Source organism: Aeromonas sp. MaB10011B, from assembly GCF_017939325.1.
Taxonomy (GTDB): domain Bacteria; phylum Pseudomonadota; class Gammaproteobacteria; order Enterobacterales; family Aeromonadaceae; genus Aeromonas; species Aeromonas caviae.
Window position 1 is genome coordinate 91,382 of the sequence record NZ_JAGKRK010000010.1, and the last position, 57,671, is coordinate 149,052.

Here is a 57,671-nt window from a genome sequence, read left to right on the forward strand (position 1 = left end):
TCAACCCGCTCGGCACGTCCGTTTCCTTTTGTCAGATATAAAAGAGGGTGCCCTGGCACCCTCCTCGATAGACAAGCCGCACGGTGCGGGGGTCAATCCTGGTTGATCCGGCTGGCCACAGCCCCTTGCTGACTCTTGTATTTGGCATTTTCCCGTTTGTTGTACGGGCGAGCCGCGGTACCTGACAGCATCTCGAAGTTCAGGGCACCGATCTTCATCTTGGGACGCAGGGCCAGAGGCAACTTGCCGCCGTTGTAAAACTCCAGCACGATGCGACCTGACCAGCCCGGATCGATGCGGTGGGCGGTGACGTGCACCATGAGGCCCAGGCGCGCCAGGGAGGAGCGACCATCCAGCCAGCCGACGATATCGGCGGGCAAGGTAACCGATTCATAGGTCACCGCTAGCGCCAGCTGACCCGGGTGCAGATAGAAGGCTTCACCGTCCGGCACGTGGATCTCCTCGCTCATCACCCGCTCGATGGCATCGGCCATCTCGGCACTGGTACCGCCAAGGTCGATGTAAGGCGCGGTATGATCGCGAAACACCCGAAACTCGTTGCCCAGCAGCACATCGACGCTGACGCCGCTGATCCGCTCAACACCGGGCCGCGGCTCGATGACGATCTTGCCTTCATCCAGGTGCCGTTCGATATCGGTATCACAAAGACGCATTCTGCGACTCTCCTGACAAAAGATTCATTAAAAAAAGCCGGGCATCACCCGGCTTGTTTTCTCTCAACCAATCAACATATGGCGGATACGCGCCTTGAGCATGTCGATGGCGATGCGGTTCTTGCCGCCACGGGGCACGATCACGTCGGCATACTGCTTGGACGGGTCGATGAACTGCATGAACATGGGACGCACAGTCTTCTGATACTGCTTGAGTACGGAGTCCATGGTACGACCGCGCTCCTGCACATCGCGCACCAGACGGCGCAGCAAACAGATGTCGAGCGGGGTATCCATGAAGATGGAGGCGTCCATCAGTTCGCGCAGGCGGCTGTCGGTCAACAGCAGTATCCCTTCGAGGATGATGACACGGCGCGGTGCAAAGGTAGTGACCTCGGTCATGCGCGTGTGCTCGGTATAGGAGTACTGGGGGATGTTGACCGCCTCCCCTTGCGTCAGCTGGGTCAGATGCTGCACCAGCAGATCGTGATCCAGGGCATTGGGGTGGTCATAGTTGGTCTTGACCCGCTCTTCCATGGTCAGGTGGGTCTGATCACGGTAGTAGCAATCCTCGGTGATCACACCAATCTGACCCGCTCCCAGCTCGGCCACCAGCTCTTCATAGATGGTTTGGGCGATAAGACTCTTGCCGGACGCGGATGCACCAGCAATACCGATGATCACACAGGAATGTTGAGTATCAGACATTGAAAATACCTAAAGAGAAGAGCACTGGGGATTGTTTAAACCGATCCATTATATGAAAAAGGGGTGGCCATGCCCACCCCAAATCCGTCCCCCTTGGCCGAACGCCGATTATTCGTCCAGCGCCACCGTGTAGAGCGGAGTCGCAATCGGTTTTGCGCTGAAATAGAGCTCGGCCCCTACCCGGCGAGCCAGTTTCAGGTAAGTCTGTGACAGCTCGCCATCCGGCGTACCGAACACGGTGGGGCAGCCGTCATCCATGTGCTGGCGAATGTCGATATGCAGCGGCAACTGACCAAGCAGCGCCACGTGATACTGCTCCGCCATCTTCTGGCCACCGCCGGTACCGAACAACGGCTCGTGATGCCCGCAGGCACTGCAGACGTGGTAACTCATGTTCTCGACGATGCCAAGCACAGGCACATTGACCTTGTTGAACATGGCGATCCCCTTGCGGGCATCTGCCAGTGCCACATCCTGGGGCGTCGTGACGATCACCGCCGCCGTGGTGGGCACCTGCTGGGCCAGCGTCAGCTGGATATCGCCGGTGCCCGGGGGCATGTCCACCACCAGGTAGTCCACCTCACCCCAGCGGGTCTCGTGCAGGATCTGCCCGAGTGCCTTGCTCGCCATGGGACCGCGCCAGATGGTGGCATCCTGCTCGGCCACCAGATAACCGATGCTGTTGCTCTTGATGCCGCAGGCCATCACCGGCTCCATCAACTTGCCATCAAAGCTGACAGGGCGCTCCTTGAGGGTCCCCGTCATGGTCGGGATGGAGGGGCCATAGATGTCCGCATCCAGCAGGGCGACCCGCGCCCCCTCTTTTTGCAGCGCCAGCGCCAGGTTGACCGCGGTAGTGGACTTGCCCACCCCTCCCTTGCCGGAGGCAACCACCAGGATATTGCGGATCCCCTGCACCGCCGCCAGTTGCTGCGCGCGGGGCATGCTGGCCACGTCTATCTCCCCCGCCCAGTCGATGCGGGTCGCGCCGGTTGCGCTGCGCAGCTGCGCATCGAACTCCTCTTTGATCTGTTCAAACAGGGACTGGCCGGCAAAGGGCAGCACCAGCGTGATGGCCAGGGTCTGTTCGTGCCGCTCAACGGAACGCACAAAACCGGCCGCGACCAGATCCTTGCCCCATCCTGCCGGCTTAAATTCGGCCAGGATCTGTTTTACTGAATCAATCACCATTAACTCCCCATTATGTTGTCGTTATGCTGAGGTGAACGGTTACCGCACATAAATCAGTGGCTTGCCGACGTCATCGCGATGCCGCCAGTCAGGGCACCGGGGGCCACAACCCTAGGCAGGCCGCCCCCAATTCGGGTAACATGCACGGCACTGTATCATCCCAACAGGCACATAAAGAACGTATTATGGCAACTGATCCTCGTAGAATGCTGGTAACCTGCGCCCTCCCCTATGCCAACGGCTCCATCCATCTCGGCCACATGCTGGAACACATCCAGGCCGATATCTGGGTTCGTTATCAGCGAATGCGTGGCCATCAGGTGCATTTCGTCTGTGCCGACGATGCCCACGGTACGCCCATCATGCTCAAGGCTCAGCAGATGGGGATCTCGCCGGAAGAGATGATTGCCGCCGTCTCCCAGGAGCACCAGGGGGATTTTGCCGGTTTCAACATCAGCTTCGACAACTACCACTCCACCCACAGCGACGAGAACCGCGAGCTGGCGGGCGTGATCTATGGCCGCCTCAAAGAGTCCGGCAAAATCAAGATCCGTACCATCTCCCAACTGTTCGATCCGGAAAAATCCATGTTCCTGCCGGATCGCTTCGTCAAGGGCACCTGCCCCAAGTGCAAGTCCCCCGATCAGTACGGTGACAACTGCGACGCGTGCGGCGCCACCTACAGCCCGACCGAGCTGATTGATCCGAAATCCGCCGTCTCCGGTGCGACCCCGGTGATGAAGGACTCCGAGCACTACTTCTTCGACCTGCCCCAGTTCGAAGCCTGGCTCGCCGACTGGGTACGCGGCTCCGGCGCCATCCAGGAAGAGATGGCCAACAAGATGCAAGAGTGGTTCGAAAGCGGCCTGCAGCAGTGGGACATCACCCGTGATGCCCCCTACTTCGGCTTCGAAATTCCCGGTGCCCCCGGCAAGTACTTCTATGTCTGGCTGGACGCCCCCATCGGCTACATGGCGTCGTTCAAGAACCTGTGCAACAAGCGCGGCGACATCGACTTCGACAACTACTGGAAAGCGGACTCCGACGCCGAGCTCTATCACTTCATCGGCAAGGACATCGCCTACTTCCACTGCCTGTTCTGGCCGGCCATGCTTGAAGGCGCGAACTTCCGCAAGCCGACCAAGGTCAACGTACACGGCTATGTGACCGTCAACGGCGCCAAGATGTCCAAGTCTAAGGGCACCTTCATCAAGGCGTCCACCTATCTCAAGCACCTGGATCCGGAGTGCCTGCGTTACTACTACGCCGCCAAGCTCAACAGCCGCATCGACGATCTGGACTTGAACCTCGAAGACTTCGTCTCCCGCGTCAACGCCGACGTGGTCAACAAGCTGGTCAACCTGGCCTCTCGCAACGCCGGCTTTATCGCCAAGCGTTTTGACGGCAAGCTGGCCGCCACCTGCGCCGAGCCCGCACTCTACGCCGAGTTTGCCAACGCCAGCGCCAGCATCGCCGAAGCCTATGAAGCGCGCGAATTCAGCCGCGCCATCCGCGAGATCATGGCCCTGGCCGACAAGGCCAACCGCTATGTGGACGACAAGGCTCCCTGGGTCATCGCCAAGCAGGAAGGGGCGGATGCCGAGCTGCAAGCCGTCTGCTCCGTCGGCATCAACCTGTTCCGCGTGCTGATGGCCTACTTGAAGCCCGTCATGCCGCAACTGGCCGAGCGCGCCGAAGCCTTCCTTGGCGAGACCCTGACCTGGGACGGCATCGCCGCCCCTCTGGTCGACCACGGCGTCGCCCCCTTCAAGGCCCTCTTCTCCCGCATCGAGTCCGCCAAGGTGGATGCCATGGTGGAAGCGTCCAAGGAAGACCTCGCCAAGGAGCAGAGCAAGAAGCCGGCAGGCCCCCTGGTGGACGATCCCATCAGCGAGACCATCACCTACGACGACTTTGCCAAGATTGACCTGCGGGTGGCGCTGATCAAGAAAGCCGAAGCGGTGCCGGAAGCCGAGAAGCTGCTGAAGTTGCAGCTGGATATCGGCGGCGAAACCCGTCAGGTCTTTGCCGGTATCAAGTCCGCCTACAACCCGGAAGATCTGGAAGGCAAGCTGACCGTGATGGTGGCCAACCTGGCCCCGCGCAAGATGCGCTTTGGCATGTCCGAAGGTATGGTGCTGGCGGCAGGTCCGGGCGGCAAGGATCTCTGGATCCTCGAGCCCCAGGAAGGTGCCCAGCCGGGCATGCGCGTGAAGTAATACGCCCCTTCCCGGACAGTCCCAATGAAAAGAGAGGCCAATGGCCTCTCTTTTTTTACCTTGTGGGGTGCTTACTGCCCGCTCTGCAGCAATGCCATGCGAAGGCCGACCAGCTCCGCCTGATGGCAATCCAGTTGCAGTAGTTGGCAGCGGATCTCTGTTTTCAGGGCTCGCCGTTGCTGGCCCCGCCCCGTTTCGCCCCCAAGGCGTCTGAGCCATTGGCGCCTGTCCTGCAATTGCCCAAGCCGCTCCTGCCAGCTCACCAGCATGGACAACCAGGCCGGATCCCCTCCCCCCTGTGCCGTCAGCAGCTCCATCCCGTAGCGCGCCTGTTTCAGCACCAGACGCAGCCGGTGCCAGCACCGAAGTTTCGCCCTGATGCCCACAGGAAGGGAGGTGGTCTTCGCCAGTGCATCCGACAGTGACAGCGCCAGATGCAGCTGAAACAGCGGCAAGAGATCGACACCGACGGGCACCTCTTCCAGTCGGGCCAGCCAACGGGCAAGCAGGCCGGTCAACAGGGGGACCCGTGGCAAGCGGTTCTGCCGAAGCGAACCACCATGATGCTGCGCATAGACCTGGGCATCGCGCAGGGCGGAGAGCGTGCCGACGGCACGGGTCAATCGCCGCTCCAGCTCGGGCTCATGAATGAGGGGTCGCCACAGGGCGAGCAGCGCCAGCAGGCGGCGGGCCGCTATCCGGTAGGCATGCACCTCTTCCATCCCCTTGTTCTGGCGCAGTGCCAGGGTCGCCCCCCGATATTGCCCAACGAGCCGGTTGGCCTGCGCAATCCCGCTCTCCCCCATGACCCCTCCCGGCTAGTTGGTATGAAAACCGGTTCCGGTGGGTGGCAACGCCTGGGTGCACTCCATTCGGGTGACGGTGGCGGTTCGAGGCCCGTGCTCAAGCCAGCCCAGCATCATCTGTACCTTCTGTTCGGGACCGGCAATCAGGATCTCCACCGAGCCATCTTCCAGGTTGTAGGCATGCCCCCGCAGCCCCAGTTGCAGCGCCCGCTCCCGGGTGAAGTAGCGAAATCCCACCCCCTGAACCTGACCCCACACCCGCACGACAAACGATTGCTCTCCCATTTATCACACCTTTCTCTTAAGTAATTTTTCCCCGGGGCGATAATGAGCGCGACACTCTCTTCCCCTTGCAGGACGCAATACCATTATGAAAGAAGTAAAGTTTCGGTGGGTTGACCGTTATCTCATTCACCTCACGATCAGCGAGAAATTTCTTATCACCTTCTGGTGCCCCCTGGTGTTCATCGCCTTCCTCACCTGGTATCTGCTGGCCGACGGCCATGATCAGGCGATGCAGCTCAGAGTGGATCAGCTAAAAGGGCGGGTCGAGACCACGGCCCAGCTGGTGAGCCAGCAGCCGACCCTTACCCTGCCCGCGGATCTCGTACTCACGCCTGGCGCCGCCACCGGCCTTAGCCAGCAGGGAGACATCTATCGCTATGGCGCCAGCGCAGGTCAGGCGGGCGTCGTCTCCGGCACCCTGGATATGAGTCACTACGCCCTCTGGGATGGTCAGGGCACCACGCTCACCATCATCGCGGTGCTGGCCGCCCTGCTGGCCCTCATCACCCACTATCTGATGACCTTTGTCTCGGGGGCGCTCTACTCCACCAACAAGGCATTGCAGACGGTAGCGAACGGCGATCTCACCTTCCGGCTCAACTTCTTCCCGGTGCGGGACGAGTTCTCCATTCTGGCGGGCAGCATCGACACCTTCACCGACCGCCAGCACAAGATAGTGCAACTGGTGGAAGAGTCCGCCGATGCCCTTACCCTGGCCGCCGACGAATTTCGCGAGCATGCCAGCGACGGCGAGCAGCTTGCCCGCGCCCAGCGCCAGCACATGGACTCCCTTGCCGCCGCCATGGAGCAGATGTCCGCCGCCATCCGGGAAGTTGCCCGCAACGCCAACGACACCCTGCTGCAAACCCGCCAGTCCAGCGACGAGGCGACTCACGGGGCACAACGGGTGGCACGCACCATCACCGCCATCCGCACCCTGGCAGACGAGATTGGCAATGCCTCGGGCGCGGTCGAGCGGCTGACTCACAACGCCAATCGCATCAACGAAGTGGTCAACGTCATCAACGCCATCTCCCAGCAAACCAACCTGCTGGCCCTCAACGCCGCCATCGAGGCGGCCCGCGCCGGTGAACAGGGACGCGGCTTTGCGGTGGTGGCCGACGAGGTGCGCACCCTCGCCAGCCGCACCCAGCAGGCGACCGTGGAGATCCAGCAGATGATCGAGGAGCTCCAAGCAGGGACCGGGGCGCTGAACGACATCATGGAGAAGACGGTGGGGCGCGCGGCCGACAGCCAGCAGCTCATCACCGAAGTGGGCATGGACATCGAGCGGCTCAGCAACCACAGCGATGCGGTGCTGGAGATGAGCACCCAGATCGCCACCTCCAGCGAAGAGCAGAGTTCGGTGGCCGAGGAGATCACCCGCAACCTCGACAAGGTGCGCCACGAGGCAAGCCGGGTGGAGGAGTCCGCCAGCGCGGCGGTCGCCGGCACCACCGGCCTCAAGGGAACCGCCAGCGAACTCGGTCAGGCGCTCACCGGCCTGCGGATCTGACCACTCCGGCAGGCCATCGTCCAGATGGCCTGCCATGTCTGGGCCAGGCGCTGGGGACGCGCGAAACAGCCCGTCCAACCCTGACCGCGTGTGGATGCACGGATCCCGGTAGACGCGGCTTGCGTGCCTACCCTCACAGCCCCTACTATATGCCCCCTTCTTTTCTACCATCGGCAACTACCCATGAGCGCTTCCATCTATCTCGTCAAAGGCCGCGAAAAATCCCTGCTGCGTCGCCACCCCTGGATCTTCTCCAAGGGCATTGAGCGGGTGCAGGGCAACCCCGTTGACGGCGATACCGTCGAGATCTTCACCCATGACGGCAAATGGCTCGCCCGTGGTGCCTGGTCCGGCAGCTCCCAGATCCGTGCCCGGGTCTGGACCTTCGACAAGGATGAGAGCGTCGATCTCGACTTCTTCATCCGTCGCCTCAAATATGCGCAGGAGTCCCGTGACGGGCTCATCAAGCGTCAGGGCCTCACCGGCTATCGCCTCTGCGCCGCCGAATCCGACGGTCTGCCGGGCCTGACCATCGACCGCTACGCCGACTTCCTGGTGTGCCAGATTCTCTCTGCCGGCGCCGAGTTCCAGCGCGAGCTGATCACGCAAGCGCTGCGTACCCTCTACCCCGAGTGCAGCATCTATGAGCGCTCTGACGTGGCCGTGCGCAAGAAGGAAGGGCTGAAGGAGCGCACCGGCGTCATCCATGGCGAGACCCCGACCGACCCCGTGGTCATCGAGGAGAATGGCGGCGTCAAGATCCTGGTAGATATTCGTAACGGTCACAAGACGGGTTTTTATCTGGATCAGCGGGACAACCGCCTTGCCGCAGCGAAATACACTGAAGGCAAGCGGGTGCTCAACTGCTTCTGCTACACCGGCGGTTTCGGGGTCTATGCCCTCCAGGGCGGTGCCAAGGAGGTAGTCAACGTCGATCTCTCCCAGAATGCGCTGGACATCGCCCGCCAGAACGCCGAACTGAACGGTCTCGATACCAGCAACACCCAGTTCGTGCGTCACGACGTCTTCAAGCTCTTGCGCGAATATCGCGAGAAGGGCGAGAAGTTCGATGTCATCGTGCTGGACCCACCCAAGTTTGCCGAGAGCAAGGCCCAGCTGCTGGGCGCCTGCCGCGGCTACAAGGACATCAACATGCTGGCGTTCCAGCTGCTGGCGCCGGGTGGCGTGCTCTTGACCTACTCCTGCTCCGGCCTGATGGAGCAGAGCCTGTTCCAGAAGATAGTGGCCGATGCAGCGCTCGATGCCGGCCGCGATGCCCAGATCCTGGAACTCCTGTCCCAGGCATCCGATCACCCCATCGGCACCGCCTATCCGGAAGGCTTCTACCTCAAGGGGCTGGTGGTGCGCGCCCGCTAAGCCGAGCAGACCAGCGCTGCCCCCCTTGTCCCCGGTTTCATTTCAGATCCCGGCCAGGGCTGGGTCTGGCAAGCCATCAAAAAGCCCGCGATCAAAGCGGGCTTTTTTCATGCGGCCGCCAAAGAGATAACCTCCCCCCGACTTTGCCACCAACAGCGATTGCTGCCCCCATCCCTCCTCTTCGACTGACGACAGCCATCCTCAATCAAGAGTTGCCGCATCGTTAACCCGATTCTCATCTCTCTTTCACTACACAACCCACCAACAGAGACATTCCCGGCATTTGCTTTATGCAAAATCATGAAATATTACGCATCAATATTAAAAAATCCTCGGGGAAATATCAGCCATAAACGCATACCCACTCATTTGAATGAAAATTGCTGTTTTCCCCTGCAATGGATCACGCCATGCCCCTGTCCGCCTCGCACATTGCCTGGGGCGACAATACTCGCCCACCACAAGTCATCCCGCTCAATCACGCGCCGGCGCGCCCAGCGGGAAGTAGTGTCGAAATGGCCTCGCCTCCTCCACCACCCGCACGATGGAGGGATGATTGAGCAGACGGGCGCGATAGGCACGCAGGCGGCCATAGCCAGCCGAGATATCGTGGGCCCAGTCGGCGTAGAAGAGCGAGGGGGCGGCGGCGCAATCGGCCAGCGTGAAGTCTGCGCCGGCAATCCAGTGGCGTCCTTCCAGTCGCTGATCAAGCCAGGGGTAGATCTGATTGAGCAGCTCGCGGGCCTCCGCTACGCCATAGCGGTCGCGATCAGCGGCCGGGCGCAGCGCATCCAGCACCACTTTTTGCATCGGCGTCATCACATAGTTGTCGAAGATGCGATCCAGCATATGCACCTCCAGACCCGCATCGCCGGGCGGGATCAGGCTGACGGGGCCCGGATGGTACGCCTGCAGATGGGCGACGATGGTGCTGCTCTCGAGAATGCAGCGACCGTCATCCAGCAACACCGGGAAGCGCTTGAGTGGCCAAAGGGCGGCAAGTTCGGCGCTGGCCGCCGGCTCTTCGAGGTTCCGGTATTCGAACAGGGTGGCATTCTCGTAGAGAGCGATCAGCACTTTCTGGCTGTAGGACGAAAAGGGTGGGCATAGAGTTTCATGGGGATGTTCCTGACGCTCAGAGGGATGACTTCCCTAGTCTAGATCCCCTCTCTATTTTCGATGCGTCCCTATCCCATGCTGGTTTTGGGATGATAAACGCCCATTCATGACGGCAATAACACCCGTATGGATCTCTTTTAGGTAGGGTGATCCCGCCTGTGGCCGCCAAGCCGGGGCAGCCGACTCATCAGGGTTGATGAGCGGCACCACAACAAAAATTGATGTCAGGCCAAGCTGAACATCATCAAGGATCCCGTCATGAATCAATCATTGCCGCTGTTGACGCCGCTGCGGGGCATCGCTGCCCTGATGGTGGTGCTGTTCCACGCCCGCTTGCTACTCTTCCCCCAGTGGATGGAGTCGATCGCCGGCCACACCCGACTCATCGAGAACGGCTACCTCTGGGTCGATCTCTTCTTTATCTTGAGCGGGCTGGTGCTGGCCCATGTCTATGGGGAGGCCTTCGCCCGCACGCCCCGCACCATTGGTTATGGCCGCTTCCTCTGGCTGCGGCTGACCCGGGTGTATCCCCTCTACCTGGTGACCCTGCTGCTGCTGGTTGGCTGGGAGCTCTACAAGGCCCACCACGGGATTGGCTTCTACGCCGGCCCCCTGTTCAAGATGTGGGAGTGGGAGGGGATGCCTCCTTTTGGTTCCCCCTTCACCCCCGCCGAGGCACTGCCAAGCGCCTTCCTGCTGCTGCAGGTGGTAACGGATCACGGATTGACCTGGAACTTCGCTGCCTGGTCGCTCAGCGTGGAGTGGATAAGTTATCTGCTGTTTCCATTGCTCATTCCCCTCGCCGTCACCCGCAGCCGCTGGAGCAACCTCGCCCCCTTGCTGGCCTTGACGGTGCTGGCCTATATCGTGCACAGCCGGGGTACCCTGGATGTCACCAGCGGCGCGCTGGCCATCGGGCGCGGGGTGAGTGAATTCGTGCTCGGCCTCTGGCTGCTGCCCAAGGTGAAGGCTGCCCGCCAGTGGCCCATGATGCAGCAAGATCTGCCGCTGCTGCTCGCCTTTCTGCTCCCCTTCGCACTGATGCAGTTCACCATGACGCCGTTGTTGACCCTGCTACTGATCAGCGCCTACGTGTTGCTGATCTGGATTGCCGCCGCCCAAGGGGAGCGCCAGAGCCCGCTGCTGCGCCTCCTGGACAACCGCTTCACCAACTGGCTGGGGGATCTCTCCTACTCCATCTACCTGCTCCACGCCCTGGTGTTGCTCACCGGCTGCGAGCTTGTCCACTCTCTGGCGCCGGGGCTCACCGCGTGGTGGTACGCCCAGACCAACCCCTTGCTGGGGGTGCTGGCCACCCTGTTGATGCTCGCCGTGCTGATCGGGCTCTCGGCGCTGAGCTACACCCTGCTGGAGCGGCCGCTGCAACGGCGACTGCGCCGGCTAGGCAAGGCGCCCCAACCAGTGATGGAGCAAGCTGGCTAGTTTCCGTCGCCACATGCTGCCCCGATGCAAGACCGGCACGCCGTCGGGGCGGCTCAAAGTGGGACTAGCCTGAGCAAGGCGAAGAGTACGGCTCTTTTTGAACCCGACAATCCCCTTCGCTTTGTGTCAATTCCAGTTCGAATCAAGAGGGCCATCTGTGGCATAATGGCCCGTCCTGTGGTCCTCGGCGGGGCTTCGCCGGCGCATCCTTGCCCTCCTCCCGTCCTGCCAGGCAGCCTGACATCACTGTGTTCACAGGCCGCCAGGGCCACCCTATTTTTGCGCGCACATTTGACGGTGCCACAGCAGTTATTGGCACACGCAAGTCTGCCCACACAAGGGGAAAGCATGTCTTCCATTCGTCTGACCCAATACAGCCACGGCGCTGGCTGCGGTTGCAAAATCTCCCCCAAGGTGCTCGACACCATCTTGAAGAGCCAGATCCCGGGCTTTGACGACCCCACCCTGGTGGTCGGCAACAGCAGCAAAGATGACGCCGCCGTGGTCGATATCGGCAACGGCCAGGGCATCGTCTCCACCACCGACTTCTTCATGCCCATCGTCGACGATCCCTTCACCTTCGGTCGCATCGCCGCCACCAATGCCATCAGCGACATCTATGCCATGGGCGGCAAGCCCATCGTCGCCATCGCCATCCTCGGCTGGCCCATCAACATGCTGGCGCCGGAAGTGGCCCAGCAGGTGATCGACGGCGGCCGCCAGGTGTGCCACGAGGCGGGGATCTCGCTCGCCGGTGGCCACAGCATCGACGCCCCCGAGCCCATCTTCGGTCTTGCGGTGACAGGTATCGTGCCACTCGACGCCATCAAGCAGAATGACACCGCCCAGGTGGGCGACACCCTCTATCTGACCAAACCGCTTGGCATCGGCATCCTCACCACAGCTCAGAAGAAGGGCAAGCTCAAGCCCGAGCATGAACAACTGGCCCCGGATGCCATGTGCACCCTCAACAAGATTGGCCAGCGCTTCGCCGCCTTACCCGGCGTGCACGCCATGACCGACGTGACCGGTTTTGGACTGGCAGGCCACCTGCTGGAGATGTGCGAAGGTTCCGGCGTCAGTGCCCGTCTGGACTTCAAGACGCTGCCGCTGCTGGACGAGGTGGATTATTACCTGAGTGAGGGCTGCGTACCGGGCGGTACCCTGCGCAACTTCGACTCCTATGGTGACAAGCTGGGCACCATGGATGATCGCACCCGCAACATCCTGTGCGACCCGCAGACCAGCGGCGGCCTGCTGGTAGCCGTCGGTAAAGAAAGTGAAGCCGAGCTCCTTGCCATTGCCGCACAGGCAGGGCTGACCCTCTCTCCCATCGGCCAGTTGCAGGCCCGCACCGGCAACCAGTTCATCGAGGTTGTCCAATGAGTGCCCTGCCACTGGCCACGGATTACGCCCGGATCTTTCTGGATGAGGTTCCACTCATCGATCTGCGCGCCCCCGTCGAGTTCAAGGAAGGGGCCTTTCCCACCGCCGTCAGCCTGCCGCTGATGACTGACGAGGAACGTGCCCGGGTCGGTACCTGTTACAAGCAGGAGGGACAGGCCGCAGCCATCACCCTAGGCCATCAACTGGTAGGTGGCGCGGTGCGCGCCGCGCGCATGGAAGGCTGGCTGGCCAGGTTGCGCCAGCAACCCGACGCCCTGCTCTACTGTTTTCGCGGCGGCCTGCGCTCGCAAACCGTACAACAGTGGCTGGCCGAGGCCGGCGTCACCCGCCCCCGGGTCGCGGGCGGCTACAAGGCGCTGCGCCACTTTCTCATCGACACCCAGGCGAAGGCCAGTGCAGAGTGCGACTGGACCGTGCTGACCGGCATGACCGGCTCCGGCAAGACCCACATGCTGGCGCACATCACCCAAGCGGTGGATCTGGAAGGGCACGCCCGTCACAGGGGGTCGTCGTTTGGCCAACTGCCGGGTGGGCAACCCGGCAACATCGACTTCGAAAATCGGCTTGCCATCGAGCTGCTTCAGCGTCGCAACCGGGGGGAGTCACAGTTTGTACTGGAAGACGAGAGCCGCCTCATCGGTCGCTGCGCCCTGCCACTCAACCTTTATGAGGCCATGTGCCGGGCTCCTCTGGTGGTGGTGGAGGTGCCGCAGGAGGCTCGGGCCGAGCAGATCCGCACCGATTACGTGCAGGATCTCTGGCTGCGCTATCTGGAGTTCCATGGGCCAGATGCAGGCTGGCCGCTGTTTGCCGGCTACCTCACCGACGCCATGGCCAGGCTCAAGCGCCGACTCGGTGACAAGGATTATCGCGAACTCGATGGGCTGTTGCAGGCCGCCCTCAGGGAACAGGCCCAGAGCGGGGACACCCGCGCCCATCTGGTCTGGATCAGACTGCTGCTGACTCGCTACTATGACCCCATGTACCGCTATCAGCTGGACAACAAGCGCGAGCGGATCCTGTTTCGTGGTGACAAGGAGGCCTGCCTCGCCTTCTTCGCCAAACGCTCCCCCCTTCAGACCCCTCAGGAGAGTCCCACATGTTGAAGTTCGAGGTGATCCCGGTCACCCAGTTCGCCCAGAATTGTTCCCTCATCTGGTGTGACGAGACCCGCCAGGCGGCGTTGATCGATCCCGGTGGCGAGGCGGACAAACTGCTGGCCGCCATCGCCAGGCACGAGCTGCGGCTGGTGAAGATCATCCTGACCCATGGCCACCTGGATCACGTGGGGGCCGCCGCCGAGCTGCGTACTCGCACCGGCGTCAGCATTGTCGGCCCCCACCGGGAAGATGCCTTCTGGCTCGACATCCTGCCCCAGCAGAGCCAGATGTTCGGCTTTGCCCATACCCCGGCCTTCACCCCGGATGGCTGGCTCGCCCAGGGGGACAAGGTTCAGCTTGGAAATTGCGAGCTGGAGGTCTATTTCTGCCCGGGCCACACCCCGGGTCATGTCGTGCTGCTCAGCCAGGCCGAGCGCCTGGCCTGGGTGGGGGACGTGCTCTTTGCCGGCAGCATAGGCCGTACCGACTTCCCGCGCGGAGATCACGCCACCCTGATCCGCTCGATCACCGAGACCCTGCTGCCGCTCGGGGATGACATCGTCTTCATCCCGGGCCATGGTCCCAGCTCCACCTTCGGTCGCGAGAAGGCCAGCAATCCCTATCTGACAGCGCCCATCTGGTAATCCCCCCGCGCCTCGCGGGCATCCCATTGAGCCTTGAGGCGCAAGATCTCCGGCATGATCTCGAGAAAACGGGCGAGCAGCCGGGGATCGAAGTGCTGGCCGGCACCATCACGCATGGTGGCCAGCACCCTGTCCAGAGGCCAGGGCTCCTTGTAGGGACGACGCACGCTCAGGGCATCAAACACATCGGCAATGGCCACGATCCGCGACGCCTCGGGGATCCCCTCGCCGGTCTCGCCGGCGGGATAACCCGAGCCGTCCCATTTCTCGTGGTGATGCAGGGCAATTTCCGCCGCCATGCGAAAGATGGGGGCATCGGATCGCCTCAGGATCTCGTAACCGATGCGCGGGTGACTGCGCATGATGACCCACTCCTCCTCGGTGAGGGGACCGGGCTTCTTGAGGATGTGATCGGGGATACCAATCTTGCCCATGTCGTGCATGGGGGCCGCCAGCTCCAGCAGATCCGACTGCTCCGGGCTCCAGCCCGCCGCATCGGCCAGGGCCCGGGCGTAAGCGGCCATGCGCCAGATATGTACCCCGGTGTCGGTGTCGTTGTAGTGACCCGCCTCGCTCAGCATGACGATGGCGGTGCGATAGCTGCACTCAAGCTGATCGAGGCGCACCAGGGAGAGGTGATTGCGCACCCGGGCACGCACCGTGCTCGGGCAGACCGGCTTGTAGATGTAATCCACTCCGCCCGCCTCAAACCCCTGGCTCTCGCTGTCTGCGTTGTCGCTCGCGGTGATAAAGAGTACCGGGATCCCCGCGTGGGCCGGATCGGCCTTGAGCCGGCGGCACACCTCGTAGCCATCCATGTCGGGCATGCGCACGTCAAGCAGGATCAGGGCCGGCTCGTGGCGCCCCACGGCGGCCAGCCCCTCCTCTCCCCCCTTGGCAAAGAAGAGGTTGTACTCCTCCTTGAGGATTTGCCGCAGCAGCCCAAGGTTGCTCGGCTCGTCGTCGATGATCAGCACTCGCGGTCGATTCATGGCGCAGGTTCCTCCCGATCCTCCAGATAATCCTCCAGCTTGCGGGTGGCGAACGGAATATCGAACAGCTCCAGGGCCGCACTTATCTCGCTCACCAGCTCGCAAGGCAGGTAACTCCTGGCCTGACTCAGCGCCGGCTCAATCAGATCCAGATCCTCGCTCACCAGGGCCTGATGCAGGGCGTGCAGGCAGACCTCCCGCGCTTCCCCCTGGGCCAGCGGGGAGCTGACCGCGCCCGGCTCGCGCCCGGCATAGGTATCGATGGCATGTTGTGCCTGCTCCAGCGCTTCGAGGAAGGGGGCGATGAGCTGACTGGTGTCCCCCCCCTGCTCGATGGCCTCGTTCAGCTCGGCGCTGATGCGCGCCACATCGGTGAGCGACAGACTGCCCGCCACCCCCTTTATCTTGTGCGTCAGGCTTGCGGCCGCATCGGTCTCGTGCTGGGCGATGTAGTCCGGCAACACGGTGCCGACCGTCATGTAGTCATCGCGAAAACGGCGCAGGTACTTGAGATAGACCGAGGCTTCACCCCAGTTGCGAAGTCCGGTATCGATATCGATGCCGGCCACCGGCTCCTGGGCGCGTGGCTCGTCGCTCACGGTGAGCGGCAGGACGCAGTCCGGCAGATAGCGCAGCAAGGTCGCGATGAGCTGCTCCACATCGAGCGGCTTGGCGATGAAGTCGTTCATGCCAGAGGCCAGCGCCGCTTCGCGCTGATCCTTGAAGATGGTGCAGCGCCTGCTCACCGGACTCCACCACCCGAGACTCCCAACCGAGGGAACCCACCGTCATCGACAGGGCGTCACGGGTCACCTGATTGTCGTCGGCGATGAGCAGCGAGATGTGCTGCAGACGCTCGTTCAGGGCCTCGGGCCGCTCCACCTGCTCCAGCCGGACGCGGAACCAGAACTCACTCCCCTTGCCCAGTTCGCTGGTGACACCGATATCCCCCCCATCAGGTTCACCAGGCGGCGACTGATGGTCAGACCGAGCCCGGTCCCCCCGAAACGGCGGCTGTTGGAGGAGTCTGCCTGGGAGAAAGCATTGAAAATATTGGCCTGCTGCTCGGGGGGAATGCCGATCCCGGTGTCGCGCACCCGAAACAGCAAGGTGGCCATGCCCTCTTGCTCTGCTTCCAGCTCGACCTTGACCTCCACCTCCCCGCGCTCGGTAAACTTGATGGCATTGCCGGTCAGGTTGAGCAGCACCTGCTCGAGGCGCAGGGCATCCCCAATCAGATGGGAAACCTGCTCGGGAGCGCTGCTCACCACCAGTTCCAGGTGCTTCTGGCCAACGCAGGTGGACATGATGGCCGCCACGTGATCGAGCACCTCTTCCAGACTGAATGGCACCCGCTCAAGCTCGAGCCGGCCCGACTCAATCTTGGAAAAATCGAGAATGTCGTTGATGATCCCGAGCAGCGCCTGCCCGGCCTGGTGGATTTTGCGCACCAGGACATGCTGGCCATCGTCGAGCCCTCCCTGCTCGAGCAGGTAAGTCAGCCCCATGATGGCGTTCATGGGGGTGCGGATCTCGTGGCTCATGTTGGCGATGAAATCCCCTTTGACCTGTGCCAGCCTGGCTGCCTCCTGCTGGGCCAGCTGCTCCCTGTGCCTGCTGCGCACCAATGCGGCCACCCCGGCACCAAACAACAGCAGCAGCATCGCGCAAGTGGCCGAGATGATCCCCCAGATATGAGTGCGAATGGCCAGCAGCTCGCTGCGCGGCACCAGGGAAGCGGCTTTCCAGATCAGCTGATCATGATTCTGTGCCGGGTACAGAGTGGTCCAGCTCCACAGTCCGTCGGCAGACTCCATCTGGCCGTTTGATGCGCCCCAGAACGCCTGCCAGGCCTGGGGGGACGTGTGCTTCAGGGTGAGATCCGGATGTTCGAGCATGAAGCCCCATTCCTGGGATGGGTCCGGGCTGTGCAGCCAATATCCGTCCTGGTTGAACAGCATGGTGTGATCGGCCGCCTTGCCGCTGCTGTCGGCAAACTCCTTGAGCATACGGGCGGCCTGCACGTTGATAAGCAGCAGACCAAGATCTCGTCCCCCAAGGCGCATACGCTTGGCAATGCGGATCATGGGGTTGAAGGGACGTTCGATCACGCCGTGTTCAACGTTGAGATCGAGCGGCGAGACGTAGACCCGCTCCCAGGGCAGCGCCATGGCGTCGCGAAAATAGTAACGTTCCCCCTTGTTCTGCAACTGGTCGTCCGTCACACGCCACACACGCTGTCCCTGACGATCGATGCGCACCAACTCCATGCCATCCGGGGCAAGCCAACGCACCTGGGCATAGTCGGGATTACGGTTCATCAGGATGGTGAACTGGACGGCCAGGGTGTCACGGTCATTGCGAGCCGCCGCCTCGAGCAGAATGGGCTCTTCCGACATGCTGCGCACATGACGCAGCGGCACCGCCAGCTCACCGTCAAGGCGGCCGCTGGCAAGCGCCAGGAAGGTGCTCTAATCGCTGCGAACGCGGTAGAGCTCGCGCTCGATCAGTGCATTGCCCAGCAGATAGCCCCCCGCCAGGACCAACAGCAGAATAGGTGAAAACAGCAGGAAATATGTCCGTACGATTCCCTTCAAAACGGTCAACATCACCCCGAAAAATGGATTTGTTCGAGCACCTTGTGGACATCAGAGCATCACAACACGTGACCTGCTGTCAATCATGCCTACAAGTAAAGACCAATAGTGCTGTTTGAGTATTTTATTTTCCCGGCAAAAATGCTGTAAAAACAAAGAGGCCACCCGATTGGGTGGCCTCTTCACAGGAACATTCGTTGTCGATTAGACGCGAACGAAGTCCAGGTGAACCAGCTTGTAGCGAACCGGGTGACGCTGGATAGCCTTCACGTTCACCTTCACTTCTTCGCCGTTGATGACCAGGGTCAGCTCGGAGGAGTAGAACTCCGGCTTCTCTTGGGCCAGGATCAGCTTCTTGTGGTCCAGGGTAACGGACACGGCTTCTTTGCCTGCACCGTAAACGATGGCAGGAACTTGGTCAGCATGACGCAGGCGGCGGCTCGCACCTTTCCCCAGGTCAGAACGGACTTCAGCTTGGAATACGAAAGACATAGTAAGTATCTCTTTTAGATGAATGTATGGTGTTGACTGCGACCGGTCAGCACCTCGCAAAACGAGCGCGAATACTAGCACGGGCCCGGGGTGGATACAAGGGACGAACCGCTTGCCATCGCACTGGCAGATGCCGAGGCTCTCCCCTGCCCCGACGCGCCCCTCAGCGCCCCTGCTCCAGGCGGGCAAACTGCTGCTGGCGCTGGGCCGGGCTCAGGGCCTCAAACTGCGCCAGGGTCTCCGCTTTCGGGCAGTAGAGTCGCTGGCCGGTCTGCACCCGGATCCCCTTGCCCATGGCGGGACGGTTCTCCGCCACCAGCGCCAGCAGATAGCTGTAGGTGTCGGATCCGCTACCCGCCTGCGCCTGCAACTGGCTCGCGATACGCCAGAGTGTCTCCCCCGCCGCCACCTGATGACAGACCCGCCCATCCCCCCCTGCCGCCGTGGCGGAGAGGGTCAGGATGGCGCCCTCTGACGACGGGCTGGCCGCGGCAAGCTGCACGCTCCCGTTCGCCCCGGGGAGTAGCGGCACCGCCAGCCTGGCCAGCAAGGGCTCCCCCTGCGCCATCCGGCCTCTGCCCGTCATGGCACCAGGCAAGGAGAACTCGGCAATAAAGGCACTGGCCCCCGGCGCCTCGAAGGAGGGTTGATACAGTGCGGCCGCAGTCGGTTGCGATTGATGGGGGGCCATGCCATAGGCCATCTCGTCGATGCGCTTGAGCCTGGCCAGGTAGGCCTTGGAGAGCTGGGCCTCCCCCTCGAACAGATCGAAGGGGGGCACCAGACGGGCGGGAAAGAGAATCTGCCAGCGGCCGTTCTTCTTTTTCTGCTCCAGCGGCGGGAACTGATTGCCCCGCCAGGCGGCGAAGATGGGCGGCACGGAGCGGTGCACCGGATAGAACTCCGGGTTGAGCTGCACCCAGGTTTGCTCCGCAATGGGCTGGTAACCGCTGATATTGACCAGCGCCACCCCCAACCAGATCCCCAGCATATGATGGCCTCCCTTCCCTTCAAGCCTTCTCTGTTCTTATTCTATCCAATAAAACAGATAGATAGCAGCTTAGCACTGGGCAATGGCGCTCTGCACCCGTTTATCGGAGATGGGGTACGGCGTCCCCAGTTGCTGGGCGAAGAAGGAAACTCTCAGCTCCTCTATCATCCAGCGGATATTGGCCACCTCGGGTGGCATCGGCTGGGATTTGGGGATCTTGGCCAGCAGTGCCTTATACTCCGACTCCACGCTCTGCACCTTGAGCATGTAGACCCGATCCCGGTTGGGATCGATGGCGAGCTTCTCCAGACGCCGCTCGATGGCCCTCAGGTAGCGCAGCAAGTCAGGCAGCCGCTGCCAGCCGGTCTCGGTGACGAAGCCTTTGTGGATGAGCTTGTCCAGCTGCAGCTGGATGTCCGACATGGCAAAGGCGGTATCGAGCTGCATCTTGCCCTTGAGCCGCTTCTTGATCTCATGGGAGAGGGTCAGCACGGCTTCCACCTGCTTGGCAACCTCCACCACGGCGTCGTTGAGCTCGGCGCGGACATACTCCTTGAGCGCCTCGAAACCGGCCTCGTCCCAGGCCATGCCGCCGTGCTGCTCGATGAGCTTGTCGCAGCCGCAGGCGATGCAGTCGTCAATCAACTCGGCCACCTTGCCAAAGGGGTTGAAATAGAGGCCCAGCTTGGCCTTGTTGGGCAGCTTCTCCTGCAGATACTTGATGGGGGACGGCACGTTGAGCAGCACCAGCCGGCGCTGGCCCGCCCACATCAGCTGCTGTTGCACCACCGGACTCTCCACCAGCTGGATGGCGACTGAATCCTTCTGATCCACCAGTGCCGGATAGGCTTTCACCTCGAACCCGCCGCGCTTCTGGCTGTACTCCTGGGGCAACTCGCCAAAGCTCCAGAGGGTGAGGCCGGACTGCTCGATGTCGTCGTCCGCCACCTGGGACAGGGTTTCCTGCACCTTGCCACGCAGGGACTCTTTCAATGCCTCCAGGTCCTTGCCTTCCGCCACCTTCTTGTGTTTATCGTCCACCACCCGGAAGGTGAGTTTCAGGTGATCGGGCACCGCAGCCCAGTCCCAGGCTTCGCGGGGCACGGTGACGCCGGTCATGCGGCGCAGCTGGCGCTCCATCTCGTCCAAGAGCGGCCCCTGTTCGGGGCTGATGCTGGCGAGCAGCGCATCGGCGTAGTTCGGCGCCGGCACGAAGTTCTTGCGCATGGGCTTGGGCATGGACTTGATGAGGGCCACCAGCAGCTCGTGACGCAGCCCCGGGATCAGCCATTCGAACCCCTTCACCTCCACCTGATTCAAGAGCGGCAGCGGAATATGCAGCGTCACGCCGTCCGCCGCCTCCCCCGGCTCGAACTGATAGGTCAACTTGAGCTTGAGGCGCCCCTGCTGCCAGAAGTTGGGGTAGTCGAGATCGCTGATGTGGGCGGCATCCCCCTTCATCAGCATCTCTTTTTCGAAGTTGAGCAACTCGGGGTCCTGCTTTTGCGCCTCTTTCCACCACTTGTCGAAGTGGCGGCTTGATATCACCTCCTCCGGCAAACGGGCATCGTAGAAGCGGAACAGATCCTCGTCATCCACCAAGATGTCGCGCCGACGGGATTTGTGCTCCAGCGCCTCCACCTCGGCCAGGAGCTTGCGGTTATCGCTGAAGAAACGGTGACGGGTCTCGAAATCCCCTTCCACCAGGGCGCGGCGGATAAACAGCTCGCGGCACAGCGCCGGGTCGATGCGGCTGAAGTTGATGGTGCGCTCATTGACCAGAGTCAGGCCATAAAGCGTCACCTTCTCCTTGGCCATCACGGCGCCGTTTTTCTTCGACCAGTGGGGGTCGCTGTGGTGCAGCTTGATGAGATGGCCTGCCAGCGGTTCCACCCACTCGGGTTCGATCTTGGCGTTGATGCGAGCGTAGAGGCGCGAGGTTTCCACCAATTCTGCGGCCATCACCCACTTGGGCGGCTTCTTGAACAGACCCGAGGCCGGGAAGAGATGGAAGCGGCCGTTGCGGGCCCCGAGGAACTCGGGCTTTTCCAGATCCTTGTTGCCGATATGGCTCAAGAGGCCGGTCAAGAGCGCGCAGTGCACCGTCTTGAAGTCCGCCGGTTCATGGTTGGCTTTAAAACCCAGCTCCTTGACCGTCTGACGCAACTGGAAGTGAATGTCCTGCCACTCGCGCACCCGCAGGTAGGAGAGAAACTCCTTCTGGCACAGGCGGCGGAACGGGTTGCTGCCGAGCAGATCCTGCTGCTCTTTCAGGTAGTTCCACAGATTGACGAAGGCGAGGAAGTCGGAATCCTTGTCTTCGAAGCGTCTGTGCTGCTCGTCGGCGGCCTGCTTCTTCTCCATGGGCCGCTCGCGGGGGTCCTGAATGCTGAGGGCGGCGGTGATCACCATCACCTCGCTCAGACAGCCGGTCTGCGCCGCGCTGATCACCATCTTCGCCAGACGCGGATCAAGGGGGATGCGCGAGAGCTGACGACCGGTCTCGGTCAGCTGCAGTTTGGCCTCCCGATCGCCCGCGGCGGGTAGCTCGCGCACTGCCTCCAGCTCTTTGAGCAGGGTCAGGCCGTCCTTGATATGGCGCGACTCCGGCGGCTCGACGAAGGGGAAGGCCTCCATGTTGCCAAGGCCGAGCGCCAGCATCTGCAGGATGACGGAGGCCAGGTTGGTGCGCAGGATCTCGGGGTCGGTGAAGGCGGGACGGCCGTTGAAATCCTCCTCCGAGTAGAGGCGGATGCAGATCCCGTCCGCCACCCGGCCGCAACGCCCTTTACGCTGGTTCGCGCTCGCCTGGGAGACCGGCTCGATGGGCAGGCGCTGCACCTTGGTGCGCCAGGAGTAGCGGCTGATGCGGGCGGTGCCCGGATCGATCACGTAACGAATGCCCGGTACCGTCAGCGAGGTCTCCGCCACGTTGGTGGCGAGCACGATGCGCCGCCCGGCGTGGGGCTGGAACACCTTGTTCTGCTCGGCGTTGGAGAGGCGGGCATAGAGCGGCAGCACCTCGGTGTCGCGCAGGTTGAGCTTGCGCAGGGCGTCGGCGGTGTCGCGGATCTCCCGCTCGCCGTTCATGAAGATAAGGATGTCTCCTAAACCTTCTCTAGCCAGCTCTTCCACCGCATCGAAGATCCCCTGCAGCTCGTCGCGCTCCTCCAGTCCCTCACTTTTATCGCTGGTGAGCGGGCGGTAACGCACCTCCACCGGATAGGTGCGGCCAGAGACCTCGATCACCGGCGCCTTGTTGAAATGACGGGAGAAACGCTGGGGGTCAATGGTGGCCGAGGTGATGATCACCTTGAGGTCCGGGCGCTTTGGCAGCAGCTGTTTTAGATAACCCAGAATGAAGTCGATGTTGAGGCTGCGCTCGTGGGCCTCATCGATGATGATGGTGTCGTACTGGGTCAGCATCCGGTCGTTCTGGATCTCCGCCAGCAGTATACCGTCGGTCATCAGCTTGATGTGGGTCTGCTCGCTCACCTGATCGGTAAAGCGCACCTTGTAACCCACGTAGTGGCCAAGCTCGGACTCCATCTCCTCGGCAATACGGGCCGCCACGGTACGGGCCGCGAGGCGGCGCGGCTGGGTGTGGCCGATAAAGCCCTTGACCCCGCGCCCCAGCGCCAGGCAGATCTTGGGGATCTGGGTGGTTTTGCCCGAGCCGGTTTCCCCGGCGATGATCACCACCTGATGGTCCTGAATGGCCTTGGCGATCTCCCCTTGCTTCTGGCTCACCGGCAGGTTGTCCGGATAGGTGACCTTGGGTACGCCCGCAAGACGGGATTGGTAACGAGCCTGGGCGGCATCCAGCTCGGCGGCTATGGTCTCAAGCACCTGGCCTTGCTTGGCTTCCGGCAACTTCTTGACGCCGTGCAGACGGCTGGAGAGACGGCGGGCGTCGAGGTTCATGCAGGCAGAGAGACGGCGGCGCAGCGCCTCGATAGAGAGAGACAAGGTACGAATTCCTTAAAAGAGTGCCCCGCAAGGGGGCCATATCGACAAGCTGGGAGCGATCCTAAAGAGCGAGGCCGGAGGGTGCAAGCCTTAAAGCGGCGCACCAGGGCATGAACCGGAGCCCTCATGACAACCACGGATGAAAAGAGCAGGCCGGGGCCTGCTCATGAATGCCGTGACACGGGGAGCGTCAGACTCTGGCCTGGTGCACGAAGCAGGTGTCGAGCTGGGCATGGATGGCCTGCATCACGTTGTGGCGATTGATCACCCCGAGCAGGCGTCCCTCCTCCACCACCGGATAGATCTTGGGTTTCTGCCCCATCATCATCTCGGCCAGATCCAGAATGCTGGTGTCAGGGCCCACCGCCAGCACCTCCTTGCGCATCACATCCTTGACCTGGGCCACCTGTTCACAGTGGTAGGCCTCTTTGAGCATGACGGCGATGCAATCCTGCTCGGATACCCAACCAATCAGATGCCCCCGGCTGTCCACCACGGGGCCACCCAGCTGATGGCTGTTGAGAAATTTTTCCACCGCCGCCTGCACCATCATCTCCGCGCTGAAGGTGATGGGCTTGGTCTGCATGTAGTCCTTTGCCTTGAGTGATTCCATGACGCTTTCCCCCAACAGGCCTCCCGAGGGGAGGCAAGAGCCGGGCACTATGTCCGGCTCACTCCAAGCATAGTCCGCATGGATCAGGAGATGGATTGCAGCAAGAGCAAGAGCTCGTTCTGGCTGTGGCAGTCGGTCTTCTTGAAGACGCCCTTGAGGGTGGAACGCACGGTTTCCACCTTGACCCCGCGCAGTTCGGCGATGTCGTTGCTACTGTACCCCTTGGTCATCAGCACCAGCAGCTCCTTCTCGCCGATGGTGAGCGGATAGAGGCTGGCCAAGGCTTCGATGTCGGGGTTGAAGGAGTGCTCGGGGTCGCGCAGCACCACCTCCACATAACGCTCGAAACGGCTGAGGCCGCTCATCAGGGTGCACTGGATCAGCAGCGGCCTGAGGTTGGCCTGGCGGGGAATAGACATATAGGCGCTTGCCCCCGGCAGCAAATAGGCAAATCCGTTGAGGATCTCCTTGAGCTGGCGCTGCTGCTCTTTATTTTGCAAAGAGAAAATGCCATTGATGGCGCGCAGTTCCACATTTTCATCGGCAATGCGGTTGAATGCCACATTGGAATAATGGATATGTCCCTTGTCATCTATGATGGCGCTGGGCTTATTATGATTTTTTACCAGCTGCTGCAACTGGTAGTTCTGGGTTTCCAGGGCCAGCAGATTCCAATAATGGTGGCTCCAGGCGGCAAGACCGGAATAGATCTCCGACAGCGACATGAGCTCCCGGCTGCTGAAGTCATCCTGGGAGGCACCGCGATAGCTGCACAGGCTGCTAAGACCCCTTCCCTTCACCCGGCAGACGCCACCGGCCGCAAACTGGGCGCCGAAGCTTGCCAGCAGACCCACTGAGCTGGAGATGGTGTTGGCGCTGACGATCCCCTGACAGCCCTTGTCCAGATAATGATTGAACCACACATCCTGGCGATGGTGCTGTACATAAAACTGTTGCTGGGCCTCGCTCAACCCGCTGGAAAAGAGCTTTATTCCGTCGCTCTTGTCATCGTCCCGCAATAAAAACAGGGACGAGCTGCAGGAGACGTCCGCGCGAAATTGGTCCACCACCAGCTTAATGTCAGAATCATTAATACCGCACTCGTATAACTGGCTGATATAGGGCGATATCCTTTCTTTCTCTAATGCCTTCACACCCGAACTCCTAATTCTTATTTTTATTGAAGAGGCATCTTACTCTGCAATGGGATAGTCGAAAAGTAGTCAAATGAACAAAGGGTTTATGATTTATTCATAAATAGTCATGAATATAGGCTCATGAATGAATATGGCCAAAAAGGGTAAATAGCCGCTCATGTTTTTCCTGGCGCTGGTCGCTTACCTCCCTGTTTTACCTCTTGATGTCTCACCACCCACTCGCCATCCCGGCCCCTCTTCCCCCCAAGATCACGCTTTTCAACATTGGGGTCATCTGCATCCACACCGATTCACATGTTGCATTTTGGTGACTTTGGTGTTTCCATTTTGAGCGCCGGACGATATTGTATATACAAATCATCCCCTCAATGGAATTGAACCATGCGGATCACAAGGAGAGAAAATGGAACCTGAACACACGCTCACTGCACCGGCAGGATCAGGGGCCGGCATCAAGCTGCTGTTGGCCAGCCTGCTTGGCATCGCCATCTTTTTTGTTCCCTTCGAGCTTGGCGGGCGCAGCACCATAGTGGTGGATCACCTGGCCGGCTTTCTGATTGCCCAGCGCCCCCTTGCCCTGACCCTCATTCTCTTGCTCATCGCCTATGGCGCCATCACCCCCTTGCTGGATGGCCGCTGGCGCGCCCGTCCCATCGACAGGGTATTGAGCCTGTTCAAGCTGCTCGGGCTGGCCCTGGCCATTTTGTATGTCACAGACTGGGGCCCTGCCTGGTTGATGACCCCGGATCGCCTCCCCTTCTTGTTCGACAAACTGGCCATGTCAGTGGGTCTCATCGTGCCTATCGGCGCCATGGCCCTGACCTTCCTGCTCGGTTTCGGCCTGCTGGAATTCATCGGGGTGCTGATGCAACCCGTGATGCGCCCCCTGTGGCGCACGCCGGGTCACTCCGCCATCGATGCCGTCGCCTCTTTCGTCGGCAGTTACTCGGTGGGCCTGCTCATCACCAACCGGGTCTTCCTCGCGGGCAAGTACACGGTGCGAGAAGCCGTCATCATCGCCACCGGCTTCTCCACCGTCTCGGCCGCCTTCATGATCATCGTGGCCAAGACCCTCAACCTGATGGGACACTGGAACTTCTACTTCTGGTCCACCCTGGTGATCACTTTCGTCATCACCGCCATCCTGGCGCGTGTTCCTCCCATCAGCCGCCTGGCTCACCATGGGGAGACCGACGAGCCGCTACCGGCTGGCATGAGCCGCTGGCAGGCGGCCCTCACCTGCGGCCTGACCCAGTCCCACCAGGCTGATCCCCTGCTGCGGCAATTGAAGGACAACCTCAGGGACGGTCTTCACATGGCCGCTGCCGTGGTGCCCACCATACTGTCCGTCGGTCTGCTGGGCCTGCTGCTGGCAAAGCACACTCCCCTGTTCGATCTGCTGGGCTGGCTGCTCTGGCCACTGACCTGGCTGCTGGATCTCGGCGAACCGCTCGCCACCGCCAAGGCCCTCTCTGCCGGTCTGGCCGAGATGTTCCTGCCCGCCATCCTGCTCAAGGATGCCGACCTGCTGGTGCGCTATGTCGCGGCCGTGGTTTCGGTCAGCTCGGTGCTCTTCTTCTCTGCCTCCATCCCCTGCATCCTGGCCACCCGGATCCCGGTGAGCGTGGGACAGCTGGTGGTGATCTGGCTGCTGCGCACCCTGCTTGGCATCCTGCTGGCCGCCTTGTGCGGCAGGCTGGCACTGGCCCTCGGCTGGCTCGGTTGACCAGGGCTCACAAAAAAACAAAGCGCCATCAGGCGCTTTGTTTTTATCGGGATTGTCTCAGGGGGCGATGACGGCGAACCGGCCGCTGTTGAAATCATCTATCGCCTGATGGATCTCTGCCTCGCTGTTCATGACAAAGGGACCATAACCCACGATGGGTTCATCGATGGGCTCGCCACTCAGCAGCAACAAGCTGGCCTCGCCCTCCGCCTCCAGCATGAACTCCTCCCCGTTGGGATCGAGCAGCACCAGTTGTGCTTCGCACGCGCGCTCCTGACCGTTGATAATGAGAGAGCCCTTGAGCACCACCAAGGCGCTGTTCCATCCCGCTACCGCCGGCAGCACCACGCTGGCCCCGCCCTTGAGCCGCAGATCCCAGATGTTCATGGGCGAGAAGGTGCGGGCTGGCCCCTCTACCTCGCCTTGTTGCAACCCGGCATCGTTCCCGGCGATGATGCGTACCCGCACATCGCCCTCCTTGAGGCTCAGTTGCGGGATGGTGTCGCTGGTGATGCCCTGATAACCGGGCGTCGACATCTTGTGTTTGGCGGGCAGGTTGACCCACAGCTGCACCATGTCGAGGGTGCCACCACGACGGGTAAACCCCTGGGAGTGGAATTCGTCGTGCATGATGCCGGCGGCGGCCGTCATCCACTGCACGTCTCCCGGACCGATGATCCCCCCCTGGCCGGTCGAGTCGCGATGGGCGACCTCCCCTTCATAGACGATGGTGACCGTCTCAAAACCACGGTGCGGGTGTTCCCCCACTCCCCTGGCATGATCGGCGGGCTCGAAATGTGCCGGGCCAGCCCTGTCCAGCAGCAGGAAGGGGCTCAAGGCGCGGCCATGGGTCTGATACGAGAACAGCGAGCGAACCGGGAATCCGTCGCCGACCCAGTGTTGTCGAGGGGCGCTGTAAATACCGATGACTCTTTTCATGATGCTCTCCTGGGTGATCGTCACGGGATGTGTCGTGGCTCGCATTGTGAGTCTGGAACGCTGCGTCCGGTAGACGTAAAATTTGCCATCAGCGTCCTATTTTGTGAACGATAACCCCATGCAACAGGATCTCAACGACCTCTATTTCTATGTCCAGGTGGTGGATCACGGGGGCTTTGCCCAGGCCGGCAGGGCCCTCGGCATGCCCAAGTCCAGGCTCAGCCGCCGCATCGCCATGCTGGAAGAGCGACTCGGGGTGCGTCTTATCCAGCGTTCCACCCGCAGCTTCACCGTCACCGAACTCGGGCAGGCTTATTACACCCGTTGCCGGGCCATGCTGGTGGAAGCCGATGCGGCGCAGGATCTCATCGCCGCGACCCAGAGCGAGCCTTGCGGTCTGGTGCGCATCGCCTGCCCCATCGATCTGCTGCACGCCCACGTAGGGAGGATGCTGGTCTCCTTCGCCCTGGCCCATCCCAGCGTCAAGGTGCAGCTCGTCGGGGTCAACCGGGCGGTGGATCTGGTCGCGGAGGGGTTGGACATGGCGCTCAGGGTGCGACCACTGCCCCTGGAGGACAGCGATCTCGCCATGCGGGTGCTGGGTTATGCGACCCAGTGTCTGGTGGCAAGCCCGGCCCTTGTCGCGTCACTCGGCATGCCCCGGGCCCCCGCAGATCTGCTGTCATGGCCGAGCCTCGGTCATGGCGCCAGCCTGGAAGGCCATCACTGGACCCTGCTGGGCCCCAATGGGGCCAGAGTCAAACAGCACCACAGCCCCCGCTTTGCCACCACCGACATGCAGACATTGCGTCAGGGGGCGATCGACGGGCTCGGGGTCGTGCAACTGCCCACCATGATGATGGATGAGCCCCTGGCCGATGGCCGGCTGGTGCGTCTGCTCCCCGACTGGGCACCGCGCCAGGAGGTGATCCACGCGGTCTTCCCCTCACGCCGCGGTCTGCTGCCTGCCATCCGCGCCCTCATCGATCATCTGGTCGAGGGCTTCTCCCCCCTGGGGCAGGCAAGTACGCAGCTCCCGCCATGATCTGTGCATGGCCGTTCCCGGGTGTGCCGACATGCAAAAGGCCAGAGCTTGGCTCTGGCCTTTTCATTTTCCCCTTCACAGAGGAGGGGAAACGGATACGGGCAGGATCCTCAGAAGGGCATTTTGAAGCCCGGGGGCAGTTGCATGCCGCCGGTCAGCTCGCCCATCTTGGCCTTGTTCTGCTCTTCCACGCGGCGCACGGCGTCATTGACGGCGGCGGCGACCAGATCTTCCAGCATCTCCTTGTCATCTTCCATCAGGCTGGGATCGATCTCGATACGACGCACGCTGTGGCTGCCGGCCATGGTCACCTTGACCATGCCTGCGCCCGCCTCGCCGACCACTTCCATCTGGGCCAGCTGCTCTTGCATCTTCTGCATGCGCTCTTGCATCTGTTGGGCCTGTTTCATCAGGTTACCCATTCCACCTTTACCAAACATAGATCGTCTCTCGTCTTGAAATCCGGCATCCAGCGCCGGGCTGTGGGTTCATCTGCCCTAAGTGGGGGCAGCCAAAGGTCTTTTCAACCGGGGGTAAGCCCCGGCACGGTTTTTTCACCGCAACTCAGCGACTCAGGGGTTCGATGCTCTCGGGATGGAGCACGGCGCCGAAACGCTGCTGCAAGAATTGTACGTTGGGATCCGCCGCCAGATCCCGGCTCACCTGTTCACGCACCCCGAGATAGAGACGATGCTCTATCTCGAGCGGCGTCTCCCGCGCGGGATCCGAGCCCAGGGTCACATCGATGTGAACCGGGCCGCCCAGCTCGGGACCGATGATCTCGGCCAGATCGGCGCGGGCCTTGTCGCTCACCAGATGGCGCTGCTCGGGTTTGAGCAGCAGGGAGACCCGATTACCTTCCCGGGTCATCACCGCGTTGATGGCCAGTTGACGCAGCCGACCACCCACCCCGGTGCGGGCGATGAGCTCGGCCCAGGCGTCCCCGCAATTGACCAGCAAGGACGAGGGGATCAGACGGGCGACCTCCCCCTCCTCCTCGGGCTGGGCGTCGCTCTCCAGCGCATCCCAGTCGATGGTCTCCATCAACGCAATGGCGGGCTGAGGCTCGCTGGCAGCCACTGGAGGCGCGGCAGGCACCATAGCGGCAACCACAGGTGCCGCCGCATCCGCGCTGCCGGCGTCAGCGCCCAGATCCCAGGGCGGCAGATCCTCCTGCGAAGGAGGTGCCATGGTGGCGGGAGCTGGCTGGGCGGAAGTCACTGCCCGCGTGGGCAACGGGGCACTGGCAAACCCCTCGTCAAACCCCTGATTCAGATACTCTTCGTAGTCACTGGCCCCCTCTTCATAGGCATCCAGAGGGGGCAGGTCGTCATACCCCGTTTGCATGGCAGATCCCTGCACCGGCATCTCGGGCCGCGCCGCTGGTTGCACCTCGGCCTGGGGCGAAGTCGCGACGGCAGGCATCGGGGCCGGTTTGGTCGCGGCCACCGGTTTGACGGGAGTGACCCGGGCAGGCGCGGCGTTTGCACTCTGCTCGCCACGCAGGCGGCTTCGCAGCAAATTGCGCTTGCCAAGCAGGCTCTGCATGCTGGAGGTCGAAGAGATGGCGACGTCTTCCCCTTGAACATCAACCTGCTGCGTCTGCCCGGCGTCATCCGCCGCCAACGGCCCAGAGGCAGGCTCTGCAGGCGGACTGGCAGGCACCACGGCCTCGTAACCCATCCGTTCGGCCTCACGCAGCAGCTCATCCTGCTCGGCAAAGAGCGGATCCAGCACTGCGCCCTCCTCCGCCTTGGGTGAGGGGGCGACGTGCTCGGCCTCAAGGACCGATGCTGGCGCGGCGGGAGCCTGTGGTGCTGCACTGGCAGCCGGGGCCGGCTCAGCCCCCTGGGGCTTTCCCGGCAGGAGCGGCGCGCTTTCCCTCGCAGCCGCCATCACGCCGGAGTGCCCTGTCATGAGAGGTTGGGCCGCCAGGTTGGCGGGATGGACCACCTCGCGCCGGGGAGAGAAGGCCAGCATCCGCAGACAGGTCATTTCCAGTGCGGTGCGCCCGTCAGGGGCCCAGGGCAGATCCTTGCGCCCCCCCAGCACGATTTGATAGCAGAGCTGCACCTCTTCCGGGCTCATGGCTCCGGCAAGCTGCAGCAAGGCATCGGCATCCGCCCCCTGCTCCTGCACGCTCGCAGGCAGCAGTTGCGCCATGGCCACCCGGTGGAGCAAGGCTTCCAGCTCGGCATGGAGCTGATCAAAGTCGGGGCCCAGGGTCGCTATCTCGGTGATCTTGGCCATGGTGGCGGGTGCATCCTGGCGCAGCACTGCCTCCAGCAACTGGTGCAGGTGGTGATGATCGAGGGTCCCCAGCATGGTGAGCACGCTCTCCAGGCGCACGCTGCCGTTGCCGTGGGCCAGCGCCTGATCGGTGAGGCTCAGGGCATCGCGCATGCTGCCGTCAGCCGCCTTGGCCAGGGCCAGCAGGGCGCGAGGCTCGAAGGGTTGTCCCTCCTGATCCAGCACCCATTCGAGCTGCCTGGCGATCTGGGTCTGATCCAGACTCTTCAGATGAAACTGCAGGCAGCGCGAGAGGATGGTGATGGGGAGCTTCTGCGGATCCGTGGTGGCCAGCAGGAATTTCACATAGGGGGGCGGCTCTTCCAGGGTTTTGAGCAGCGCATTGAAGCTGTGGCGCGACAGCATGTGCACTTCATCGATGAGGTACACCTTGAAACGACCACGGGCCGGACGGTACTGCACGTTGTCGAGCAGTTCGCGGGTGTCTTCCACCTTGGTGCGGGACGCCGCATCGATTTCCAGCAGATCGACGAAATTGCCCTGATCGATCTCGCGGCAGGTATCGCACACACCGCACGGATGGCTGCTGATCCCCTGCTCGCAGTTGAGACTCTTGGCCAGAATGCGGGCGATGGTGGTCTTGCCCACCCCGCGGGTCCCGCTCAGCAGGTAGGCATGGTGAAGCCGTCCCTGATCCAGGGCATTGGTCAGGGCAGTCAGCACATGTTGCTGGCCGACCACTTGTTCAAACGTATGGGGGCGCCATTTGCGCGCCAAAACCTGATAGCTCATAGATCTCGATGCTGGGAAACGAGGCATTGAGGCTGGATGCTAACACAAATGGAGGGCTGGCTGTATGGGGGATGCGCCGCCTTGGGAGGGATCGCTTGAATTTCAAACCGGTGCCCGTTCAGGCACCGGTTTGCGGCAGAAAGCAGGGTGACGAGGCCTGCCGCGCGAAGGGGCGATTTACGCCCCCGCGAGTTCCACCAGAGAGACAACCTTGACGCCGGCGGCGGTCAGGCGGGCATCACCGCCCAGGGACGGCAGGGAGATGATGAAGGCGGCATCCGCTACCTCACCGCCGGCGCGGCGGATGAGCTTGACGGTGGCATCGACGGTGCCGCCGGTGGCCAGCAGATCGTCCACCACCAGCACCTTGTCACCGGGCACGATGGCATCGGTGTGCAGTTGCAGGGTGTCGGTGCCGTACTCCAGGGCGTAGGACTCCTCGATGACGGCGCGGGGCAGCTTGCCCGGCTTGCGCACCGGCACGAACCCCAGCCCCATGGCGTAGGCAACCGGGGCGCCGAAGATGAAGCCACGGGCCTCGGTGCCGACAATCTTGGTGATGCCTTGATCACGGTAATGATCGGCCAGCAGATCGATGGTGGCCTTGAAGGCCTCGGCATTCTCGATCAGGCTGGTGATGTCGCGAAACAGAATGCCCGGCTTCGGATAGTCGGGAATGGTCTTGATGCTCGCTTCGATAAACTTCAGGGTTTCCGGATTCATTATTTGACCGCTTATTTTTTGAGCCCTGCCATGGCGGCGCACGGGGTCTCCGCCTGGGGGCAATAAAAAGGCCCGTCACGCAAAAATGACGAGCCAACTCCATAGCATTATTGCCGCGATAGCTTAGGGATTTCACTTCTTCATTGCAACCGGCTCCAGCACCGGCAGACGCATCAACCAGGTGAGCAGGATCACCATTATGACCACCAGCAGCCACCTCACCCAGGGCAACGGCACCACCAGCAGCGATCCCGAGAACGAGATCAGGATGAAGATGATGGCGCGGCATCTGGCGTGGCGGCGAATGCCGCGATACTGCTGCCAGTCGAGGATGGGGGGGCCAAACCAGGGATGCGCCAGCAACCAGCCATGAAAGCGGGGGGAGGAGCGCGCAAACAGCGCCGCCGCCAGCAACATGAAGGGGGTTGTCGGCAGCAGGGGCAGGACTATCCCGACTATCCCGGTGGCGAAGGCAAGCCAGCCCAGGGCCATCAGACACCAGCGTTTCATGGGTACTCCTCTAGTGTTTCTCTGCCTTTAGCCTAACAGAGTTGGCCCGGAAGCTGACAGCCTGGCCCAGTCTGCGGCCGTCGATGGGGGCCATCGAGTGGGCAGACGGCTGACAATCCCGGCCATTGCCACTACAATCTGCGCTCTTTTTTCTCCCCTTGTCTTCGGAAGCAGCTATGCGCGTTATTTTGGCCCCCATGCAGGGGGTGCTGGATCACCTGATGCGGGAGGTCCTCACCTCCGTCAATGATTACGACCTCTGCGTCAGTGAATTCATCCGGGTGGTCGATCAACTGCTGCCCGCCAAGGTCTTCCATCGCCTCTGCCCCGAGCTCAGACAGGATGGCAAGACCCGTGCGGGGACCCCGGTACGGGTGCAACTGCTGGGACAGCATCCGGAATGGCTCGCCGAAAACGCAGTGCGCGCCATCGAGCTCGGCTCTCCCGGGGTCGATCTCAACTTCGGCTGCCCTGCCCCCACGGTCAACAAGAGCAAGGGGGGCGCCGTGCTGCTCAAGGAACCCGAGACCGTCTATCGCATCGTCAAGGCGGTGCGGGAGGCCGTGCCTGCCCACCTGCCGGTGAGCGCCAAGATCCGCCTGGGATACGATGACAAGGATCTCTATCTGGACAACGCCCAGGCCGTCTATCAGGGGGGCGCCAACGAGCTGGCGGTGCATGCCCGCACCAAGCGCGAAGGCTACAAGGCGCCGGCACACTGGGAGTACGTGGACGCCATCCGCCGCGCCCTGCCCATCCCCGTCACCGCCAACGGCGAGATCTGGAACCATGCCGATGCCCTGATCTGTGCCCGGGTGTCCGGTTGCGATGCCCTCATGGTTGGCCGGGGCGCAATTTCCCTCCCCAACCTGGCCAACGTGATGAAGACGGGGTGTGCACACATGAGCTGGGCCGAGGTACTGCAATTGATGGTGACCTATACCGAGCAGGATCTGGCGAGCGACAAGGCCGACTACTACCCGAGCCGCATCAAGCAGTGGTTCTCCTACATAGTGCGGGAATACCCCCAGGCCGACGAGCTGTTTCGCCGCATCCGCACCATCAAGACCGCAGAGGAGATCCGCTCCGCCCTCGAGCGCGAGTGCGCCTCACAGGCCTAGACTTGGCCGCCGCCCCGCGGCGCCCTATGATGAAGGCTCATTGACAGGAGGTCAGGATGCAGGGAGTACCGGTCAACTTTACCCATCAGCACGACAGGGCCGATTTTCGCGCCCTGCCGGGGCAGCCTGCGACCGAGCTCTATCGCGCCCACATCCAGCACCACATCTTCGATCCCCATAGTCACGAGGGGTTTGGCCTCGGTGTCATCGAGTGCGGTGCCGAGCGCTTTCGCTATCGCGGCAGCCAGCTCCTGGCCGGTCCCGGCAGCCTGGTGCTGATGAACCCCGATGAGCTGCACACGGGCGAGTCAGCCTGCGAGCAAGGGTGGCGCTATCGCATGCTCTACCTGCCCGCCGATCGGCTCGAGGCCATCAGCGGCGAGCGCGACTGGTATTTCACCGATGCCGTGCGAAGCGATCCGCGCACTGCCCCCGTCCTGCAGGCGGCCCTGGATGCCCTCTGGCACTGTGACAGCGAGCTCGCCGCCGACGGCCTGCTGCTAAGGGTGTGCGAGACCCTACGCCCCCATGCCCGGGCCCTGGCGGCCCCGCGCGAAGCGGCCCACCCTCTGGGCCGCGCCATCGACTATATGCAGGCCTGTTTCGCCCGCCCCATTACCCTGGCCGAGCTGGCCGGTTCGGTGAACCTCAGCCCCTACCACTTCCAGCGCAGCTTCAAGGCCCGCTTTCACGTCACCCCCCAGCAGATGCTGATGGCCATCCGTCTGCAGCGCGCCAAGGGGTGGCTGGCTGCCGGCCTGCCCGCGGCCGAGGTGGCCGCCGCCTGTGGTCTGGCCGATCAGTCCCACCTCAACCGTGCCTTCCTGCGCCGCTATGGCACCACCCCGGTCCGCTACCAGAAACAGGTGCAGGCTGGCCGCTAAAGCGCAATCTGGTTCAATACGCCCCCCTTCCCCCCTGCTAGGCTGGCCTCCTTCTTCTTTACCGGATATGAAACATGTTGATCGGAGTCCTGTTTGCCCTGCTGGCCGGCCTGATGTGGGGGCTCATCTTCGTCGCCCCCCTCTTAGTGGACGGCTATCCCCCCGCCCTGCTCGCGAGCGGCCGCTACCTCGCCTTCGGCCTCATCGTACTGCCGCTCGCCTGGCAGGCCCGCAAACACTTGGCGGCCCTCTCGGCCAGCGACTGGCGAGAGGCCCTCGCCCTCACTCTGGTGGGGAACCTCCTCTACTACTTCTGCCTGTCGGGGGCCATCTTGCGCATCGGCTCGCCCCTGGCGGCCATGTTTATCGGCACCCTGCCGGTGGTGACGGCCCTGGCCGCCAACCGCCTCTATGGCGCACGGGACGGTCGCCTCTCCCGCACCCGGCTCTACCCGTCCCTGGTGCTGATGGGGGCCGGCCTCTGTCTGGTCAACAGCGCCGAGCTCACCTGGCACACCGAGGCGCGCACCGAACAACTGCTTGGGCTCGCCCTGGCGGTGGGCGCCGTGCTGTGCTGGACCTGGTATCCCCTGCGCAACGCCCGCTGGCTGCGCGAGCACCCGGGCCGCAGTCCGGCCGTCTGGGCCACCGCCCAGGGGCTGGTGACCCTGCCGGTGGCGCTCATTGCCTATCTCGGCAGCCTCGGCCATCTTGCCCTGAGCGCACCGGACTTTCCCCTGCCCTTCGGGCCGACGCCCCTGCGCTTCGTGCTGCTGATGGGGGCAGTGGGGCTCCTCTGCTCCTGGCTCGGCACCCTGTGCTGGAACGAAGCGAGCCAGCGCCTGCCGACCGTGCTGGTCGGGCCGCTCATCGTGTTCGAGACTCTGGCGGGGCTCTTTTACGCCTTTATGCTGCGCGGGATCATGCCCCCCATGAGTACCCTGGTGGGTGTCGTCTGTCTGGTGGCGGGAGTGCTCTACGTCATCACCGGCAAGCCGCAGCACCTGCCGGAAAAACCCGTCAAAGCACGGTTAACTTGATTCATGTCATCTTGATAAACCGCGGGTTTCCCTATACTGGCCGAGTTTTATCACTCGTTTTTGGGGGCTGCTGTGTGTGAAGTGACGCAAGCCCGGTTGGCCGAATGGCATCAGCGCCTTCTGACCGACTGGGCGCAAACAAGAGAGGAGCTGATCCGTCAGCTCAAGGCCTGTCGACAAGATGACTGGGCACAGAAGGTGGAGCGCTGCGAGCGGGATCAACTGGTTGATCTGACCAGCCGTCTCGATCTGCCCGGGGTGGAACACAGCGTGGCACGCCTCAAGCGGCTCGACGCGGCGCTCTGCCAGATGGATCTGGGGCTCTATGGCTTCTGCTCCGATTGTGAGGAGCCGCTGCTCCCTGAACAGCTGGAACAGGATCCGACCCTGCAACGCTGCCCGCGCTGCGAGGCCCGCTACCGCAAGGGATTCCACGCTCACGAACTCTGATGGGGGCACCCTTTGTGCCCGCCATTTTCCTCCTCCACCCCTTCTCGCTTCCCATCATGACCAACCCCCTGGTGCGACGATCCCGGCAACCCCTGGGGGCGGCCGCACAGGCATGAAAAAGGGGAGTCATGGACTCCCCTTCTCGTACTGCGTACTCGTCACTGGGCCAGCAGGTGGCCTACCAGCTCATGACGCCACCCTTGCAGCAGCATGGGCTTGTCCGCCCTGGCCCGCTCCTCGGCACTCATGCGCCAGCTCCAAGTGAAGTACTGGTGGATGATCTTCTTGCTCGCCACCAGCTCCGGCGGAATGTTGCTGGCCTTGGCCTTCTCCTCCACCATGGCCTTGATGCGCTTGAGCTCGGCCTTGTACTGGGGGAAGTCCACCAGACGGCGGATGGGATCGGGCCAGCTCGCAGGGTCGCTCTGCTGGGCGGCGGCGACGATGTCCAGCATCCGCTTGCCGTGGATCTTGATCTCGATGGGCGAGAGGCCCAGCTCGTTGAGATCCCGAAGGGAAGCGGGACGACGCTCCGCCACCTTGAACAGGTGCAGCTCTTTGACCACGAAGTTGAGGGCGAGATCCCGGCGTACCGCTTCCTGCTGGCGCCAGGCGGCCAGCTCGCGCAGGATGGCCAGCTCACGGCGACCCAGTTGCCAGGCGTTGACTATCTCTAGGTAGGCCTGACGGGGATCGCTGCCCTGGGTCTTGCGGGCGGAGTGGTTCTGGCACTCCTGTTCGAACCAGGGGAACTTGCCGCTCTCGCGCAGTCTGGCCATCACCTTCTCGTAGAGGGGCATGAGGTAGAAGACATCCGCCGCGGCATATTCCAGCTGACGAGGGGTAAGGGGGCGCGCCAGCCAGTCGGTACGGGCCTGATCCTTCTCAAGCTCAACCCCGAGGAATTCGTTGACCAGGGCGCCAAACCCCACCGACACGCCATGGCCCAGGAAGGCTGCCGCCAGCTGGGTATCGTGCATCTGGTTGGGCAGGTGACCCGCCTGATGTTGGATGAGCTCCAGATCCTCACCGGAGGCGTGCAGGATGGCAATCTGTCCGGCCCGACCGAGGCGCTGCCACAAACCGGAGAGATCCAGGGTCAGGGGATCGAGCAGGGCAAGCTGCTTGCCATCGTAGATCTGGAACAGACCGAGCTGGGGATAGTAGGTACGGGTGCGAACGAATTCGGTATCGATGGCCAGGGGAACGTCGGCCAGAGAAGCGAGATACTGATCCAGTTCGGCTTGCTGTGAAATGAGTTGATATTGCATCGTTGCCTGCACGTTGGTCGGATCCAGAAAGAAAAAACCGTGGATGTCCCACGGTTTTGCATAACGACAGCGCTGGACTGCAAAGCAGTGCATGCCGGTTACTGCTTGGCAATCTCCTCGTCGCGCAGTACGCGGCGCAGGATCTTGCCCACGTTGGTCTTGGGAAGTTCGTCGCGAAATTCTACCAGTTTCGGCACCTTATAGGCAGTCAGATGTTTGCGGCAGTGGGCAATTATCTCCTCTTCCGCCAGCTTTGCATCTTTCTTGACCACGAAGATCTTCACCTGTTCGCCGGACACCGGATTGGGTACGCCGACGGCGGCCACCTCCAGCACCTTGGGATGCAGGGCCACCACGTCTTCTATCTCGTTCGGGTAGACGTTGAAGCCGGAGACCAGGATCATGTCCTTCTTGCGATCGACGATCTTGAAGAAACCCTGCTCGTCGCATACCGCGATGTCGCCGGTGCAGAGCCAGCCATCCTGCATCACCTCGGCGGTCGCCTCCGGGCGCTGCCAGTAGCCGGTCATCACCTGAGGACCGCGCACCTGCATCTCGCCGGGGGCACCCCGTTCGGTGACCTGGTTACCCTCGTCATCCACCAGACGGATCTCGGTGGAGCAGACCGGCAGACCGATGGAGCCGTTGTAATCCACCAGATCATAGGGGCAGACGCTCACCAGGGGCGAGCACTCGGTCAGGCCATAGCCCTCCAGCAGCGGGGTGCCGGTCAGCCCCTTCCACTGCTCGGCCACCGCCCGTTGCACCGCCATGCCGCCACCGATGGTGAGCTTGAGCTTGGCAAAATCCATGCCCTTGAACTCGTCGTTGTTGACCAGGGCGTTGAACAGGGTGTTCACCCCGGTGATGCAGGTGAAAGGATACTTCTTGATCTCTTTGACAAAACCCGGGATGTCGCGGGGGTTGCTGATGAGCAGGTTGTAGCCCCCCAGACGCATGAACAGCAGGCAGTTTACCGTCAGGGCGAAGACGTGATAGAGCGGCAGCGCCGTGACCACGAACTCCTTGCCGCGCTCCAGCACGGGGCCATAGACACCGAGGCACTGCTCAACGTTGGCGATCATGTTGCGATGAGTCAGCATGGCCCCCTTGGAGAGGCCGGTGGTCCCGCCGGTGTATTGCAGGAAGGCGATGTCCTGGTTGCTGATCTCGGGTTTGATGTACTGCAGGTAGCGCCCCTTGGCGAGGGCCTGGCGCATGGTGCTGGCATGGGGCAGGTTGTACTTGGGCACCAGCTTCTTGACGTATTTGACCACGAAGTTGACCAGGGTCCCCTTGGCCAGCCCCAGGTTGTCACCCATCCGGGTCAGGATCACGTGCTTGACCGGAGTGTCATACACCACTTTTTCCAGGGTGTGGGCAAAGTTGGAGACGATGACGATGGCCTTGGCGCCGGAGTCTTTCAACTGATGCTCCAGCTCGCGCGGGGTATAGAGGGGGTTGACGTTCACCACCGTCATGCCGGCCCGCAGGATGCCGAATACCGCGATGGGGTATTGCAGCAGGTTCGGCATCATCACGGCCAACCTGTCCCCCTTGCCGAGCTTCAGCTCGTTTTGCAGGTAGGCGGCGAAGGCTCGGGACTGCTCCTCCAGCCGGCGGTAGGTAATGGTCTGCCCCATGTTGACGAAGGCGGGTTGATCGGCGAACTGGTTCACCGACTCTTCAAACATCTCGACCAGAGAGCCGTATTGGTCTGGATTGATCTCGGCGGGCACCCCTTCTGGATAACGCTTCAGCCAGACTCTTTCCACGAACTTCTCCTGCATAACTCGCACCTGTGCGCTCACTGTGTTGCCTCCGTCCCTGTCACATCCATTTCAATCAGTTGTTTTAAGTTCATGCTCTAATGCCGCACATATTTACATAAGGCAACATCAATTAACAGTGAATTAACAACGGGAAATGTGAAGGAGAAAGCAAACCTGACATGATTCAAAGCCGCTGATCCTACCGGATTTGAGCGAAGTTTTCGATATAAACGGCGGTTTCTGATGAATTTTCCATATGAAAATGATGGCCTCCTGCCACTGTCACCCGTTCAATGTGGCCAAAGGCCGCCTCCCGCAACTGCCACTGTGCCAGGAGCCCGGGGAAGCCCTGCTCTCCCCGGATAAAGAGCACCGGACAGGCGATGGCCCGGATCAGGGCCTGGGCCTGCCCCTCGCTCATGCGAAGGGGCGAGAGATCGCGAAGACGGGGATCACTGCGCCAATACCAGCGCCCTGCCCGCGCCTCCAGCTGCCGCTCGCAGATAAGGCGTGCCGCACTCGGGGGGATGTCCGCCACCTTGCAGCGGGCAGCCACGGCCTCTTCGAGGGTGGCAAATCCACTGGTTGCACGCTCACGGGTACGAGTGCGGTTGAGGATGGCGCGACGCAGATGCCCCGGTACCTCCTCGTCAGGCTGGCTCAAGGGGCCGAGCCCCTCCAGCAGAATGAGCCGCTCGATTTGCTCGGGAAAAACGCCGGCATAGGCAGAGGCAATCAGCGCCCCCAGGGAGTGACCAAGCAGGATGAAACGCTGCCAGCCCGCGGCCTGGGTGATCTGGTAGAGATCATCCAGCCAGTCCACGAAGACATAGGGGGTCGACTTGTGATCGGAGTGACCATGGCCCGGCAGATCGACGCAGACCAGATGAAACGCCCACAGCCAGGGGGCCAGAGGCAAAAAGCTGGCGCCGTTGTCGAGCCAGCCATGGAGGGCCACCAGCAGCGGTCTGTCCTCCTGACCATTGTCCAGCAGGGCGATGTGCCGCCCGTCCGCCAGGCGCAGCCTGCGCTCCTGCAATGTCGCCGTCATCCGGGCTCCTCAGCGGCGCAGGGGTCGTCTGGGCCAGAAGGGATCATAGAAAGGATCGTAAAAGTAGGGATCCATGTAGCGGATCTCCACCTCCTTCACCGGTGGCCACAGCTTGCTCCCCGTCACCTTGAGTACCGAGAAGCGATACTTGTGCTCGCCAATCTGGCTGTCCACCGGCTTGTCGAGGGTGCCGAGCACCGTCAGGCTGCGACCCTTGGCATAGAGGGTCGGGTCGACAAACCCCTGCATGATGGCGAGAAAACGACCGGGGCTCTGCTCGGTCTGCTCCGGCACCCCGTTGGACTTGAGGGGCAGATAGACCACCTCGATGACACTCTGATCCGCCTTGTTGTGGACCGCCGAGATGACACCGCTCCAGCGGGCCGGCTTGCCTTCCATCCCCTGCAGGGCGGGTTGATAGGCCACCAGCTGATCCGCAGGCTCATAGGCAAGCTCTTTGGGCACCGTGCTGCAACCGCCCAGCAGCAGCCCCACCAATCCCAGCATGATCACGGATTTTCTCATTCGTCTCTCCATCATCGTCCGATAAAGCAGCCCGGGGCAGCCGTTGCCGCCTATTCGCGACCCGGCAGTTTCTTCCAGGTCACCTTGTCACGCAGATAGACAGGGGTGGCTTGCTCAACCGGCACCGCCTCACCCGCAAACCAGGCCTGGCATGCCAGAGGCAGCATATCGGCGGCCGCCGGGAAACGCACCTGGCTTGGCATCAGCACATCTGCCAGGCCGCCCAGGGTCTCGCCATAGGTTTCAAAACCGGTGCCAACGCAGCTCACCGCGCCAGTCAGCTTGTCACGGGCCTGCACCAGTGCGGCTGGCTCGCTCACCACCTCCTCGCCCACCAGCGTCATCACCCCGTCCACCAAGGCGTAGTGGCCGAAATAGACCTCGTTCATGCGCGCATCGATGGCGGCAAGCACCTGCTCGGCCCCTTCCAGCTTATGGGCCCCCTGGGCCATGGCTGCCAGGGTGGAGACACCGATCATCGGCACGCCGGCACCAAAGGCGAGCCCCTGAGCCACGCTGATCCCGATCCGTACCCCGGTGAAGGATCCTGGCCCACGGCCGAAGGCGATGGCGTCGAGCTCATCCAACGATAGACCGGCTTCATCCAACAGAGCCTGAACCATGGGCAGGATCTTGCGGGTATGGTCACGGGGCGCCTCTTCCCAGCGGGAAAAGAGGGTGTCACCCACCAAGAGGGCTGCGGAGCAGGCTTCGGTGGCGGTATCCACGGCCAGGATCTTCAACTCATCCATTCTTTTTATTCTCTTCACATCAGTCAGTTAAATCGTCAGCATGGCCAAGGCCTGCCGTCATGCATGGCCGGGTGCAATCAGCCCCGGCGCGGCGGACTCACTCCCGTGGTCCGAAAAATTCTCCCAGGGTCGCCAGCTCCCGGGTCCGTGGAATGGCAGGCAGGCTCTTGATGAAGGTGGCGCCATAGGGCTTGTTGACCACCCGAGGATCACAAATAACCAGTACACCGTGATCACTGCGATCACGGATGAGCCGCCCCACCCCCTGCTTGAGGGCAATCACCGCCTTGGGCAACTGCAGCTCGGCAAAGGGATCTCCCCCCTTTAGCTTGCAATCCTCCACCCGTGCCTTGAGCTGGGGATCGTCCGGGCTCGCAAAGGGCAGCTTGTCGATGATAACACAGGACAATGCCGCCCCCCGCACGTCTATCCCCTCCCAGAAACTGCTGGTGGCCACCAGCACGGCCCGACCGTTCTCCACGAAGGTCTTGAGCAGCCGCAGCTTGTTGTCTTCCCCTTGCAGCAGGACGGTGCGGCCGATTTCCCGGCGCAGCACCTCGGCCACCTGGCGCATCACCTGATGGCTGGTGCAGAGGAAGAAGCACCCCCCCGGCGTCTTGTTGATGAGGGGGATCATCAGGGTCGCCAGCTGCTCCCCGCGCCCGAAGGCATTGGGCTCTGGCAAGAAACGGGGTACGCACAGGCGCGCTTGCTCGGCGTAATCGAACGGACTGTCGAGAATGAGTTCGGCGCTGCCGGCCAGCCCCATCTCGGCGACGAAGTGGGCGAAGCGATTGTCCACCGTCAAGGTGGCCGAGGTGAAGACCCAGGCCACCTCGGGGCGCTGCACCTCGGCACCGAAGCGCTCGGCGACCGACAGCGGCGTCAGATTGAGGGTAAAGTGCAGACGCGAACAGTCATACCAGTAGGAGAAACCGGTCTGGTTGACCGCCAGCACCTCCCCAAGGCGGGTGCGCAGCTCGCTGATGCGCTCGAAACAGTGATCCAGCTGCTCCCCTCGCCCGAGCGCCAGTTTCAGCACTTCATAACAGAGCCCGATGGCATCGTTGAGGCGGGCCAGCGCCTGGGCCCAGAGGGATTGTCTCAGCAGATCCCGGGTGTTGCCGCGCCCCCCCTCCACGCCGAAGGCAAGGCGCAGATCCTGACTGGCAATGGCGAGCCTGTCCGCCGCCTTGCCAAGCTGGGCCATGTCATGAGCCTCTGCCCGGTAGGCAAGCTGGATATCCTGCGCCAAATCCTGGATGGTGCGGCTGCCCACGGACTTGCCGAAGTAGTGGCTGGCGATCTCGGGCAGCTGGTGCGCCTCGTCGAATACATAGACCTGCGCCTCGGGCACCAGCTCGCCAAAGCCGGTGTCTTTGACCGCCATGTCGGCGAAAAAGAGGTGGTGGTTGATCACCACCACCTGGGCGTCCATGGCACGGCGCCGGGCGATGACCAGGTGACAATCATCGTAATAGGGGCAGTCGCGACCCAGGCAGTTGTCGTTGGTGCTGGTGACGTGGGCAAGGATCTCGGCGTTCTCCTGTAGCCCCGGGATATCCCCCACATCGCCGTTGTCGGTAGCGGTCGACCAGGATTTGACCTTCACGAGATCGCTCAGGACCTCGGGCTTTTGCAGATGGGATTCACTCAACAGCCGGTTCATCCGCTCGATGCAGAGGTAATTGCTGCGCCCCTTGAGCAGTGCCACCGGCGGGGTGTAGTGAAGCGCCCCCGTGATGGTGGGCAGATCCCGATAGAAGAGCTGCTCCTGCAGATTCTTGGACCCGGTGCTGATCACCACCCGCTTGCCGGATTCCAGCGCAGGCACCAGATAGGCATAGGTTTTGCCAGTGCCCGTTCCAGCCTCCACCAGCAAACGGCCACCTTGCTTGATGGCGCGGGACACCGCCTCGGCCATCTCCAGTTGCGGGGCACGGGCCTTGAAGCCGTCAATATGGCGGGCCAGGGGGCCGTCTGGCTTGAACAGGGTCTGGATGATGGTCAAAGGCATGTCCCGTTGCAAAAGCGGGCATTATGCCAAAAGCGCGGAAAAAGCGGGACTGATAATGCGTTCAGACGAAGAGATCAATCCGGTGGTCCGGATCCGGTTTGTGATCATCATCCTGTACCGCTGGTTGATCAGGCTTTGGCGGCTGCTCTCTCTGCTGGTGATGCTGGCCACCGCCGCCATTGTCGGTGCCTATCTTGCGCAGCTGATGTTTCTGGCTGATCTGGGTCACCTCCCGCTTGATGTCATCCGGGCTCGGTGTCGAGGGTGCACGGGGCAGGATGGGAAATAACAGGTCCTGGCTGGGCATGATGTCGCCTCCTTTGGCATCTCATTGTCTAGTTATCGACCAGAAAACCGTTTTCTCAACTTTAATCGTCCTGATCACATTTTTCGGTTGCATTTTCTGTCAAGGCAGGTAGTTTAAATCGGGCGTCAACAACGGCATCTGATTTGTAAAGGATTGATTACATCATGAAGTTCACCACCCTGAAGACTCATCATCACCATCATCATCCCGAATAGTCTTTCAGGAGGTTGACTGCTGGAAGACACTTAACTGGTGACTTCCAAAAGGACCGCAAGATTCATAAACCCTCGGAAGCACATACTTCCGAGGGTTTTTTCGTTTTTGACTAAAAGGAAATCGAGCAATGGAAACACAACGTCTGCGCATCGCCATGCAAAAATCCGGTCGTCTGAGCCAGGATTCCCAGGCCCTCTTCAAGAGCTGCGGCCTCAAGATCAACCTGCGGGAACAGCGCCTCATCGCCCATGTCGAGAACATGCCCATCGACATTCTGCGAGTGCGTGATGACGACATCCCGGGTCTGGTGATGGAAGGGGTGGTCGATCTTGGCATCATCGGCGAGAACGTTCTCGAAGAGGTGCAGCTCATTCGCGCAGCCCAGGGGCAGCCCTTTGCGGTGAAGACCCTCAAGCAGCTCGACTTCGGCGGCTGCCGCCTCTCTCTGGCGGTGCCGGACGATGTCAACTACACAGGACCCGAGAGCCTGGCCGACAAGCGCATCGCCACCTCCTACCCCGGTCTGCTCAAGCGCTTCTTCGACGAGAAGGGCCTGGGCTTCAAGAGCGTGATGCTGGGTGGCTCGGTGGAAGTGGCCCCCCGCGCGGGTCTGGCCGATGCCATCTGCGATCTGGTCTCCACCGGCGCGACCCTGGAAGCCAACGGCCTGAAAGAGGTCGAGGTGATCTACCGCTCCAAGGCCGTCCTGGTGCAGGCTCCCAACCCCCTGAACGATGCCAAGCAGAAACTCATCGACAAGCTGCTGCCCCGCATCCAGGGGATGCAGCAGGCGCGCGAAAGCAAATACATCATGCTGCACGCCCCCAAAGACAAGCTCGATGCCATCACCGATCTGCTGCCGGGGGCGGAGCGTCCCACCATCATGCAGCTCGCCGGTGACACCAACCAGGTGGCCCTGCACGTCGTCTCCAGCGAAACCCTGTTCTGGGAGACCATGGAACAGCTCAAGGCCCTGGGTGCCAGCTCCATCCTGGTGCTGCCCATTGAAAAGATGATGGAATAAGCCGAGATGATGGAATAAGGAAGACACATCATGCAGACCCTGATCTGGAAGACCCTCTCCCCCGCCCGGCAAGCCGAGGTCCTGACCCGGCCCGCCCTTGGCGACGAAGCCGACATCGGTACCGTGGTGCGAGACATCATTGCCGCGGTACGTAGCCGGGGCGATGAGGCCCTGCGCGAGCTGAGCCAGCGTTTCGAACGCGCGCCCCGCGAACAGCTTCGGGTGAGCGACGCGGAAGTGGATGCCGCCTGCGCTCGACTCGGTGATGACATCAAGGGTGCCATCGAGGCCGCCATCGCCAATATCCGTACCTTCCACGCCGCCCAGGTACAGCCCGTCGTCCGAGTCGAAACCCAGCCCGGGGTACTGTGCGAGCTGCGCACCCAACCCATCAGCCGGGTCGGCCTCTATGTCCCGGGAGGCAGCGCGCCGCTCCCCTCCACCGTGATGATGCTGGCCATTCCGGCAAGCCTGGCCGGTTGCCGTGAGGTGGTGCTCTGTACCCCGTCTCCGGCGAGCGACGAGATCCTGTTTGCCGCCCGCGCCTGTGGCGTCCGTCAGGTGTTCGCCATCGGCGGCGCCCAGGCCATCGCGGCCATGGCCTATGGCACGCAAACCATCCCCAAGGTGGACAAGATCTTCGGCCCGGGCAACGCCTATGTGACCGAAGCCAAGGGCCAGGTTTCCCGTGACTGGCGGGGCGCCGCCATCGACATGCCAGCCGGCCCCTCCGAGGTGCTGGTGATCGCAGACGAGAGCGCCAACCCGGCCTTCGTGGCATCGGATCTGCTCTCCCAGGCCGAGCACGGCCCCGACAGCCAGGTGGTGCTGGTCACCACCTCCGCTTCCCTGGCCGATGCCATCGGCAGCGAGATCCAGGCGCAACTCGCCGACCTCAGCCGCCGCGACATCGCCGAGCAAGCCCTGAAGGCAAGCCTGGTGATCCTCTGCGACAACCTGGAGGAGGCCTGCGCCATCTCCAACGCCTATGCACCGGAACACCTCATCGTGCAGACCCGGGCCCCCCGGGATCTGCTGGACAAGCTCGAGAACGCGGGCTCCATCTTCCTCGGGGCATGGACACCGGAGTCGGTCGGTGATTACGCCAGCGGCACCAACCACACCCTGCCCACCTACGGCTATGCCCGCACCTGCTCGAGCTTGGGGCTTGCCGACTATCAGCGCCGCTACACGGTTCAAGAGCTCACTGCAGACGGCATTCGCGGCCTTGGCCCCATCGTCCAGCGCATCGCCCAGGCCGAGGGGCTCGATGCCCACAAGCATGCCGTCACCCTCAGGTTGAACGCCCTGGCCGCCGAGCCCCAACAAACAGCACAGCAGAAGGATTTGTCATGAGCATCGTCAATCTGGCCCGTCGCGTTGTGCGGGCTCTCACTCCCTACCAGTCCGCTCGCCGCATCGGCGGCCAGGGCCACGTCTGGCTCAATGCCAACGAGGCCCCCCTGGCCTATCCCTTCACCGTCGAGGGGAGCCGCCTCAACCGCTATCCCGAGTGCCAGCCGGCCGAGGTGGTGAATGGCTATGCCGCCTACGCCGGGGTCAATCCGGATCAGGTGCTGGTAAGCCGCGGTGCCGACGAGGCCATCGAGCTCTTGATCCGCACCTTCTGCGAGGCAGGGGAAGATCAAATCCTCATCTGCCCCCCCACCTACGGCATGTACGCCATCAGCGCCGAGACCTGTGGCGTGGGGATTGTCGAGCAGCCATTGACCGCCAGCCGTCAGCCGGACTGGCCCGCCATCGCCGATCGCCTCTCTGACGTGAAGCTGGTGTTCCTCTGCTCCCCCAACAATCCCACCGGGGATCTGGTGGGCCGCAAGGGACTCGTCGCCCTGCTGGAGAAGGCCCGGGACCGCGCCATCATCGTCGTGGACGAGGCCTACATCGAGTTCTGCCCGGAGGCCTCCGTGGTGGACCTGCTCGCCCAATACCCGAACCTGGTGGTGACCCGCACCCTCTCCAAGGCCTTCGCCCTGGCAGGGATCCGCTGCGGCTTTACTTTGGGGGATCCAGAGGTGATTGCCATGCTGGCCAAGGTGATCGCGCCCTACCCCATTCCCGACCCCATCGCCCAGATTGCCGCCCAGGCGCTCTCTCCCATGGGGCTGGAATTGATGCAGGAGCGGGTGCAGGAGCTCAACAAGCAGAAGGCGCTCATCAAGGCGGAGCTGCTTCGTCTGTCCTGCGTCAAGGAAGTGTTCGAGGACAAAGGCAACTTCGTGCTGGTGCGCTTCAAAGATGGCGCCGCCGTGTTCGCCGCCATGAAGGCCGCCGGCATCATCTTGCGTGATTTCTCCAGCAAGCCTGGCCTTGACAACAGCATCCGCATCACCATCGGCTATCAGGGCGAAATGGACGCCGTGCTCGCCGTGCTGCGTGACCTGCCCCCACCCTCTCTGTAAGACAAGCAAGGATGTAGCGATGAAAACCCCGTTTTTGTTTATCGACCGTGACGGCACCCTGATCGAGGAGCCGGTCACCGACAAGCAGGTGGACAGCCTTGCGAAGCTGCGCTTCGAGCCCATGGTGATACCTGTGCTGCGTGAGCTCCAGGCCGCCGGCTACGTGCTGGTGATGGTGACCAACCAGGATGGGCTCGGCACCGCCAGCCTGCCCCTTGAACACTTCCAGCCGCCCCACGACCTGATGATGCACCTCTTCGAATCCCAGGGCGTCACTTGGGAGCAAGTGCTGATCTGTCCCCACTTCCCCACCGACGGTTGCAGCTGCCGCAAGCCTCACCTTGGGCTGGTGAAGGAGTATCTCGCCTCGGGCCGCATCGACTTTGCCAACTCCTTCGTGATTGGCGACAGACAGACCGACATCCAGCTTGCCGAGAACATGGGCATCCGCGGCATACGCTACCACCCGCAAGATCACGGCTGGACTGCCATTCGTGATCAGCTGCTCTCCAAGGGGCGCGTGGCCGAGGTGGAGCGCTACACCAAGGAGACCCGCATCCAGGTGGCGGTGGATCTCGACAAGAGCGGTGGCAACCAGATCGCCACCGGCATCGGCTTCTTCGATCACATGCTGGATCAGATAGCGACCCACGCGGGCTTTCGCCTCAAGCTCAAAGTGTGCGGCGATCTGCACATCGACGATCACCACACGGTGGAAGATGTGGGATTGGCACTGGGTCAAGCCCTGCGCCAGGCCCTTGGCAACAAGCGCGGCATCGGCCGCTTCGGCTTCGTGCTGGCGATGGACGAGGTGCAGGCGGTGATCGACGGGCGTCCCCGCCAGGAGGCTGACAGCACCTCGCTGACCGAGCTGGACGTGGCCACTGCGCTGGATCTGAGCGGCCGTCCCTACTTCGTGTTCGACTGCCCGAGCGGCTTTGGTCGCGACAGCGTGGGAGAGATGGCCACCGAGATGGTGCCCCACTTCTTCCGCTCCCTCTCTGACGCCATGGCCATCACCTTGCAGATGAAGGTGGGCAGCGGCAACACCCACCATCAGGTGGAGGCGCTGTTCAAAGGCTTTGGCCGCGCCCTGCGCCAGGCCATTCGCGTGGAAGGGAGCGAGCTTCCCTCCAGCAAGGGGGTGCTGTGATGGGGAAACAGAACCTGGTCATCATCGACACCGGCTGCGCCAACCTCGCCTCGGTGCGCATGGCGTTCGAGCGCCTCGGCGTGCAGCCCAGGGTGAGCTGCAAGGCCACCGACATCGAGCAGGCGGACAAACTGATCCTGCCCGGCGTCGGCACCGCCATCGCCGCCATGAAGAACCTCAATGAGCGGGAACTGGTGCCCCTCATTCGCGCCGCCAAGCAGCCGCTGCTCGGTTTTTGCCTCGGCATGCAGATGCTGGCACAGGCCTCGGAAGAGAACATGAGCGCCGATGGCAGCGAAGGAGCGCTCATCGACTGCCTCGGCATCGTGCCTGGCAGGATCCGCCTGATGGAGGTGGGCAACCTGCGCCTGCCCCACATGGGCTGGAACCAGATTGAACACGACGAGACCCACCCGCTACTCAAAGGCATTCCCAGCGGCAGCTACTTCTACTTTGTCCACTCCTATGCGCTGGAGGTGACCGACGCGACCCTGGCGACCTGCGGCTACGGCCTGCCCTTTACCGCCATCGTCGGGCGGGACAACTTCTTTGGCGCCCAATTCCACCCGGAGCGATCCGGCCCGGCCGGTGCCCGCCTACTGCAAAACTTTCTGGAGCTATGACAGGCATGATTATTCCCGCAATCGACCTTATCAACGGTCAGGTCGTGCGCCTCTATCAGGGCGACTACGGCCAGAAAACCGCCTACAGCGACAACCCGCAGGCCCGCTTCGATGACTATGTCAGCCAGGGGGCGGCGCAGCTGCACCTGGTGGATCTGGACGGCGCCAAGGATGCCAAGGCCCGCCAGTTGGCCCTCATCGCCCAGCTGCTGTCCGCCACCGAGGCACCGGTGCAGGTCGGCGGCGGCGTGCGCAGCGAACAGGATGTGGCCGACTTGCTGGCGGCCGGCGCCAGCCGGGTGGTGATCGGTTCCACCGCCGTCAAATCCCCGGATCTGGTGGCCAGCTGGATGGAGAAATATGGCCCCGAGCGCATCGTGCTGGCCCTGGATGTCAACATCGATGAACAGGGCAACCGCCACATCGCAGTGGCTGGCTGGCAGGAGAACAGCGGCATCTCCATCGAGGCGCTGATCGAGCGCTTCCTCCCCGCCGGACTTAAACACGTGCTCTGCACCGACATCAGCCGGGACGGTACCCTGGCGGGCACCAACGTCGAACTCTACCGGGATCTCTGTGCCCGCTACCCGAACGTCGGCTTCCAGGCGTCCGGCGGTATCGGCGGTCTGGCGGATATCGAGGCGCTCAAGGGAACCGGCGTCAAGGGGATCATCCTCGGCCGTGCCCTGCTGGAGGGCAAGTTTGACGTGGCAGAAGCCATTCGCTGCTGGGGTGACGGCCGCGCTGCGTGACGCGCCCCTTTCTGGCATCAGACAGCCTGCCCATCCGGGCAGGCCTCTTTCTCCCCGATGGGGGCGAATCTTATGATTTGGCAGCAATTGGCTCTATACTCGACCTCACAGGGATAGCGTCATGGAAGACATATGTTGACACCTCACAACGCCACCATCCTGATCGTCGACGACTCACCCGAAAATCTGATGGTACTGACCGAATTGCTTTCGCCTCATTACCGCGTGCTGGCTGCACAGAGCGGGGAAAAATGCCTGCGCATCGTCAGCGCGGATCCAAAGCCTGACCTCATCCTGCTGGATGTGATGATGCCCGGCATGGATGGTTATGAAGTGCTCAGGCAATTACGTCAGTCCCCGATCAGCAGCCGTATTCCCGTCGTTCTGCTCACCGCCCTCGCCGACCCCCAAAGCGAGGAGTTCGGCCTCTCCCTCGGCGCCGCCGACTACATCACCAAGCCCATCAAGCCGGTGGTCGTTCAGGCCCGGGTGCGTACCCAGCTGGAGGCAAAGCAGGCCCGTGACGGCCTGCAAAACCAGAATGCGGCGCTGGAAGCCGAGGTCGCGCGGCGAATGGCGGAAAACGACCTGATCCAGCAGGTCTCCATCCGCGCCCTCGCCCATCTGGCGGAGATCCGCGACCCCGAAACCGGCAACCATATCCTGCGCACCCAGGGCTATGTGCGTCTGCTGGCGAGCGCCCTGGCTGATCACCCCCGTTTCGCCGATACCCTGACCCCGGGTTACATCGACCTGCTGAGCCGATCCGCACCGCTTCATGATATCGGCAAGGTGGGCATTCCCGACCACATCCTGCTCAAACCGGGCAAGCTGACCCCGGAGGAGTGGCAGATCATGCGCACCCACGCCAAGCTCGGCAGCGATGCCATCGAGGAGGCCGAACAGGACATGGAGCAGCCCCTGGCCTTCCTCACCCTGGCCAAGGAGATCGCCCACTGGCACCACGAGAAGTGGGATGGCAGCGGCTACCCGGACGGCTTGCAAGGGGACGCCATCCCCCTCTCGGCTCGCCTGATGGCGCTGGCAGACGTGTTTGACGCCCTCATCTGCGCCAGGGTCTACAAGCCGGCCATGAGCTACGACGAGGCTCGCGCCCTCATCCTCTCCGGCAGCGGCCACCATTTCGATCCCGATGTCGTGACCGCCTTCGATCGCCATTTCGACGCGTTCGTCACCATTGCCGAACGCTACCAGGATGGCAGCGAGGCCGTGGATGGCTGAGGCTCCTCTGACCCGGGCACATGTGCTCAACGTCGTGCTCACCTATGCCGCCGTGGCAAGCCTGTGGATCCTGCTCTCCGACAAGGCGGTGGAGTGGCTGTTCAGCACCCCTGCCCAGTTCGCCATGGCAAGCACCATCAAGGGCTGGCTCTTCATCCTCATCACGGCCCTCATGCTTTATGCCATGCTGCGTCGTCGCATCAGCCAGCCAGCGGTGACGCCCGCCCTCTCCCGGCGTCAGTGGATCCCCTTCCTGCTGCTCAACGGGCTCATCCTGGCCCTGACCGCCATGGCCATCGCCCGCAACATCGAACTGACCCGGGACACGGAAGTGGCCCGTCTCGAAGCCATCGCCGATCTCAAAAGCCGGCGCATCACCGAATGGCTCGACAACCGCGATCAGGATGTCCGCCAGATCATCGAGAGCCCGCGTTATGGTGCCCTGCCTCCTGATGGGCTGACGGCAAAGACACAGTGGCTGACACAACTGCAGGACGTCCTCTCGCTGCGTGGATTCCAGGGGGCGACCCTGCTTGATCCTGCCGGCCATATCCTGTGGCAGACCCCGGGGGCTGGCCCCGTGAATAGTCCCCTGCAGGCCGCCCTTTCCCGGGTTGAGGCAGGCAAGGTGCTCAGAGTGGCCCCCTATGTCGATGGAAAGGGATACGCCAGACTGGATTTTCTGGCTCCCCTCGGCCCGTCAGGCCACGGGACCACCGTCCTCGCGCTGCACATCATCGGTACTGACTGGGCCGATCGCATCCTTCGTACCTGGCCCATCCCAGACAGCAGCGGAGAAGCCATTCTGTTTCGCCAGCAGGGGGATCAGGTCCACTATCTGAGTAGCCTGCGCTATCGCCCGGAACCGGCTCTCACCCTGCACTATCCCGTCACCCACCCCACCCTGCTGGCAGCCCAGTATTTGCGGCTCACCGAACGCGGCACGCCCCAGGTGCTTTATGGCCAGGATTACCGGGGCAGCGAGGTCTTCGGGGTTGTCTATCCGGTCATGAACACGGACTGGTACCTGCTGGCCAAGATCGACAAGGCGGAACTCTACCAGGCCACCTTCAAGGAGAGCGTCTGGATCGGTCTCATCGGCCTGCTGGTGCTCTTTGTCACCAACGCCGGCATCATCCTGCTGCGCCAGCACACCCGGCTGCAGATGGCCGAGCAGCTTCAGCACTCCCAGTCCCAGCGGCTGGAGGCGTTGCAACTGCTCTCCGCCATCGCCGACAGCTCGGAAGACGCCATCTTCGCCAAGAACAAGGAGGGCAGATACATCCTCTTCAACCGGGCCGCCAGCCAGTTTGTCGGCAAGCCGGTTGACGAGGTGCTGGGCCAGGATGATCTGACGCTCTTCCCGCCGCAGCAGGCGCAGATGCTGATGGCATCCGGGCGCCAGGTCATAGAGCGCAACCGGGTGCAGACCGAGGAGGAGTACCTGACCCTGCCCGATGGCGAGCATGTGTTTCTCGCAACCAAAGGCCCCTTGCAAGACAGCGAGGGGCAGGTGATCGGGATCTTCGGCATCTCTCGGGACATCACGGACTTCAAACGGGCCGAGGCCGACTTGCGAGAGCGCGAGGGGCTGTTCCGTGCCCTGGTGGAGCAATCCCTTGCCGGGATCTACATCATCCAGCAGGGTCGGCTCTGCTACATCAACCCCTGTTTTGCCCGACTGTTTGGCTATGACACCCCGGGGGCGCTGATCGCCGTTGGCCAGTTACACGCCCTTGCCGCTCCCAAGGACAGCACCAGGGTCGCCGAGCTGGTGCACGCGTGCGAGCAGGACGCGCGCGATATCCACACCCGCTTCAGTGCCCTGCATCAGCACGGGGAATCCCTGGAGGTCGAGCTGTACGGGCGGCGCGTCGACTACCTCGGCCAGCCCGCCATCATCGGCATTCTGCTCGATGTCACCGAACGGGAGCAGGTTGAACAGGCCCTGACCCGCCAGGCCAGCGAGCTGCGCCAGCAGAACCATGAGCTGGAGCGGTTCAACAAGGTGATGGTGGACAGGGAGCTCGCCATGCTGGCCCTCAAGCACCAGATCAACGGGCTCTCCCGTCAGCTCGGAGTGCCGCCCCCCTATCCCCAGGCCCCCATGCCACCGGAGGATCTCCCATGATGAGCTGGTCACCCCTGTGGCATGTGCGCCCCTCTACCCAGCGCTGGGGGATCTCCCTGCTGGCCGTGCTGCTGCCCGTTCTGATGTTGCAAATCCGTGTCCAGCTGCCCATCGCCTTTGGTGAGCGACCGCTGCTGGTTCTCTTCATGCTGCCCATCATCGTCTGCGCCCTGTTGGGGGGCTTGTTGCCTGGTCTGCTCTGCACCCTGATCACCGCCCTGGTCACCAGCTATTTCATGCTCCCCCCCATCTATTCACTGAGTGTCGAGGCTGGCCAGGATCTGGTGCAATGGTGCCTGCTCATCGCCAACGGTCTGCTCATCAGCGTGCTCAGTGCCGCCTTTCATCGCGCCCGGGCCAGAGAGGTCCTGCGCTGGCAGGAGCTGATGAACACCCAGAACCAGTTGCAGCAGAGCGAGAACCGCTTCCAGGTCACCTTCGAACAGGCAGCGGTCGGCATCGCCCTGGTCTCCCCCGATGGACACTGGCTGCGTGTCAATCAGCGGCTGTGCCACATCCTGGGCTACCGGGCCGACGAGCTCACCGGGATGACGTTCCAGCAGTTGACCCACCCGGACGATCTCTACCTCGATGAGGCCCATGTGGCCCGGATGCTGGCGGGAACTATCCCCCACTACACCCTGGAGAAGCGCTACCTGCACAAGGGGGGCGAGATCATCTGGACCACTCTGACGGTGGCCCTGGTGCGCGACGCCGAAGGCAATCCCGACTACTTCATCTCCATCATCGAGGACAACCGGCAGAACAAGGAGACCGAGGAGGCGCTGCGCCGCAATGAAGCCATACTGCGCGAGTCCCAGCGTCTCGCCAAGATAGGGAACTGGCGCTGGCGCGTGGCCGATGACAGCCACTTCTGGTCACCGGAGATCTATCGCATCTATGGCCGGGATCCGGCCCTCCCCCCCGCCGTCTATCCCGAGGTCAGAAAATACTTCACCCAGGAGGGGTGGCACACGGTGGCCCAGGCCGTCGAGCGCTGCAGGCTGGACGGGCAGCCCTACGAGTGCGATGCCGAAGTGATCACGGAGCAGGGGGAGACCGCCTGGGTCATTGCCCGTGGGGCGGCGCTCAGGGACAGGGATGGCACCATACTCGAGCTCTACGGCACCGTGCAGGACATCACGGAGCGCAAGCTCGCGGAGCAGCGCCTGCAACACAATCAGCAGATGGCGCTCGATACCCAGCGTCGTGCTCGCCTCGCAGCCCTGAACCTGATGGACGACGCCATCAGTGCACGGGTGCGCGCCGAAACCGTCAGCAGCGCCCTGCGCGAGAGCGAACAGCGCCTGCTGATGGCCCAGGAAGGGGCCCATGTCGGCATCTGGGAATGGGACATGGTCAGCAACCGTCTCTTCTTCTCGCCGGAATGCGCCCGCCTCTATGGCCGCAGTGCCGAGGCGCTCGGCGAGCTGGCCGCCTGGCAAGCCTGCCTGCATCCGGATGACAGGCCGCACATCGAGCAGTTGCTGGCGGAGCGGGCGGTCAGCGGCGCCCCCGTCGAGCTGGAGTTCAGGATCCTGCTGCCAGATGGCGGCATCCGCTGGCTGGTGAGCAAAGGGAGCGTCTATCGGGACGCCCAGCAACGGCCCGTGCGCCTCCTTGGCATCCATCTGGACATCACCCAGAGCAAGCTGGCCGAGCAGCAGTTGCGCCAGTTGTCCCTGGCCCTCGAACAGAGCCCTGACGGCGTCTTCATCACCGACACCCGGGCGCGCATCGAGTACGTCAACCCCGCCTTCCTCGCCGCCAGCGGTTACCAGCAGCACGAGGTGATAGGCCGGACCCCGTCCCTGCTGCGCTCTGGCCTCACCCCGGATGCCAGCTATGTCGCCCTGTGGGATGCCATCAACCACGGCCAGCGCTGGCATGGCGAATTCATCAACCAGCGCAAGGATGGCTCCCACTACCAGGTGCTGGCCACGGTGTCGCCGATCCGCCAGGAGAGCGGTGAAATCACCCACTACGTCACGGTCCAGGCCGACATCACCGAGAAGAAACAGCTCGGCGAGGAGCTGGACCAGTATCGCTACCACCTGGAGGAGATGGTCAACGAGCGCACCCGGCAGCTGGCCCAGGCCCACCAGCGGGCCGAAAGTGCCAACCACGCCAAGAGCGCCTTCCTTGCCAACATGAGCCACGAGATCCGCACCCCCATGAATGCCATCCTGGGGCTCACCTATCTGCTCAAGCGCGACACCCGGGATCCCACCGACCTCGAACGGCTGACCAAGATAGACACTGCCGCCCAGCACCTGCTCAGCATCCTCAACGACATCCTGGATCTCTCCAAGATCGATGCGGGCAAGATGACGCTGGAGCTGACCGATTTCACCCTCACCGCCATGCTGGACAACGTCCGCGCCCTGATGAACGACCAGGCCAGGGCCAAGGGGCTCACCATAGTGACGGACATCGGCGATACCCCCGCCTGGGTGCACGGCGACATCACCCGCCTGCGCCAGGCCCTGCTCAACTATGCGACCAACGCCATCAAGTTCACCGAGCAGGGAACCGTCACCCTGCGCGTCAGGCTGGCCCGCCCCCTCACCACCGGCTACCTGCTGCGCTTCGAGGTGGAAGATACCGGCATCGGCATCACCCCTGCGCAGCGCGAGAAGCTGTTCCAGGCGTTCGAACAGGCGGATGTCTCCACCACTCGCAGATATGGCGGCACTGGCCTTGGCCTTGCAATCACCAGCCGGATCGCCGCCCTGATGGGGGGTGAGGTCGGAGTCACCAGCGAGCCAGGCCAGGGAAGCTGCTTCTGGTTTACCGCCAGGCTGTTCAAGGCAAAAGAGGACGCTCCTTCCCGGACCCCGTCCGAGCAGGGGAACCAACAGGCCTTCAGCTTCCCTCGCCACGCCCGGATCCTGCTGGTGGAAGACAACGCCATCAACCGGGAAGTGGTGCTCGAGCTCCTGTGCCACAGCGGCCTCGTCATCGAGACGGCCGTCAACGGCCAGGAGGCCCTGGCCCTCGTCAGCCAGCACCCCTTCGACCTCATCCTGATGGACATACAGATGCCAGTGATGGATGGCTACAGCGCCACCCGCGCCATCCGGGCCCTGCCCGGCATGGACAGGCTGCCCATCCTGGCGCTCACCGCCAGCGCCTTCGAGGAGGACAGAAAGGCGAGCGCATCGGCCGGCATGAACGATTTCATTGCCAAGCCCGTCACCCCCGCCAAGCTGTTTGAAGCCCTGCAGCGCTGGCTGCCCCAAGGCAAGGTCCCCGAGCTTGCCCCGGACGACAGCACTCGCCATCCCGTGACAGGCCCCCTTGCCCGCCTGCAGGCACACCCGGGTCTGGATCTCGACCAGGGGCTGGCGGCCCTCAACGGCAATCAGGAGAAATACCTGGCCCTGCTTCGCGACTTCATCCATGAGCATGGCCAGGACATGACCCGGCTGCACCGCCACTTGCAGGCCGGGGAGCACAGCGATGCAACCCGCATGGTCCATAGCCTGCGCGGCGTGGCGAGCACCCTGGGGGCACATGAGCTGTCGCGCCACTGCCTGGCCCTGGAGCAGGCCATCGCGGACGGCAACACTGAGCCCACCGGACTCATGTCATCCATCGATGAAGAGATCGCCGCCCTTTGCGCTCTGCTC

The 57,671-nt window shown here is 62.6% G+C and carries 45 protein-coding genes, 2 pseudogenes and 1 other annotated feature (1 of these 48 cut by a window edge); of the genes and pseudogenes, 22 read left to right on the forward strand and 25 right to left on the reverse strand.

All coding sequences use genetic code 11. The annotated features are described in order from the left end of the window. Positions 1–92: 92 nt before the first annotated feature. The 3 genes from dcd to apbC all read right to left on the reverse strand — a co-directional run bounded on the left by dcd (position 93) and on the right by apbC (position 2,573). The gene (gene dcd, locus J9893_RS04475; protein WP_010674732.1) at positions 93–674 is read right to left on the reverse strand and encodes a dCTP deaminase; all 582 of its coding nucleotides are present in this window, start codon (positions 672–674) and stop codon (positions 93–95) included. Between the two features lie 63 nt (positions 675–737). Next, positions 738–1,382, reverse strand: coding sequence for a uridine kinase (gene udk / locus J9893_RS04480; protein ID WP_010674731.1), 645 nt, complete (start codon positions 1,380–1,382; stop codon positions 738–740). 108 nt (positions 1,383–1,490) lie between these two features. Beyond that, positions 1,491–2,573 (reverse strand): iron-sulfur cluster carrier protein ApbC, encoded by a 1,083-nt coding sequence (gene apbC / locus J9893_RS04485; protein ID WP_182721848.1) that lies wholly within the window; start codon positions 2,571–2,573, stop codon positions 1,491–1,493. Between the two features lie 185 nt (positions 2,574–2,758). Between apbC and metG the strand changes: the two genes are divergently transcribed. Beyond that, a complete protein-coding gene (gene metG, locus J9893_RS04490) occupies positions 2,759–4,792 on the forward strand; it encodes a methionine--tRNA ligase (RefSeq protein WP_041211419.1) in 2,034 nt (677 codons plus the stop codon). Positions 4,793–4,863: 71 nt separating this feature from the next. Here the strand turns inward: metG and J9893_RS04495 are convergent, their stop codons facing one another. Both J9893_RS04495 and J9893_RS04500 read right to left on the reverse strand, forming a co-directional pair. Beyond that, positions 4,864–5,598, reverse strand: coding sequence for a CHAD domain-containing protein (locus J9893_RS04495; RefSeq protein ID WP_041211418.1), 735 nt, complete (start codon positions 5,596–5,598; stop codon positions 4,864–4,866). A gap of 12 nt (positions 5,599–5,610) precedes the next feature. Next, a complete protein-coding gene (locus J9893_RS04500; RefSeq protein WP_010674727.1) occupies positions 5,611–5,883 on the reverse strand; it encodes an acylphosphatase in 273 nt (90 codons plus the stop codon). Between the two features lie 85 nt (positions 5,884–5,968). Between J9893_RS04500 and J9893_RS04505 the strand changes: the two genes are divergently transcribed. Continuing rightward, positions 5,969–7,399 (forward strand): methyl-accepting chemotaxis protein, encoded by a 1,431-nt coding sequence (locus J9893_RS04505; protein WP_041211417.1) that lies wholly within the window; start codon positions 5,969–5,971, stop codon positions 7,397–7,399. A gap of 183 nt (positions 7,400–7,582) precedes the next feature. Then, entirely contained in the window at positions 7,583–8,776 is a 1,194-nt protein-coding gene (locus J9893_RS04510; RefSeq protein ID WP_039039155.1) for a class I SAM-dependent methyltransferase, read from the forward strand. 474 nt (positions 8,777–9,250) lie between these two features. On the opposite strand, the pseudogene J9893_RS04515 reads toward J9893_RS04510, so the two are convergent. After that, positions 9,251–9,894, reverse strand: a pseudogene (locus J9893_RS04515) (glutathione S-transferase family protein). 259 nt (positions 9,895–10,153) lie between these two features. Between J9893_RS04515 and J9893_RS04520 the strand changes: the two are divergent. From J9893_RS04520 to J9893_RS04535, 4 genes are all read left to right on the forward strand, one after another. Next, positions 10,154–11,338 carry an acyltransferase gene (locus tag J9893_RS04520; RefSeq protein WP_041211416.1) on the forward strand — a complete coding sequence of 395 codons (1,185 nt, stop codon included), beginning with the start codon at positions 10,154–10,156 and terminating at the stop codon, positions 11,336–11,338. 348 nt (positions 11,339–11,686) lie between these two features. Next, positions 11,687–12,724, forward strand: a complete 1,038-nt coding sequence (gene selD, locus J9893_RS04525; RefSeq protein ID WP_210600566.1) for a selenide, water dikinase SelD — start codon at positions 11,687–11,689, stop codon at positions 12,722–12,724. Next, positions 12,721–13,851, forward strand: coding sequence for a tRNA 2-selenouridine(34) synthase MnmH (gene mnmH, locus J9893_RS04530; protein ID WP_041211414.1), 1,131 nt, complete (start codon positions 12,721–12,723; stop codon positions 13,849–13,851). The genes selD and mnmH overlap by 4 nt, the downstream gene beginning before the upstream one ends. Continuing rightward, positions 13,845–14,489 carry an MBL fold metallo-hydrolase gene (locus J9893_RS04535; protein ID WP_041211413.1) on the forward strand — a complete coding sequence of 215 codons (645 nt, stop codon included), beginning with the start codon at positions 13,845–13,847 and terminating at the stop codon, positions 14,487–14,489. Before mnmH ends, J9893_RS04535 begins: the two co-directional genes overlap by 7 nt. On the opposite strand, the gene J9893_RS04540 is transcribed toward J9893_RS04535, so the two are convergent. The 7 genes and pseudogenes from J9893_RS04540 to J9893_RS04570 form a co-directional block, all read right to left on the reverse strand. Next, complete coding sequence (locus tag J9893_RS04540) at positions 14,465–15,481, reverse strand: HD domain-containing phosphohydrolase (RefSeq protein WP_041211412.1); 1,017 nt, start codon at positions 15,479–15,481, stop codon at positions 14,465–14,467. The genes J9893_RS04535 and J9893_RS04540 overlap by 25 nt on opposite strands. Beyond that, positions 15,478–18,078 (reverse strand): annotated as a pseudogene (locus J9893_RS22050) (ATP-binding protein). Before J9893_RS22050 ends, J9893_RS04540 begins: the two are co-directional and overlap by 4 nt. A gap of 204 nt (positions 18,079–18,282) precedes the next feature. Further along, complete coding sequence (rplY, locus tag J9893_RS04550; RefSeq protein ID WP_041205748.1) at positions 18,283–18,570, reverse strand: 50S ribosomal protein L25; 288 nt, start codon at positions 18,568–18,570, stop codon at positions 18,283–18,285. Between the two features lie 163 nt (positions 18,571–18,733). After that, positions 18,734–19,561 (reverse strand): hypothetical protein, encoded by an 828-nt coding sequence (locus J9893_RS04555; RefSeq protein ID WP_041211411.1) that lies wholly within the window; start codon positions 19,559–19,561, stop codon positions 18,734–18,736. Positions 19,562–19,630: 69 nt separating this feature from the next. Then, positions 19,631–23,530: an ATP-dependent RNA helicase HrpA gene (hrpA, locus tag J9893_RS04560; RefSeq protein ID WP_041211410.1), complete on the reverse strand. Its 3,900-nt coding sequence runs from the start codon at positions 23,528–23,530 to the stop codon at positions 19,631–19,633. 190 nt (positions 23,531–23,720) lie between these two features. Next, positions 23,721–24,143 carry a CBS domain-containing protein gene (locus J9893_RS04565; RefSeq protein ID WP_041211409.1) on the reverse strand — a complete coding sequence of 141 codons (423 nt, stop codon included), beginning with the start codon at positions 24,141–24,143 and terminating at the stop codon, positions 23,721–23,723. Between the two features lie 83 nt (positions 24,144–24,226). Next, the gene (locus tag J9893_RS04570; RefSeq protein ID WP_182721847.1) at positions 24,227–25,297 is read right to left on the reverse strand and encodes a LuxR C-terminal-related transcriptional regulator; all 1,071 of its coding nucleotides are present in this window, start codon (positions 25,295–25,297) and stop codon (positions 24,227–24,229) included. Positions 25,298–25,703: 406 nt separating this feature from the next. Here J9893_RS04570 and J9893_RS04575 point away from each other — a divergent pair, with 406 nt between their 5' ends. Then, the gene (locus J9893_RS04575) at positions 25,704–27,026 is read left to right on the forward strand and encodes a YjiH family protein (RefSeq protein ID WP_010674712.1); all 1,323 of its coding nucleotides are present in this window, start codon (positions 25,704–25,706) and stop codon (positions 27,024–27,026) included. Positions 27,027–27,083: 57 nt separating this feature from the next. Here J9893_RS04575 and J9893_RS04580 read toward each other — a convergent pair whose 3' ends face one another. Continuing rightward, positions 27,084–27,965: a pirin family protein gene (locus tag J9893_RS04580; protein ID WP_041211407.1), complete on the reverse strand. Its 882-nt coding sequence runs from the start codon at positions 27,963–27,965 to the stop codon at positions 27,084–27,086. A 118-nt stretch (positions 27,966–28,083) separates the two neighbouring features. Here J9893_RS04580 and J9893_RS04585 point away from each other — a divergent pair, with 118 nt between their 5' ends. After that, on the forward strand, positions 28,084–29,010 hold the full coding sequence (locus J9893_RS04585) for a LysR family transcriptional regulator (protein WP_041211406.1): 927 nt from the start codon (positions 28,084–28,086) through the stop codon (positions 29,008–29,010). A 110-nt stretch (positions 29,011–29,120) separates the two neighbouring features. On the opposite strand, the gene J9893_RS04590 is transcribed toward J9893_RS04585, so the two are convergent. From J9893_RS04590 to J9893_RS04605, 4 genes are all read right to left on the reverse strand, one after another. Further along, positions 29,121–29,450 (reverse strand): YbaB/EbfC family nucleoid-associated protein, encoded by a 330-nt coding sequence (locus J9893_RS04590; RefSeq protein ID WP_005301028.1) that lies wholly within the window; start codon positions 29,448–29,450, stop codon positions 29,121–29,123. 124 nt (positions 29,451–29,574) lie between these two features. Continuing rightward, complete coding sequence (gene dnaX / locus J9893_RS04595) at positions 29,575–32,052, reverse strand: DNA polymerase III subunit gamma/tau (protein ID WP_041211405.1); 2,478 nt, start codon at positions 32,050–32,052, stop codon at positions 29,575–29,577. 177 nt (positions 32,053–32,229) lie between these two features. Then, positions 32,230–32,775, reverse strand: a complete 546-nt coding sequence (gene apt / locus J9893_RS04600) for an adenine phosphoribosyltransferase (RefSeq protein ID WP_010674707.1) — start codon at positions 32,773–32,775, stop codon at positions 32,230–32,232. A gap of 132 nt (positions 32,776–32,907) precedes the next feature. Continuing rightward, positions 32,908–33,285, reverse strand: a complete 378-nt coding sequence (locus J9893_RS04605; RefSeq protein WP_143237510.1) for a YbaN family protein — start codon at positions 33,283–33,285, stop codon at positions 32,908–32,910. Between the two features lie 176 nt (positions 33,286–33,461). On the opposite strand from J9893_RS04605, the gene dusC reads away from it, so the two are divergent. The 4 genes from dusC to J9893_RS04625 all read left to right on the forward strand — a co-directional run bounded on the left by dusC (position 33,462) and on the right by J9893_RS04625 (position 36,780). Beyond that, on the forward strand, positions 33,462–34,406 hold the full coding sequence (gene dusC / locus J9893_RS04610; RefSeq protein WP_041211404.1) for a tRNA dihydrouridine(16) synthase DusC: 945 nt from the start codon (positions 33,462–33,464) through the stop codon (positions 34,404–34,406). A gap of 56 nt (positions 34,407–34,462) precedes the next feature. Beyond that, positions 34,463–35,290 (forward strand): AraC family transcriptional regulator, encoded by an 828-nt coding sequence (locus J9893_RS04615; RefSeq protein WP_010674704.1) that lies wholly within the window; start codon positions 34,463–34,465, stop codon positions 35,288–35,290. 74 nt (positions 35,291–35,364) lie between these two features. After that, complete coding sequence (locus J9893_RS04620; RefSeq protein ID WP_010674703.1) at positions 35,365–36,330, forward strand: DMT family transporter; 966 nt, start codon at positions 35,365–35,367, stop codon at positions 36,328–36,330. An 81-nt stretch (positions 36,331–36,411) separates the two neighbouring features. Then, entirely contained in the window at positions 36,412–36,780 is a 369-nt protein-coding gene (locus J9893_RS04625) for a TraR/DksA C4-type zinc finger protein (RefSeq protein WP_039039175.1), read from the forward strand. A 158-nt stretch (positions 36,781–36,938) separates the two neighbouring features. On the opposite strand, the gene rnd is transcribed toward J9893_RS04625, so the two are convergent. From rnd to J9893_RS04660, 7 genes are all read right to left on the reverse strand, one after another. Beyond that, positions 36,939–38,051, reverse strand: a complete 1,113-nt coding sequence (gene rnd / locus J9893_RS04630; RefSeq protein WP_039039174.1) for a ribonuclease D — start codon at positions 38,049–38,051, stop codon at positions 36,939–36,941. 98 nt (positions 38,052–38,149) lie between these two features. Next, a complete protein-coding gene (gene fadD, locus J9893_RS04635; protein WP_143237509.1) occupies positions 38,150–39,826 on the reverse strand; it encodes a long-chain-fatty-acid--CoA ligase FadD in 1,677 nt (558 codons plus the stop codon). A gap of 196 nt (positions 39,827–40,022) precedes the next feature. After that, positions 40,023–40,874: an alpha/beta hydrolase gene (locus tag J9893_RS04640; protein WP_104452918.1), complete on the reverse strand. Its 852-nt coding sequence runs from the start codon at positions 40,872–40,874 to the stop codon at positions 40,023–40,025. A gap of 9 nt (positions 40,875–40,883) precedes the next feature. After that, complete coding sequence (locus tag J9893_RS04645) at positions 40,884–41,399, reverse strand: Slp family lipoprotein (protein WP_039039136.1); 516 nt, start codon at positions 41,397–41,399, stop codon at positions 40,884–40,886. Positions 41,400–41,449: 50 nt separating this feature from the next. After that, positions 41,450–42,151, reverse strand: coding sequence for a tRNA (adenosine(37)-N6)-threonylcarbamoyltransferase complex dimerization subunit type 1 TsaB (tsaB, locus tag J9893_RS04650; protein WP_041211402.1), 702 nt, complete (start codon positions 42,149–42,151; stop codon positions 41,450–41,452). A 97-nt stretch (positions 42,152–42,248) separates the two neighbouring features. Beyond that, the gene (locus tag J9893_RS04655) at positions 42,249–44,168 is read right to left on the reverse strand and encodes an ATP-dependent DNA helicase (protein WP_182721845.1); all 1,920 of its coding nucleotides are present in this window, start codon (positions 44,166–44,168) and stop codon (positions 42,249–42,251) included. Positions 44,169–44,229: 61 nt separating this feature from the next. Further along, positions 44,230–44,475 carry a hypothetical protein gene (locus J9893_RS04660; RefSeq protein WP_010674695.1) on the reverse strand — a complete coding sequence of 82 codons (246 nt, stop codon included), beginning with the start codon at positions 44,473–44,475 and terminating at the stop codon, positions 44,230–44,232. A 190-nt stretch (positions 44,476–44,665) separates the two neighbouring features. Further along, positions 44,666–44,790, forward strand: a sequence feature (His leader region). Between the two features lie 28 nt (positions 44,791–44,818). Here J9893_RS04660 and hisG point away from each other — a divergent pair. The 9 genes from hisG to J9893_RS04705 all read left to right on the forward strand — a co-directional run. Next, positions 44,819–45,715 carry an ATP phosphoribosyltransferase gene (hisG, locus tag J9893_RS04665; RefSeq protein WP_041211400.1) on the forward strand — a complete coding sequence of 299 codons (897 nt, stop codon included), beginning with the start codon at positions 44,819–44,821 and terminating at the stop codon, positions 45,713–45,715. Between the two features lie 30 nt (positions 45,716–45,745). Next, complete coding sequence (hisD, locus tag J9893_RS04670) at positions 45,746–47,071, forward strand: histidinol dehydrogenase (RefSeq protein ID WP_041211399.1); 1,326 nt, start codon at positions 45,746–45,748, stop codon at positions 47,069–47,071. Then, a complete protein-coding gene (gene hisC / locus J9893_RS04675) occupies positions 47,068–48,138 on the forward strand; it encodes a histidinol-phosphate transaminase (protein ID WP_069651239.1) in 1,071 nt (356 codons plus the stop codon). The genes hisD and hisC overlap by 4 nt, the downstream gene beginning before the upstream one ends. 19 nt (positions 48,139–48,157) lie before the next feature. After that, positions 48,158–49,291 carry a bifunctional histidinol-phosphatase/imidazoleglycerol-phosphate dehydratase HisB gene (gene hisB, locus J9893_RS04680; RefSeq protein WP_102948496.1) on the forward strand — a complete coding sequence of 378 codons (1,134 nt, stop codon included), beginning with the start codon at positions 48,158–48,160 and terminating at the stop codon, positions 49,289–49,291. After that, positions 49,291–49,914 (forward strand): imidazole glycerol phosphate synthase subunit HisH, encoded by a 624-nt coding sequence (gene hisH, locus J9893_RS04685; RefSeq protein ID WP_143237506.1) that lies wholly within the window; start codon positions 49,291–49,293, stop codon positions 49,912–49,914. Before hisB ends, hisH begins: the two co-directional genes overlap by 1 nt. 5 nt (positions 49,915–49,919) lie before the next feature. Next, entirely contained in the window at positions 49,920–50,666 is a 747-nt protein-coding gene (gene hisA, locus J9893_RS04690) for a 1-(5-phosphoribosyl)-5-[(5-phosphoribosylamino)methylideneamino]imidazole-4-carboxamide isomerase (RefSeq protein WP_143237505.1), read from the forward strand. A 132-nt stretch (positions 50,667–50,798) separates the two neighbouring features. After that, positions 50,799–51,908 (forward strand): two-component system response regulator, encoded by a 1,110-nt coding sequence (locus J9893_RS04695; RefSeq protein WP_010674688.1) that lies wholly within the window; start codon positions 50,799–50,801, stop codon positions 51,906–51,908. Then, positions 51,901–54,039, forward strand: a complete 2,139-nt coding sequence (locus J9893_RS04700; RefSeq protein ID WP_210600568.1) for a PAS domain S-box protein — start codon at positions 51,901–51,903, stop codon at positions 54,037–54,039. The genes J9893_RS04695 and J9893_RS04700 overlap by 8 nt, the downstream gene beginning before the upstream one ends. Beyond that, positions 54,036–57,671, forward strand: partial view of a PAS domain S-box protein gene (locus J9893_RS04705; protein WP_182721844.1) — the 5' portion only. Its footprint extends 336 nt past the window's final position; the window shows 3,636 of its 3,972 coding nt (coding positions 1–3,636); the start codon lies at positions 54,036–54,038; its stop codon lies beyond the right edge, outside the window. The genes J9893_RS04700 and J9893_RS04705 overlap by 4 nt, the downstream gene beginning before the upstream one ends.

Excerpts from the sequence above, each read along its gene's own strand:
- J9893_RS04585 (WP_041211406.1), top strand. The coding sequence starts at position 28,084 with ATGCAACAGGATCTCAACGACCTCTATTTCTATGTCCAGGTGGTGGAT.
- rnd (WP_039039174.1), bottom strand. The coding sequence starts at position 38,051 with ATGCAATATCAACTCATTTCACAGCAAGCCGAACTGGATCAGTATCTC.
- J9893_RS04660 (WP_010674695.1), bottom strand. The coding sequence starts at position 44,475 with ATGCCCAGCCAGGACCTGTTATTTCCCATCCTGCCCCGTGCACCCTCG.
- J9893_RS04510 (WP_039039155.1), top strand. The coding sequence starts at position 7,583 with ATGAGCGCTTCCATCTATCTCGTCAAAGGCCGCGAAAAATCCCTGCTG.
- hisG (WP_041211400.1), top strand. The coding sequence starts at position 44,819 with ATGGAAACACAACGTCTGCGCATCGCCATGCAAAAATCCGGTCGTCTG.
- hisC (WP_069651239.1), top strand. The coding sequence starts at position 47,068 with ATGAGCATCGTCAATCTGGCCCGTCGCGTTGTGCGGGCTCTCACTCCC.
- J9893_RS04580 (WP_041211407.1), bottom strand. The coding sequence starts at position 27,965 with ATGAAAAGAGTCATCGGTATTTACAGCGCCCCTCGACAACACTGGGTC.
- J9893_RS04640 (WP_104452918.1), bottom strand. The coding sequence starts at position 40,874 with ATGACGGCGACATTGCAGGAGCGCAGGCTGCGCCTGGCGGACGGGCGG.
- tsaB (WP_041211402.1), bottom strand. The coding sequence starts at position 42,151 with ATGGATGAGTTGAAGATCCTGGCCGTGGATACCGCCACCGAAGCCTGC.
- J9893_RS04540 (WP_041211412.1), bottom strand. The coding sequence starts at position 15,481 with ATGAATCGACCGCGAGTGCTGATCATCGACGACGAGCCGAGCAACCTT.
- J9893_RS04535 (WP_041211413.1), top strand. The coding sequence starts at position 13,845 with ATGTTGAAGTTCGAGGTGATCCCGGTCACCCAGTTCGCCCAGAATTGT.
- hisD (WP_041211399.1), top strand. The coding sequence starts at position 45,746 with ATGCAGACCCTGATCTGGAAGACCCTCTCCCCCGCCCGGCAAGCCGAG.
- selD (WP_210600566.1), top strand. The coding sequence starts at position 11,687 with ATGTCTTCCATTCGTCTGACCCAATACAGCCACGGCGCTGGCTGCGGT.
- J9893_RS04605 (WP_143237510.1), bottom strand. The coding sequence starts at position 33,285 with ATGAAACGCTGGTGTCTGATGGCCCTGGGCTGGCTTGCCTTCGCCACC.
- dcd (WP_010674732.1), bottom strand. The coding sequence starts at position 674 with ATGCGTCTTTGTGATACCGATATCGAACGGCACCTGGATGAAGGCAAG.
- J9893_RS04555 (WP_041211411.1), bottom strand. The coding sequence starts at position 19,561 with ATGCTGGGGATCTGGTTGGGGGTGGCGCTGGTCAATATCAGCGGTTAC.
- mnmH (WP_041211414.1), top strand. The coding sequence starts at position 12,721 with ATGAGTGCCCTGCCACTGGCCACGGATTACGCCCGGATCTTTCTGGAT.
- J9893_RS04645 (WP_039039136.1), bottom strand. The coding sequence starts at position 41,399 with ATGAGAAAATCCGTGATCATGCTGGGATTGGTGGGGCTGCTGCTGGGC.
- J9893_RS04520 (WP_041211416.1), top strand. The coding sequence starts at position 10,154 with ATGAATCAATCATTGCCGCTGTTGACGCCGCTGCGGGGCATCGCTGCC.
- dusC (WP_041211404.1), top strand. The coding sequence starts at position 33,462 with ATGCGCGTTATTTTGGCCCCCATGCAGGGGGTGCTGGATCACCTGATG.
- apt (WP_010674707.1), bottom strand. The coding sequence starts at position 32,775 with ATGAATCCGGAAACCCTGAAGTTTATCGAAGCGAGCATCAAGACCATT.
- hisH (WP_143237506.1), top strand. The coding sequence starts at position 49,291 with ATGGGGAAACAGAACCTGGTCATCATCGACACCGGCTGCGCCAACCTC.
- metG (WP_041211419.1), top strand. The coding sequence starts at position 2,759 with ATGGCAACTGATCCTCGTAGAATGCTGGTAACCTGCGCCCTCCCCTAT.
- J9893_RS04575 (WP_010674712.1), top strand. The coding sequence starts at position 25,704 with ATGGAACCTGAACACACGCTCACTGCACCGGCAGGATCAGGGGCCGGC.
- dnaX (WP_041211405.1), bottom strand. The coding sequence starts at position 32,052 with ATGAGCTATCAGGTTTTGGCGCGCAAATGGCGCCCCCATACGTTTGAA.
- apbC (WP_182721848.1), bottom strand. The coding sequence starts at position 2,573 with ATGGTGATTGATTCAGTAAAACAGATCCTGGCCGAATTTAAGCCGGCA.
- hisB (WP_102948496.1), top strand. The coding sequence starts at position 48,158 with ATGAAAACCCCGTTTTTGTTTATCGACCGTGACGGCACCCTGATCGAG.
- udk (WP_010674731.1), bottom strand. The coding sequence starts at position 1,382 with ATGTCTGATACTCAACATTCCTGTGTGATCATCGGTATTGCTGGTGCA.
- J9893_RS04615 (WP_010674704.1), top strand. The coding sequence starts at position 34,463 with ATGCAGGGAGTACCGGTCAACTTTACCCATCAGCACGACAGGGCCGAT.
- J9893_RS04565 (WP_041211409.1), bottom strand. The coding sequence starts at position 24,143 with ATGGAATCACTCAAGGCAAAGGACTACATGCAGACCAAGCCCATCACC.
- J9893_RS04695 (WP_010674688.1), top strand. The coding sequence starts at position 50,799 with ATGTTGACACCTCACAACGCCACCATCCTGATCGTCGACGACTCACCC.
- hisA (WP_143237505.1), top strand. The coding sequence starts at position 49,920 with ATGATTATTCCCGCAATCGACCTTATCAACGGTCAGGTCGTGCGCCTC.
- J9893_RS04495 (WP_041211418.1), bottom strand. The coding sequence starts at position 5,598 with ATGGGGGAGAGCGGGATTGCGCAGGCCAACCGGCTCGTTGGGCAATAT.
- J9893_RS04620 (WP_010674703.1), top strand. The coding sequence starts at position 35,365 with ATGTTGATCGGAGTCCTGTTTGCCCTGCTGGCCGGCCTGATGTGGGGG.
- rplY (WP_041205748.1), bottom strand. The coding sequence starts at position 18,570 with ATGTCTTTCGTATTCCAAGCTGAAGTCCGTTCTGACCTGGGGAAAGGT.
- J9893_RS04590 (WP_005301028.1), bottom strand. The coding sequence starts at position 29,450 with ATGTTTGGTAAAGGTGGAATGGGTAACCTGATGAAACAGGCCCAACAG.
- J9893_RS04700 (WP_210600568.1), top strand. The coding sequence starts at position 51,901 with ATGGCTGAGGCTCCTCTGACCCGGGCACATGTGCTCAACGTCGTGCTC.
- J9893_RS04500 (WP_010674727.1), bottom strand. The coding sequence starts at position 5,883 with ATGGGAGAGCAATCGTTTGTCGTGCGGGTGTGGGGTCAGGTTCAGGGG.
- J9893_RS04655 (WP_182721845.1), bottom strand. The coding sequence starts at position 44,168 with ATGCCTTTGACCATCATCCAGACCCTGTTCAAGCCAGACGGCCCCCTG.
- J9893_RS04505 (WP_041211417.1), top strand. The coding sequence starts at position 5,969 with ATGAAAGAAGTAAAGTTTCGGTGGGTTGACCGTTATCTCATTCACCTC.